This window comes from Rickettsia slovaca 13-B, assembly GCF_000237845.1.
Classification (GTDB): domain Bacteria; phylum Pseudomonadota; class Alphaproteobacteria; order Rickettsiales; family Rickettsiaceae; genus Rickettsia; species Rickettsia rickettsii.
On sequence record NC_016639.1, the window covers coordinates 346029 to 403699 of the forward strand.

Here is a 57671-nt window from a genome sequence, read left to right on the forward strand (position 1 = left end):
AGTGGACCCCGATTCCGTAACAACTAACCGGTTTTAATAATGTACTTTGCTGCATTTTAGGCATTGTAAAAATATATTTAAATATTAATATTTAATGCCAAATTATACAAGTTATATTATGTTACAGAATATTACACATATACTCGATGAACTTCAAAAATTGGCTGTGTCATCCTACAAGAGTTGCGATACTCACGTATTAAGTATACGCGCCGCTCCTCACCTTGTGGATTCCTTGCTCTTTTTGAAGTTGATCTTCGTCTATGTTAGTATAAGACTTCTTGCATAACTTGCTAATAAGGAGAAATTTGAAGGAGACACGGAACGCAGAACCGCAGCGTACACGCAAGTAACGTGAGGATTCGAGTACCGGATCGACGTACAAATTACCTTTATTAGCAAGTTATGCAAGAAGTCTTATTAAAATCTATATAATGTATACTTAATAAAATACCAAAAATGATAAGCTACAAAACTACCGACTACGGCAAAAACAGAAAATAAGAAATCACTGCCGTTAATAGTGCCGTAAGGTACATGAGATGATAAAGCTCCGGCATATGTACCGATGCTGCACATTGAAAAATACGAAAATAAAGCTGTTCTAAGTTCGTAATCCCTAAATTTATCAATTAGTATTAAAATATTGCAAATATAAATGGATCCTAAACAACTACCGATTAGTATTATATATAATATATTAAGGTTTTTATTAGTTCCATGAAGCGGTAGTAAAATAAAGCAGACGAGCAGAATTATAGTTAGTGATAAATTAGCCAAATATTTATTTACTTTGCTTAATATATAGCATATAGGAATTATAGAAAAACATATTGCTAGAAAAATATATTTTAGTATAAGTCTTAAATTAATTAATGCTAATTCTTGCTTTAATGCAAAAGCTTCATAATACCATAATATATCCAAGGTGACATAAGCAACTACGAAGCCTGTCAATAATTGTAATTCGACATTTTTTATTAAGGATGAAAATTTGGAATTTAAATTTAATTTATGAGATGTAGGATTATAATGCAGAAATTCGGTTAGTATATTGATACAATATAACAATGCACAAATTACTATAGTATTATTTGTCGGTGTTATAAATGGATTTAATAAATCTACCATTAAGTTTCCACCCGCCCATAACAACATTATACAAGCTAAAAAAAAATATTTCTTTTCTTTGCTACTCTCAATAATGTCTAATGTTATAGAAGTGAAATATGAAAATGTTCCAAAATTAATTACAATAAAATTAATTTTAATTAGAGTATAATTATTTAATAAAATTAGGTTTATTGTACAAATAATTAATAAAGATAAGCTAATTAAAATAATTTTTTGATTACTTAACTTATTAATTAACTGTGTTAAGGCAAAGCCTGCGATTATCGAACCTATAAATTTAGTTTGATTGATATGATTTATTTGTTCTCCGCCTAGATTTTTATTTAGCAGTAAAAAGATTTTAAAATTATAAAAATTTATAGCATTGATACAGGAAAAAATAAATATTCCCAAAAGTGAGAAAAAAATAGTTTTGTAATCGTTTTTTAAAGTCATAAATTAAGTGTTTGCTAAACATAAATACATGGTATATAACTCATAATTATAATGATTAAGATTATTATCTTAAAAATTAAAGAGATTCATAATTCCATTATTTAAGTATATATGGATAGTTATTAGATTATCAGCTTTTAATCAAGTATGGTAGTCTTATTTGTAATTTGTATATAATTATTGTTGAATTTTAAAAAAAATTAATGAATTAAATAATATGAAAATATTTTAATGTAAGAAAAATAATAATATATTTTTTAGTATTTTAAAGAGGTGTTATTTGAAGTTTATCTAGAATTTCATTTTTGCTCTTTACTCATAGATAAATTATCTATTTAAATAAATTAATACAAGATAAACAATGATTTTTCTTAAGATACAAGCATTATATTAATTATTTGTTCTTCAAGTTAGTGAGCAAGATAAATGAATAAAAAGATTATAATTGATGCTAATTTTCCAAGCGAAACAAGAGTAGTTTTATTAGGACAAAGCAACAATATAGAAGATATTGAATTTCAAACAACCGTAAGACAACAAAATAAAGGTAACATTTATTTAGCAAAAGTTACAAGAATAGAACCGTCGCTACAAGCTGTTTTTATAGAGTACGGAATGGATAAAAGCGGTTTTTTACCGTTTAGTGAAATCCATCCTAACTATTACAATTTGCCTACCTCGGAGAGAAATTTTCCGGTTAATGCTTTTCCTGAAATAGCTCTTTCAAATATTACGGTTGAGGATGATAAAGAGAAACCGGCTGCTATATATGATTCTTTGGTTGATAGTGAAGAAATTGACCTAAAAACCATAGAAGATTTAGTAGAGAGTAAATTCCAGTCAGAACTTAATTTAGAAGCGGCTGATGATATTGAAATGATTCAAAGCGGTACCCCTGAGTCAAATATTCCGCAATATAAACAATATAAAGTTCAAGAAGTAATAAGAAAAAACCAAATATTATTAGTGCAGGTTACTAAGGAAGAACGAGGAAATAAGTGCGCCGCTTTTACTACTTATATATCCTTGGCTGGTAAATATTGTGTTTTAATGCCTAATAAAGGTTCGCAAAACGGTATATCGCGTAAAATATCAAACGGGGAAGAAAGAAAAAGACTGAAAGATATTTTAAATAAAATAGTAAGCGGTGACAAAAATGCTTATAGCGTCATTGTTAGAACCGCAGGTAGAGGAAGTAGCACCTTAGATTTAAAGAAAGACTATAATTATTTAGCAAGGTTATGGAATAAAATTCGTAAAAGTACTATTAAATTTCCGGCTCCGTGTTTTATTCATGAGGAAGATAGTATAATACGTAAAACCATACGTGATATGTGCGATCACAATGTTAAAGAGGTGGTAATTCAAGGACAAGACGGTTATGAAGACGCTTCAAAATTTATGCAGGATTTATTACCTTCAGAGCTTGTAAAGCTGAAAGAGCATAAAAGTAAAACTCCTATATTTACTAAGTTTCAAGTAGAAGAGCAATTAGTTAAATTATATCAGCCTGTAGTGACGTTACCTTCAGGAGGATATATCGTTATTAATCCCACGGAAGCTCTTATTGCAATTGATGTAAATTCCGGTAAATCAACTTCTGAACAAAATATTGAAGAAACGGCACTGAAAACTAATTTAGAAGCAGCCAAAGAAGTAGCAAAGCAAGTAAAGCTTAGAGATCTATCAGGTTTGATAGTTGTTGATTTTATAGACATGAGCGAAGCTAAGAATCGTAAAATTATTGAACGATCCTTTAAAGAGTTTTTAAGTCGTGATCGTGCTCGTATACAAACCGGTAATATTAGTCAGTTTGGACTACTGGAATTCTCAAGGCAGAGATTACGTTCTTCTTTCTTAGAAACTAATTCGGCAATTTGTTCTCATTGTAACGGTAAAGGAGTCATTAGAGCAAGTGACGCTAATGCTATGTTAATTTTACGTACTATAGAGAATGAAATTTTTGAAGAAAGAATTGATGTAATAAATGTTTTTACCAATATTGTTTCAGTTCTTTATCTACTTAATAATAAACGTGCTGAGATAAAATTTATTGAAGAAAAATATAATATAAAGCTTAATTTTTATTCCGATCCTAATGCTACATCAGATAGTTATTCGATTGAAAAAGTGAAGCTGTTCAAGAAAAATAACAATAATTTTAATTCTGTTAAGCCGGTAATTCAGAATCATAATGCCGATTATACTGAAGAAGAGCTGAAAAAAGAACAGTTACGCAAAAATAAACATAAATGGAAAACAGCTAATAATAGTAATAATGTTGCTAATGAAGTAAAAGATAAGAGTTTAGAGGCAGAAGAATCGGTGGAGCAAACCGTAAGCGTTGTGGAAGAGGTGCAAGTTGTAGAAAGTAATGCCGGCTTAGAAGAAGCACAAGCTGCTCCAAAAAAGACAAAACGTAGATATCGTAATAAAACATCAAATAAGAAATGTCCTTCTAATACCGTCGAAGATACGGAAAAGAATGCAGAGTCTTGATTTGAGGGCTATAATATGTCATTCCTGCGAAAGCAGGAATCCAGTAATCCTTAATGTCACCCCGTGGGCTTGACCACGGGGTCCATAAAAATAATAAAAAATACTAATAATATTAGTATTTTTAGCTGGATCCCGCGATCAAGTCGCGGGGATGATAAATGATAAACCTATCCACGCCACAAGGCCTACGCGGGGATGACATAGCAATGCTGTAATGACGCGATAAAAAACATAAACTTAAAATAAAAGTGCAGAAAAGTTTAATTACAAAATGGTTGTGTATAAGTTGTATAATGGTCATAGCGACGATTGTTATAGGGGGGATAACAAGGCTTACCGGTTCTGGTTTATCTATAGTTGAGTGGCGTCCGGTAACCGGTATTTTGCCGCCTTTTAGTTTTGAAAGCTGGCAATCGGAATTTGCTAAATATAAAGCTTTTCCTGAATATAACTCCGTTAATTACGGAATTACTTTATCACAGTTTAAGTTTATTTATCTGTTAGAGTTTATACATCGATTACTCGGTAGAATTACAGCTTTAATATATATTGTACCTTTAATATATTTTTATTTTAAAGATGTTATAAAAAATCGTGACATGCTACCTTATATAATTGCTTTGTTGTTATTTTGCGTACAAGGCTTTATAGGGTGGTATATGGTTAAAAGCGGCTTGTTGAATAGCCCGTATGTTAGTCATTTTCGACTTGCTTTTCATTTAATTATCGCCGTAATTATTTATCACATACTTTTTTATCAACTAATAAAAAATCGTTGTGATATTTTGTTAATCCCGTCACAAACAGATTTTAAATTACCATTAATATTTTCCGGTATTGCTATTACTGTAGTATATGTGCAAATTTTTTTAGGTGCTTTAGTTGCAGGGCTTGATGCAGGGCTGATATATAATAGTTTTCCGCTAATGGATGATAGATTTATCCCGATGGAGATAAAAGATAATTTCTTTGATCTTAAAAATTGGTATGATCCGGTTTTTATACAATTCATACATCGTTTAGTCGGCTATAGCGTATTTTTGGTTGTTGTAGTTTTGATAATTTGCTTGTTAAAAATAGAGCGTCCGAAATTAAATAAGATAGCGTATTTTCTAATGATTGCATTATTTATGCAGGTATCTACCGGAATAATTACTCTTTTATACTCTGTACCTATAATAATTGCCTCTATACATCAGCTTTTTGCTATAATCCTTTTATCTATAATAATTTGGTGCTATTTTTTAATAAAAAGTTCCTAATTTATTAAAAATATGATCATCGATGTCAATACTCCTATTTCTTCTAGATTAGATAAATATTTAAAACGTCTATATCCCTTATTGACTCAAGGAGTAATAGAGAAAGCATTACGTCAAAAACAAATTACCGTTAATGCTCAGAAAGCAGAAGCGAGTTTAAGAGTAAAGGGCGGCGATAAAATTTTTATTAACGATAAGTTTAATTTACCTGTTAAGCAACCTGAAAAATTAGTTTTTACCGACGCTGAAATTAAGCTAGCGAAGAAAATTACTACCGATTATTTGATATATGCAGATGATAATTTAATAGCTATAAATAAACCTGCAGGTCTTGCTACTCAAGGCGGCACTAAAATAAATTTATCTATTGACTCTGCATTAAAATATTTGAATTATAAAGGTGCTGATTTTAAGCTAGTACATAGATTAGATAAAAAAACAAGTGGTTTGCTCTTAATAGCCAAAAATTATTTAAGTAGTGTAAAACTTCATGATGCTTTTAAAGAAAAATTGGTTGTAAAAACATATTTTGCCGTAACCTATGGGAAGCCAATTAAAAATGTAGGCGAAGTTAGAAGTAATATAGAAAAGAGTAAAGGAAGTACACCTAAAATTACTGATATTGATAGTGAAAATGGTAAACTTGCCATTACTTATTATAAAGTACTTAAATCACTTGATAATCACTTATTTTTAATTGAATTTACTCCGGTTACAGGTAGAATGCATCAATTAAGGTTGCATGCTAAATTATTAGGTTGTCCGATACTGGGAGATGATAAATATGGTAATAAAGAAATAATGCCGTATAGTAAATATATGTTCTTGCATGCTAATAATATATGTTTATCTGAAAAAATTTTTGGTCAAGAGATTAAGTTAGAAGCAAAATTACCGTTTTATTTTAATAGACGTCTTACATAACTTGCTTCTAAAGGTAATTTGTACGTCGATCCGGTACTCGAATCCTCATGTCAAGTGTACGCTGTGGTTCTGCGTTCCGTGTCTCCTTCAAATTTCTTTTTATTAGCTGCGTTATGTAAGACGTCTATTGATAAGTTTGTGGAGTGTTGCAGTTATGATGCGTAGATATTTTTTATTGTTGCTTTTTTTTATTACTAATTGTATTGATTGTTTTGCAGATATACAGCAAAGAATCAATGAAGCAGAAAAAGAATATATCAGTAATAGATTTTTAAATGCCGTTTTTATGTTTGCCGATGATTATAAACCTTTATTAACCGGTGCTAAAGGAATTTTTGCTTTAAATGGTGAGCAATTAAAAGCAAATGAAATGATGCCTATTGTTTCTGCTACAAAGCCTTTTACAGCAGCGGGAATCTTAAAATTACAAGAACAGGCATTATTAAATATTAACGATAAAATTTATAAATATCTTGATCCGGAAATGTGGGGTGGAAAAGTGCCGGATTGGGCATATAAAATATCTATCCATAATTTATTAACGCATAGTAGCGGTATTGCTGAATATTTTAGTTTTGTTAAACTTGATTTAAATATGCCTAAGAAAGAGATTCACAAGAAAATATTACAATTTGTTTCTTCTAAGCCTTTAGAAATATCTATAGGGAAAAAATTTAAATATAGTAATACTAATTTTGTTATACTCGGTATGATTATAGAAAAGGTGGCTAAAAAAGATTTAGCTAACTTTTTTTATGATGAATTTTTTAAACCGCTTAATATGAAATCTACTAGTTTTGCTTCATATAGTGAAGCCGCTAGAATCCAAAAAAACGTTATTAGTTCTAATTATCCGGTAAGATATTTTTTAACGCCTAATAATAGTAATAAACCTATATTTACTCCTGTAACTGCTGATTTTTTAGCAGTTCCTTGTGCTGACGGTGGTATAATATCAACACCGGTTGATCTTATTAGATGGTATAGGGCATTAAATGAGGAGAAAATTCTTTCTAAGAAGTCGTATAAACTTATGACTACTAAATATTTTTTAGCACAAGATATAGAAGGGCGTAAGTCTTATATGGGTTACGGTATTTTTCTTACTGATCTTGATTCTAAGCGTTTAATGATTCATTATACGGGAAAGGCCCTTGGAATACAAAGTGAAGCAGGATATGTTTTGCCTGATAATCTTTATTTTGCTATACTCAGTAATACTATGATAAAAATTCCTGAAGAAGAAAAAGATAAAATTGACATGAAAAATCCTTTAAATCAACTTGGAATAATTTATTTTAGAGATGCAATAATAGGGGCAGCTATAAAAAATTAAATAGACTTGTTGTATAACCTATCTTATAAAGAGGAATTTGAAAGAAACACGGAACGCAGCACCGCAGCGTACACTTAGTACGTGAGGATGCGAGTACCGGATTGACATACAAATTACCTTTAGAAGGAGGTTATACAACAAGTCTAATGAAGATAGTTACTTGGAATATTAATTCATTGCGTCTACGGATCGATTTATTAAGAAAATTAGCATATGAACATCAGCCGGATATTATTTTACTTCAAGAAACAAAGGTAGCTGACTCATTATTTCCTCTTGAAGTTATTAAAAATATAGGCTATGAACATGTAATATATTCAGGGCAGAAATCATATAACGGTGTTGCTATTATTTCAAAATTTCCTTTGAATAATGTTTTTTCATTGGAGTTATATAATAGTGATAAAAGGCATATAGCAGCTATAGTTAATGATATAGAAATACATAATTTTTATGTTCCTGCCGGCGGTGATATACCTGATATCGAGGTAAATACAAAATTTAAGCATAAGCTCGAATATGTAAGGTTAATGCAGGAATGGTTAACGACTAACCGTACTAAAAACGATAAAATGATTATTGTTGGGGACTTGAACATTGCTCCGCATGAACATGATGTATGGTCTAGTAAGCAGTTGCGAAATGTTATCAGCCATACCGATATTGAACGCTCGTTATTGGTAGAGCTACAAAATGCGTTAGGTTTTATTGATAGTAGCAGACATTTCGTATCGCTTGACGAAAAATTTTATACTTGGTGGAGTTATAGAAATATAGATTGGAAAAAATCTAACAGAGGTAGAAGACTTGATCATATTTGGGTTAGCGATAATTTAAAAGGTGCATTATTTTCTATGCATTTACTATCAGAAGCACGTGATTGGTCTTCACCTTCGGATCATGTACCATATTTTGTGACTTTTAATTTACAGATGTCATCCCGTGGTCAAGCCACGGGATGACAAAGGAGTAATTAGTGGATATTAAGTTAGGAAAATATAAGCCGACAAAGGAAGAATATATAAAAAGCTTTAAAGATATGCTCCTACTGCGTCGTTTTGAAGAAAAATGCGGTCAGTTATACGGAATGGGAGAAATCGGTGGTTTTTGTCATTTATATATAGGGCAAGAAGCAGTAATTTCTGCGGTAGATATGGTTAAACAAAAAGGTGATAGCACTATTACTAGCTATCGTGATCATGCTCATATTATTTTAGCAGGAACTGAGCCTAAGTATGTTCTTGCCGAGCTTATGGGGCGTGCTACAGGTTGCTCGAAAGGTAAGGGTGGCTCGATGCATTTATTTAATGTACCAAACAAATTTTACGGTGGACACGGTATAGTAGGGGCTCAAGTACCGATAGGCACAGGGCTTGCGTTTGCTGAAAAATATAACGATACGCATAATATCTGTTTTACTTTTTTAGGTGACGGTGCCGTTAATCAAGGTCAGGTATATGAAGCTTTTAATATGGCTGCTTTATGGGGTTTGCCGGTAGTTTATATTATTGAAAATAACGAATATTCGATGGGGACGTCTGTAGCACGTTCTACCTTTATGCGTGGTTTATATAAGAAAGGGGCATCGTTTGGGATTAAAGGATTTCAGCTAGACGGTATGGATTTTGAAGAAATGTATGACGGCTCTAAGCAAGCAGCCGAGTATGTTAGAGAAAATAGCTTTCCTCTGATATTAGAGGTAAAAACTTATCGTTATCGTGGGCATTCGATGTCCGACCCGGCAAAATATCGTAGTAAAGAAGAAGTTGAGCAATATAAAGAGCGTGATCCGTTGGTAATAATAAGAAAAACGATACTCGACAATAAATATGTAACCGAAGCGGATTTAAAAGCAATAGAACAGTCGGTAAAAGAAATTGTGAAAGAAGCAGTAGAATTCTCAGAAAATTCACCGCTACCTGATGAAGGGGAGTTGTATACACAGGTGTACTGTTAAGGCGTCATTGCGAGGAAAAACTGTAAGTTTTGACGAAGCAAATCTCAGGAATTTGTTATTATTTCATGAGATTGTCACGCAGCCTACGGCTGCTCGCAATGACGTTCACATAGGCAAGCCTCCTTGCAATAACGTTTAATTTAATCAAATAAAAAAGAAAAATGCAAATAACGGTACGTGAAGCATTGCGTGATGCCATGCAAGAAGAGATGATAAGAGACGACAAGGTTTTCGTCATAGGCGAGGAAGTTGCAGAATATCAAGGAGCTTACAAGGTAACTCAAGGATTACTAGAGCGATTTGGTCCTAAGAGGGTAATTGATACACCGATAACGGAATATGGTTTTGCAGGGCTTGCAGTCGGAGCAGCTTTTGCAGGACTTCGCCCGATCGTAGAGTTTATGACCTTTAACTTTGCTATGCAAGCATTCGATCACATAGTTAATTCAGCTGCAAAAACGCATTACATGTCAGGCGGGCAGGTCAAATGTCCGATAGTATTTAGAGGACCAAACGGAGCAGCAAGTAGAGTAGCTGCACAACATAGCCAAAATTATACAGCTTGCTATTCCCACATTCCGGGATTAAAAGTAGTAGCTCCTTATAGTGCAGAAGATCATAAAGGACTTATGCTTACAGCTATTAGGGACGATAATCCCGTTGTTTTTTTAGAAAATGAAATTTTATACGGTCATAGTTTTGACGTGCCGAAAACAATCGAGCCTATACCCTTTGGTCAGGCAAAAATTTTAAGAGAGGGTAGTAGTGTCACTATAGTAACTTTCTCGATTCAAGTAAAACTTGCCTTAGATGCTGTAAATGTTGTGCAGAATGATAATATTGATTGTGAGGTTATTGATCTTCGCACTATTAAACCGCTTGATACTGAGACAATAATAGAATCAGTGAAAAAAACTAATCGTTTAGTTGTAGTGGAAGAAGGGTGGTTTTTTGCAGGTGTTGGTGCAAGTATAGCTTCTATTGTTATGAAAGAAGCATTTGATTATTTAGATGCTCCGATAGAGATTGTAAGCGGCAAAGATCTTCCCCTTCCTTATGCTGTTAATTTAGAAACACTAGCTCTGCCGAGTGAGAGCGATGTAATAGAAGCCGTTAAAAAGGTTTGTTATTATAGTATTTAATGTATTAGCTGAGTTTTTTCGTCATTGCGAGCAACTGAAAGGAGCGTGGCAATCTCATAAAGCAAGATTCCAGAGATTGCTTTGTCAAAATTTTCAATTTTTCCTCGCAATGACGATGTCAACTTTTTTAGGCATATCTACTTTGCAGCTCTTTTACGGTCGTTAGGGTCAAGTAGAGCTTTACGTAAACGAATAGATTTCGGTGTGACTTCAACTCGCTCGTCATCTTGTATATAGCTGATTGCCTGCTCTAACGTTAAAAGCATTGGCGGAGTTAGCCTTATGGCTTCGTCTTTACCTGTTGCTCTAACGTTGCTCAGTTGTTTCGCTTTTAGTGGGTTTACCTCTAAATCATTATCACGATTATGTTCGCCGATAATCATGCCTCTATATACTTTGTCACTAGGGTTTATAAACATTTTTCCCCTTTCTTCTAGATTCCATAGAGCATATGCGACTGCTGCCCCGTCACCGTTAGAGATAAGCACACCGTTACGTCTTCCCTCGATATTTCCTTTATAATCAGCATATCCATGGAAAATACGATTCATAATCCCTGTGCCTCGTGTTTCGGTTAAAAACTGGCTGTGATAGCCGATTAACCCTCTAGACGGTCCGATAAACGTAACACGGCTTTTACCGCCGCCTGACGGCCTCATATCAGTCATTTCGGCTTTTCTCAGTGCTAAAGATTTTACGACTACTCCAACATAATCATCATCAACGTCAACTTGGATTTCTTCCATCGGTTCTTGCTTATTACCTTTCTCATCAGTTTGGAATAATACTTCGGGTCTGCTAATAGATAGCTCAAATCCTTCACGACGCATAGTTTCAATTAAGATACCAAGTTGTAACTCACCACGCCCTGCAACTTGGAAAGCATTTTTCTCGGCAGCTTCAGTAACTTTTAAGGCAACGTTACTTTCAAGCTCACGCATTAACCTAGCTCCAATTAAGCTCGACGTAACTTTTGTCCCTTCGCTTCCTGCAAGCGGTGAGTCATTAACGCTAAAAGTCATGGATAAAGTCGGCGGATCGATAGGTAGAGACGGTACGGCCTCGGTTACCTCAGGGGAGCAGATAGTATCGGCAACGTTGGCGTTTTCAACGCCTGCTACGGCAATAATATCGCCGGCTGTAGCATCATTTATAGCGATTCGCTCTAAGCCTCTAAAGGCTAATATTTTAGTGATACGTCCGGTTTCAAGTACTTTATTCTCACGATTTAATACTTTTACGTTTTGGTTGATTTTGACAGTGCCGCTTTGTACACGACCTGTTAAAACCCTACCGAAGAAAGAGTTATATTCTCTAGTAGTAACAAGCATAGAAAACGGTGCTTTGTCATCGGCTAAGGGTTTTGGTACATGCTGTACTATAAGGTCAAAAAGCGGTGCTAAATCATCTGCTAAATTGTCTAAAGGATTAATTTTATCATCAAAGGTTAAAGATGCTCTACCTGCTCTACCTGATGCATAAACTATAGGGAAGTCAAGCTGATCGTTGTTTGCTTCAAGTGCCACAAATAGCTCAAATACTTCATCGATAACTTCTTTAATTCTTTGGTCATCTCTATCGATTTTATTAATAACGACAATAGGTTTTAAGCCAAGATTTAACGCTTTAGAAAGCACGAATTTTGTTTGCGGCATTGGTCCTTCCGATGCATCGACAAGTAACACTACACCGTCAACCATGTTAAGGATGCGTTCTACTTCACCGCCAAAATCGGCGTGTCCTGGCGTATCAACTATATTGATACGGATATCGTTCCACATAAGAGCAGTGCATTTGGCAAGTATCGTGATTCCACGCTCACGCTCAAGATCGTTAGAGTCCATAGCACGCTCAGCAACTGCTTGGTTAGCTCTAAATGTTCCGCTTTGTTTAAGCATGTTATCAACAAGCGTAGTTTTTCCATGATCAACGTGGGCAATAATTGCTATATTACGAATAGATGTCATCTTTAAAAATTCTCACAAGTTTACAATAGTTTTTCGTATTATACACTAAAATACCAAAAATTGGAATATAAGTTCTTGAAAAAGAAATTGATTTAACTGTAGAATAAAAATTACTAAGAATTTTTAAACTTTAAAATAAGAGAAATTAATGAACGATAATACAGTTTTATTTATATTTGATTGTGACAATACTTTAGTTGGACATTCGCATAATTATATCGGAGAGAGGTTAGGAGGTTTAATAGCACGTAATATACAACATCGCTTTTTTAGCTCCTATGAAGAACGAGAGCAAGAAAAAGTTAGGCTTGAGCAAAAATTTTCTATAGAACTGATGGAGAAATTCCTAGATAATGAAAATTTAGGTTGGAAAATGAAGAGCAAATAGCACGCCTTTTTAAGAATATTATATTATCCGGTCATAAAATAGCTATAGCATCATTTAATGATTATCCTCATGCTGTAAAATATGCATTAGCAAGGTTACTAGGAAAGGAAGATGCAGCAAAAATTTATATAAAATCAGCTTTACCTTCTAATAATTTTGAAGAAATACAAAATTGTACTAAAAAAGAATATATAAGAGAAATAATTAATAATACCGAAATAACTGTCAATGCTGCAAAAGATTATGGTATTACAGTAGTTTTGGTTAAGAACAAAGGAACAGAGCATATTCATGAAGCTTTTTTTTATATGAATTTAATGAAATGAACAGCATGAAATTTATGTTGAGCTAGAAGAACCGGCTACTGAACCTTTGCTTAGTGATGGAGAGAGTACCTATTTAAGTCCTGAAGCAATAAAAGCTATTTCGTTTGAACCTATTTCTAGTGATTATTATTCGGATGGCGAATATATACCATGGGGAGGCGGGAATGTGCCAATGTTAGGTAAAGGTTAAGTTTTTAATTATAGACAAATTGCTTGATATTATTTATTCTTAGATTAATAAGGGTGTTGCTCCAGTGTCATTCCCACGTAGGCGGGAATCCAGTCATCTTGAATGTCATCCCGCGACTTGGTCGCGGAATCTCAGGATACTGCCTGTGATACAAGATCCCGTGGTCAAGCCACGGGATGACAATTCTAGCCGATACCGTTTAACCTAAAAGGATCAAAGGATGATATACCGAATATTATGTTTATGCATATTCATAATAAATTTCTCAACGATTACGGAGGCACAAAATGTGCCAATTAAAGAAGATAATTTTAAAGTTAGAGTAGCTGTTGCTGATGTACAATCTATATTGGAAGGTTCGATCGCTATAAAAGATTTGCGTAATAAAATCGAAAAGCTTAATCATAAAATTCAAGAGAATATTGCTGCAAAAGAAGCAGAATTTAAACCGCTGGAAGAGAAGCTGCTAAATGAGCGTTCTCATTTAAGTGAAACTGAATTTGAGCATAAAGTAAACGAATTTAATGCAAAAGTTAGCCACGTTAGAAAAGAAATTCAGATTAAGAAAACAAAGCTTGAACAAGCCCACGCTGAGGCTATGAGTAGAGTCCATGAAACAACTATTACAATAATTAGTGAACTTGCCGAGAAATATAACCTTAATTTGGTAATTCCAAGTGCTCAAGTCTTATATGCCAAAAATAATTTGAATATAACTTCCGAAGTGACTTTTATGTTGAATGAGAGATTAAAAGAAGTAACAATAAACTATTGATAGTGTTGTATGGATTTTTGTGTGTCATTCCCGCGTAGGTGGTAATCCAGAAAAATAACTTCAATATTGATACAGAAGTTACATATTTGATAAAATAAATCTATAAAAACTAGTTTTTATAGATTTTACTGGATTCCCGCCTACGCGGGAATGATATAAACAAGAGAGTATTTAATATGGCAGAATTTACACCGATTACAATTGCATACGGGGACGGTATAGGTCCTGAAATAATGGAGGCAGTGCTTTATATATTACGTAAAGCCGAGGCTCGTATTCGTTTAGAAACCATTGAAGTAGGTGAAAAGCTTTATAAGAAGCATTATACTTCAGGCATAAGCGAGGAAAGCTGGGAATCAATACAACGCACCGGTATTATACTTAAAGCCCCGATTACTACTCCGCAAGGTGGAGGATATAAAAGTTTAAATGTCACGATTCGTAAAACATTACAGCTTTTTGCTAATATTCGTCCTGCCGTTTCGTTTCATCCTTTTACTAGAACATTACATCCAAATTTGAACCTAACTATTATACGTGAGAATGAGGAAGATTTATACGCAGGTATAGAATACCGTCAAACGCATAATATGTATGAGTCAATGAAGTTGATAAGTCATACAGGATGTGAGAAGATTATTAGATATGCTTTTGAATATGCAGTAAAAAATAACCGTAAAAAAGTCATGTGTTTAAGCAAAGATAATATTATGAAATTTTCCGATGGGGTTTTGCATAAAGTATTTAATGAGATTGCAAAAGAATACCCGCAAATTAATAACGCGCATTATATTATCGATATCGGGACGGCAAGGCTTGCTACCAAACCGGAAATATTTGACGTTATCGTAACTTCTAATTTATACGGTGATATCATATCTGACGTAGCTGCTGAAATTTCAGGCTCGGTAGGTCTTGCAGGTTCTGCAAATATTGGGCAGCATTATGCGATGTTTGAAGCGGTACATGGAAGTGCTCCCGATATTGCCGGTAAAGATATCGCAAATCCGTCAGGGCTTTTAAATGCTGCAATAATGATGCTAGTACATATAGGGCAGGGTGATATCGCTACATTAATCGAAAATGCTTGGAAAAAAACTATAGAGGATGGCGTTCATACAGCCGATATATATAACGAGCAGAGTTCTAGTAAAAAAGTCGGTACAAAAGAATTTGCCGAAGAAGTAACGAAAAGATTAGGACAGTTACCGACAAAGCTACCTAAAGCAAATTATCCCTTAATTGCTGAGAAGCAAGAAAGCAATATAGATTATAAAATTGATACTAAAGAAGTTAAGAAATTGGTTGGTACGGATATATTTGTGAATATGAATGTATCTGCCGCTCATGATATAGCAGATAAAATTAATAAACTTGATCTTGGTAATTTTGAGTTAAAAACAATCTCGTCAAAAGGATTAAAGCTGTGGCCTCGTGATACAAGGTTTGAAATTGTTTCCGATCATTGGTGTTGTCGTTTTATGAATAAAGACGGCACAGAAATAAAGTATTTAGATATAACAAGATTGCTTGAAGCTTTAAGCACAGCAAATATCGATTTTATCAAAGTAGAGAATCTGTTTGAATTTGACGGGGTTGCAGGTTATAGCTTGGCTCAAGGTGAGTAAAAACGTCATTGCGAGTGAACTTTAGTTCGTGAGGCAATCTCAGGACTTGTGCATGAGATTGCTTCGTCAATTATTTCATAATTTCCTCGCAATGATGAAAAAAGGATAAACACAATGACACTATACTATATAGGAATTTTATTAGTAATTATTGGATTATTTGCTATATTTTCAGGAATAATCGGTTTTTTTAGATTTCCTGATTTTTATACTAAATTACATGCAGCAAGTGTTATTGAGAGTTTCGGCGTGCCTATTTGCTTAATAGGTTTTGCGTGCATTGAAGCAGATATTGTGAACTCTGTTAAATTAATTTTAGCGGCTTTATTGATTTTTATATTAAATCCGGTAGCAACTCATGCACTTGGTAAAGCATCTTTATTTATGAAAATTAGAGCTGATAGTACCGTCATTGCGAGGAAAATTACGAAGTAATTGACGAAGCAATCTCAGGATGCTTGATAAGATTGCCACGTCGAAATTACGTTTCTCCTCGCAATGACGTTAAATTTTAATAACCATATGACAGTAAAGACAGCTTTAAATTTTGATCTCGGCAATTACCTACTTAACTTAATTGCTTTTTTATTGATCTTAATCTCGATAAAAATAATTTTTGCTAAAGATTTACTAAATGCAGTGATTGCTGCTTCTGTATTTAGCTTATTAATTGGTGTATCCTATCTTATTATGGATGCTCCTGATGTCGCAATGACCGAGGCAGCACTTGGAGCTTGCTTATCAACATGCGTATATTTGAATTTGTTGCGTAAATTACCTTCGGATTTAAAGAATATTGAGAGAACTAATATTATTCCAGCAAGTTTAATATGTTTATTGTTTGTAGTAACTCTTGCTTATATGGGGCTAGAATTACCGAATTACGGTGATGATAATGCTCCTATTCATATGCATTCAAGTAAATATTATATCGAAAATACCTCTAGAGATATAGGTATACCTTCTTTTGTTGCGGCTATTCTTGCAAGTTATCGTGGATATGATACTTTAGGTGAAACTAGCGTAATTTTAATTGCAGGAATTGCCGTGCTGTTGATATTTTCAAGAAAGTCTGATGATGCCATACCGCGACTTGATCTCGGTATCTCAGGACACAGCAGGCGATACACGATCCCGTGGTCAAGCCACGGGATGACAAATCCAATAATAAAATATATTACTAGTTTTATAATACCTTATATAATTTTATATAGTATATATATTCAGCTTAACGGTGAGTCTTCGCCGGGTGGTGGGTTTCAAGCAGGTGTTATATTTGCATCTAGCCTTATTGCTTATGATTTAGTTTACGGTAATCGAAAATTAAGCCGATATTTTCCTCCTAACGTGCTAGTTTGTATTGCGGTTTTAGGTGTAGCAATATATGCAATTGTAGGAACAATATCACTCTTTTTTAACGATAATTATTTAAATTATTATTCACTAACAAATTTTATCAATGATAAGCTACTTGCTCAGCATATTGCGATAGTTATTGTTGAAATTGGTATAGGTTTAACTGTTGCAGCTATTATGTACTTAATTTACAACGTATTTAATAATTATGAATAGTCTATTTGTACTAATTAAGCGTGAATTGATAGTGCAGAATCGCATTAATAATATAATTAAATATCTAGTTATATTTTTTTTATTTTGCATAATTAGTACTGTTTTAATTAACAGTGAAAGGGATATTAACAAATTCGGTTTAATTTTTTCGGTCATTTGTTTATTAATTTCATTAATCGGTTTTTCTTCGGTTATATTTAAATCTGATTTGGAAGACGGAAGCTTAGAGTTATTATTATCAATTGTTAGTCATGAAAAAATTATATTGGCTAAATTTTTTGCTATATTTATCAGTAGTACGATAGGGCTGGTTTTTGTTTTACCCATTATTTATGTCTTGTTTGATAAAACTTTGCTTGAGATAATATTTTTCTTTATTAGTGTATGGATGATATTAGTGTTATCAAGTAGTTTAGTAGTGTTATCCGGTAGCGTGCAATGTTATTTTAAGAAGAATGCTAACTTTGTCGGTACGTTTATCATGCCGTTATTAATTCCGAATATTATAATGACAGGTTTAATATTACAAGATAATAACTTACAATTAATTTTTATTATGATAGGAATTAATTTAGTATTTTTACCCATTTCATTCTTCTTGAGTTCCTGTTTAATTAAAAATATTTATAATATTACGTGATTTTGCTTTATTTTTACTAATGTAGTGATATAAAATAAGATGAATATTATTAATAAATTTTTTGAGCAAAATACATGTGGCAGGTTTTACGAAGGTTAATGGCAGCAAATCCTATGGGATTTTTTCTGTGGTCTATTATCACTAAATGGTATTTAATTATAGCAGTTGCTTCCTTAATTACTTTATATTATACAGTATTGGGCTTAAAAAAAATTGGGTTTATAGATTATTTTACTGAAACTACAGTCGAGATATTAGATACAACTAAAGCAGTTGCTCAAAATTGTACTACAAAACTCGGTCCTAATTGGAATCGTTTAGTTAGTTTTTGGAATTGCTTAAGTGATCCTGGCGAATATAAGCATGAAGAAGGGACAGGAGCAAAAGTGTTAGAAGATGAAATCAATAAACTTACGCCAAAACAAGCAGATAGTGCTGCAGACGCTGAACGTCCTATAATAAATCCTTATGAAGTACTAGAAAATCCAAATAATCTTAATAATATCCCAAGCGGTAGTAATAATAATCGTTAATTTATGTCACTTTAATATTATATGTCGGATACTGAAGATAATAAAAACAAACAAACAACACGTCGTGATTTTATGGTTCTAACGGCTAGTAGTGTTGCAGCAATTGGGGCAGCATGTACTCTTTGGCCTCTCGTTGATTCTTTGAACCCTTCTGCGGACGTGCTAGCTTTATCATCAATTGAGGTTGATTTATCAAATATTGCGGTAGGTCAAACAGTTACGGTTAAATGGCAAGGTAAACCGGTTTTTATCACTAACCGTACGCCTGACAAAATAGCTGAAGCAAGAGCCGTTAAAATGTCAGAGCTGATTGATCCTGAAGCAGATGAAGCACGTGTGAAAGCAGGGCATGATAATTGGCTGGTGACGATCGGGATCTGCACGCATTTAGGTTGTGTACCGCTTGCTAATCAAGGTGAATATGATGGATGGTTCTGTCCGTGCCATGGTTCACAATATGATTCTTCAGGTAGAGTTAGAAGAGGTCCTGCTCCTTTAAATTTAGCTGTGCCGCCTTACACTTTTATTAGCGACAAAAAAATTAGAATCGGGTAATTATTTATGAATGAAGATATTACCCCTAAAAAGCCTAATGCTATTATAGAATGGATAGATTATCGTCTTCCTATTTTTGCGTTCCTAAAGCATTTTAGTCATTATCAAACTCCGAAAAATCTTAGCTATTTGTGGAATTTAGGCTCTATTGCCGGTATTGCGTTAGTGATTCAGATAATCACCGGCGTCATACTTGCTATGCACTATACTCCGCATGTTGATCATGCTTTCGATAGTGTTGAGCGAATCATGCGTAACGTGAATTACGGTTGGTTACTGCGTTATACTCATGCGGTAGGTGCATCGATGTTTTTTGCCGCCGTATACTTACACATAGCAAGAGGTTTGTATTACGGCTCTTATAAAGCACCTAGAGAACTGCTTTGGCATATCGGTATCATCATTTTTCTAACCATGATGGCTACTGCTTTCATGGGTTACGTGCTTCCTTGGGGGCAGATGAGCTACTGGGGAGCAACGGTTATTACTAATTTATTTTCCGCTATTCCGTTAATAGGGGAATTCATAGTTACGTGGTTATGGGGTGGTTTTTCTGTTGATAACCCGACATTAAATAGGTTCTTCTCACTGCATTATTTATTGCCGTTTATTATTGTTGCTTTAGTGATGCTGCATTTAGTGGCCTTGCATCAGCATGGTTCAAATAACCCAAAAGGTATAGATGTTAAAAGCCCTAAAGATACTATTCCGTTCCACCCTTATTATACCGTAAAGGATTTTGTTGGTTTCGGAGTTTATTTCATAATATTTGCCTATTTTATTTTTTACGAACCTAATTATTTAGGACATCCCGATAATTACATTCCAGCAAATCCGTTAGTTACGCCTGCCCACATTGTCCCTGAATGGTATTTTCTGCCGTTTTATGCAATACTTAGAGCCGTACCGTCTAAGTTCGGTGGGGTGCTATTAATGTTCGGAAGTATATTTGTGTTATTTTTACTACCTTGGCTTGATACTTCAAAAGTTAGAAGTAGCAATTATAGACCGATATACCGAATGGCTTTTTGGATATTTATGGCAGATTGTTTATTGCTTGGTTATTTAGGTGGGCAGCCGGCAGAAGAGCCGTATATTACCATTAGCCGTTTTGCTGCTTGTTATTACTTTTTTCATGTCTTAGTAGCTCTGCCGCTGATAGGTAAATATGAAAAACCGCTGCCATTGCCGGAGGAGTTGTAAGAGTTAAGTCATTGCGAAGAGATGTCATTGCGAGGAAATTGCATAGCAATTGACGAAGCAATCTCAGGAGTTTGTTATTATTTCATGAGGTTGCCGTGCAGCCTATGGCTGCTCGCAATGACGTTTTTTGTATTATACAAATTTATGAAGTAACCAATAGTATATTATAGTAACTAATAAGAAAAATGGTATACTCTATACTGGTGTTACTTTTAATTTAATAAAAAGAATATATCAACACAAAAATGATACAATTAAGGAGTTTAGTAAAAATTGCTATTTTATGAGATTCATCAACTATGAATTCAGCAATAAATAGAGAAAAACAAATTAAAGCCGGTTTAAGAAACAAAAAAATTAAATTAATAGAATAAATTGCAAGGAAAGACAAAATCTCAACACAACAATCTTATAAAATAATATATAAACTCCTGAGATTGCTTCGTCAACATTTTCAATTTTTCCTTGCAATGACGACTCAAAAAAATTTATGAAAACTAAACTACTTATCTCTATCATCATACTACTGACTTCGTGCTTAAGTTTAGCCAACGAAGAAGTATTACATCCAAAAAAGATGAAATGGTCGTTTGACGGCGTATTTGGTACAGTTAATCGTGAAGCAGCACAAAGAGGTTTTCAGGTCTATAAAGAAGTTTGTAGTGTCTGCCACGGTTTAAACAATTTATATTACCGTAATCTTAAAGATATCGGCTTTTCGGATGACGAGATAAAAGAGATTGCCAAAGGCTATACGATACAAGACGGACCTAATGATGATGGTGAGATGTTTGACCGCCCCGCTCTTCCCTCTGATCGTTTTGTACCTCCTTACCCTAATGAGCAAGCAGCAAGAGCAGCTAATAACGGTGCCCATCCTCCTGATTTATCGTTGATAATAAAAGCACGTCATGACGGAGCTAATTATATATATTCGCTACTTACCGGCTATACCGAACCGCCGGCAGATTTTAAGTTGATGCAGGGAACTCATTATAATCCCTATTTCCCTGGCGAGCAAATAGCAATGCCGCCGCCGCTTACAGACGGGCAGGTAACCTATATGGACGGTACTAACGCAAGTGTAGAGCAGATGTCGCAAGACATTGTGGTATTTCTACAATGGGCAGCTGAGCCGGAAATGGAACATCGTAAATCTATGGGTCTTAAAGTTATGATGTTTTTAACGGTATTTACTATCTTTTTCTATATTGCAAAAAACCGCATTTGGTCTAATTTAAAGTAATTGTTGAGAGGATCAGTTTTCCTATTATTGGCGTTGTTGCATAAATAATCAGTCCATGCTGCCCCTTTTTGCCTCTTTCTTAGTATAATGACTTATCTTTGCTATACTTATCCTAAAATTTATATAGATAGGTATTTATGATTACTTTACTTGTGGCGATAACAGGATTTATGAGTTCAATAATTCCTGAAATTTTGAAAATATATAAAGATATTAACGACAAAAAACACGAGATTTTTAGACCGTCAAATTGCTAATAACAAAAACTTAATCAGTCTAAAACTTTTACAGAGCTTACCATATCACAAGAAATGGCGGAGTAATATTCTCTTTACTCCACTTATAAATCAGGTGTTAGTTGGGTTGATGCTTTAAATGGCTCGGTAAGACCCGTGCTTGCCTATAGCTTTTTTGCAATGTATGGAGGAGTTAAATATGTTCAATATAAATCGTTAAAAAGTTCTGCTCTGCTAGTTGAATATCTAGATATATTATGGAGCATAGAAGATCAAACTATTTTTGCGGAGAGTATTAGTTTTTATTTTGGGCAGCGTACTTTCAGCAAATTATGGAAATATAAGACTTGAATTTTAAATAGATAATTTTATATATTTAAATATATAACTAACAAAATTCATGGTGGTTTTATGTTAAAGAGCGTAAGATTATATATTCCGTCTATAGCAGCTATGATTTTATCTAGTAATATTGCAATAGCTAATAAGAATTATGATTCCGGTAATGCAATGCCACTGCGTCAGGTAGCAGATTTAATAGATAATCAAATTACAAATATTGATAATTTATTTAAAAATAGATTGCCGCTTTATGAATCTAATAGCATAAAAAGCAATTTTATTACTAAAGATAAGCAGTATATTATTGTTATGGAAGTACCTGGCTTTGATAAAAGTCAAATTAAGGTTAAAGTAAACGGTAATAAATTATTTATTACAGGGAATATAGAAGAAAAAAATAAAGCTGATGATTCAGATAATTATATGAATAAAAATTTTAATTATGTAATATCATTATATGAAGATGTAGATCAGGCAAATATCTCTTCAAGCCTTAAGAATGGAATACTTACTATTATTCTACCTCGTATTGAGATTAAAGAACAAGAAGCAAGAGAGATAGTCATTGATTAATCAAGCATTGCTAATTTTTCTGAAACAAAACCTTTCTCTATATATAGATAATGAACTAAAGCATGAGCTAATAAAATTACCTTTATTAGCTCATGCTTTAGTTCATTATCTACTCCTATGGTTTCAAATTTTCGATCTACTAAGAAAATTATAGGTTTAGTGTTATGAATAAAGAAGAAGTCAAAATTCGGTTTGTTATCAAAATATCGATTAACACGAGGAAAATGATAAGCATGAGTAACAATAGCAATTTCGGCATTACTTAAGTCAATATTACCGTTTTCATGCTCTTTATATAGAGTGTTAAATTGTCCGCGCCGGTATTGGTTTGGTATTCCGGCAGCGTAAAAATATAAAAATTTTCTTTTGGATAATCGGTAATAATATTTTTATCAAGCGCTTCTTGTAGTAATTTATTATCATACGCTCCGCCGTTAAACAAAATCATCGGTCCGTATTTTTGCAATTCTTCATATGTTAGGCTAGATATTTGCTTATCAAGTTTTTTATTTGCTACTTCTCTTGCAATCTCTATCTATGCCAAGCCTCATCCTATTATATCCGTCCTCTTTATCTGCAGCCTCTATATTTTGAGTATCGGAATTGATAGGTATTTTGATATAAGAATGTCTTGCGGATTTTTTCATTAGCAGGATCAAACTCTAGATTATTTACGGTTATTACCTGCTCAAAATGTTTATCTTGAGTAAATTTTTGATAACTCTGAAATCCTAGAACCGAGGCTATAGCTATAATAAATATAGAAATAGCAGTAGTAAAGTTTTTCTAGTTTTTCATGTTGCGATAAAAATAATAAGGTTGAAATATGAAAAGGTCATACCAAAGCTTGACCATGGTATCAAGAAAAATAACTTTTAGTAATTTATTCGCTTTTTAGCTTTGCTAGATCTTGAGGGGTAGGCAGGAATTTTTCAAGCTTTTTAGGTAATGTTGCTGTAAGCTTAAATTGTAATACTCCTATTGGTTTTTGGATGCCTTCTATAGCGTATTCTACAGTAATACCTTGTTTTTCTTCGCACAAAATTAATCCAATTGTAGGATTGTCCGAATTATCTTTAATTGTGCGCTCCATTAAATTAAGATAAAAATTTAGTTTACCGGCATATTCCGGCTTAAACTTGCCGGTTTTTAATTCAATAACAATATACATAGCATTTGAGTTTTATGTGATAAAAAACTAAATCCAAATAATAATCTTCTCCCTCAAGTTCTATATGATACTGATTGCCAACAAATGCAAAACCTTGTCCTAACTCTAATAAAAAGTTTTTAATATTATCTATCAATTTATTTTCTAAATCTCGTTCTATTATTTTACCTTGAATATCTAAAAATTCTAAGTTATACGGTTCTTTTATAATCGACCTGGCTAAATCGGACTTTAGCTCAGGTAAAGTATTGGAAAAGTTATTTATACCTTTCGCTGACCTTTCATGTAAATTACTTTTAATTTGCAAAGATAATACATTTCTTGACCAACCATTTTCGATGGTTTGTTGTGCATACCAAATTCTTTGATTTATATTTTTTAGTTTTGAAAAAATAATAATATTATGACTCCATGGGATTTCTCCAACCGCCTGTTGGAGAATTTGGTCATTATTATATTCTGCAAAAAACTGACGCATATAAGAAAGGTTTTGATATGATAATCCTTGCATTTTAGGAAATTCTTTACGCAAATCATCAGAAATATTTTGAATCACTTTTGATCCCCATTTTTCTTTATTCTGACGTTCTAAAATTAATTTTCCTATATGCCAATAAAGGAACTATCAATTCTTTATTTGCTGCTAAATGGGCTCTAATACGAGCTTTGCTAATTTCTTGTTTTAAATTTTTAATTAAATTAGTATATGATTCATTACTTAAAGTATTGCTCATTGATTTTCACTACTTCTTACCACCCGCATTCATAGCAAGGTTTGCGGAAACAAATTCTTCAAGGTCACCGTCAAGCACTCCTTTAGTATCGGAAGTTTCATAATCGGTACGTAAATCTTTTACCATTTGATAAGGTTGCAAAACATATGATCTAATTTGATGTCCCCAGCTATTATCGGTTTTAGCGGCATTCTGCTCGTTAACGCTATCGGTACGTTTTTGCATTTCAAGCTCATAGAGTTTGGCTTGAAGCATTTTCATAGCTTGAGCTTTATTTTTATGCTGCGATCTATCGCTTTGGCATTGTGTTACCGTACCGGTCGGTATATGAGTGATACGTACAGCTGAATCGGTAGTATTAACGTGCTGCCCGCCGGCTCCCGATGCTCTAAAAGTATCGATTCTTAAATCTTTATCCTCAACAGTAATTGCTATATTATCATCAATTTCGGGATATACCCAGCTACTTGCAAAGCTAGTCATTCTTTTACCGGCTGCATTAAACGGAGAAATACGTACTAATCTGTGAACGCCAGTTTCGGTCTTAAACCAGCCGTAAGCACGCTTTCCTATTATCCTAATCGTGCATGATTTAATGCCTGCCTCTTCGCCGTTAATCATATTGATTATTTCGGTTTTAAAGCCGAGTCTTTCGGCAAAACGCAAATACATACGCATCATAATAGACGCCCAGTCATGGCTTTCAGTTCCCCCGGCTCCAGCATTAATCTCTAAAAAGCAATTATTACCGTCTGCTTCACCTGAAAACAAACATTCCGTTTCAAATTTGGCAGCAATGATGCTTAAATTTTTTAAGTCCTGTTCAATTTGTGAAAGTGTTTCTAAATCGTTTTCGGCTTCAGCCATTTCTTCAAGTTCTAAAGCATCTTTTAAATTGGATTTGAGTTTATTAAAAGCGTTTAGTTTTTCTTCTAGATTACTTTTTTCTCGCAGTAATTTTTGAGCATTAGCCTGATCATTCCATAAACTAGGATCGGCTGTTAACTCTTCTAACGCGTTCAGTCTTTCAGTTGATGCTTCAACGTCAAAGTGACCTCCAAAGTAGTTCTAAAGACTGCTCAATTTTTTTTACATAATTTTCTATTTCAGCTCGCATTATTTTTTCCTGTTATAAATTTCGATTTTGTTATATATTATCGTGGTTTAGTGTCATTCTGCGACTTGATCGCGGGATAACAGACAATAAACAAATGCAAATTATATCACAATAATTATGAATCATCAAAAATATATAAGGAACTTCTCAATAATCGCCCATATTGATCACGGTAAATCTACGTTAGCCGATAGGTTAATTGAACATTGCGGCGGCTTGCAGGCTAGGGAAATGAGCCAGCAAGTGCTAGATTCGATGGATATTGAAAAAGAGAGAGGTATAACTATTAAGGCACAAACCGTGCGGCTTGTATATAAAGCTAAAGACGGTAACACCTACTATTTGAATCTAATGGACACTCCCGGGCATGTCGATTTTGCTTATGAAGTTAGTAGGTCACTTGCTGCTTGTGAAGGCTCGTTATTGGTAGTTGATAGTACGCAAGGAGTAGAAGCACAAACGCTTGCCAATGTTTACCAAGCAATCGAGAATGATCATGAGATTGTACTGGTGCTTAACAAGCTTGACCTACCGGCGTCAGAACCTGAACAGGTTAAGCAGCAAATAGAGGATATAATCGGAATCGATACAAGTGAGGCTGTGCTAATCTCTGCTAAAAGCGGTATAGGGATTGATTTAGTTTTAGAGGCTATAGTAAATAAATTACCTCCGCCAAAAGAAAGTAGTTCTGATATTTTGAAAGCTTTGCTTGTTGATAGTTGGTATGACCCATATCTTGGCGTGGTTATTTTAGTACGTGTTATTGATGGCTACTTACGTAAGAATATGCGTATTAAAATGATGGCTACTAACTCAGTTTATACCGTTGAGAATGTTGGCTATTTTACTCCGAAAAAACATATTTCGGATGTTCTGCATGCAGGCGAAATCGGCTTCTTTACTGCGGCTATAAAGCAAGTAGCGGATTGTAAAGTTGGGGATACTATCACTGATGAAAAAAAGCCTTGTGAGCAAGCTCTACCGGGTTTTAAACCAAACTTACCCGTAGTGTTTTGTGGTCTTTATCCAACGGATAGCTCGGAATTTGAGCATCTAAAGGATTCACTGGCTAAATTACGCCTTAATGATGCTAGTTTTGAGTATGAAATGGAAAGCTCTTCGGCACTCGGAGTAGGTTTTAGATGCGGCTTTTTAGGGCTGTTACATTTAGAGATAATCCAAGAACGTTTAAGTAGGGAATTCGATTTAGATTTAATCACTACCGCTCCAAGCGTGGTGTATAAAATTCATATGCGGGACGGTGAGAACTTAGAGATACATAACCCAGCAGATTTGCCTGATTTACAAAAAATCGAATCAATGGAAGAGCCTTGGATTAAGGCAACTATAATGGTACCTGATGAGTTTTTAGGTGCGGTACTATCGCTTTGTACGGAAAAGAGAGGGATGCAGCTTGATCATAGCTATATAGCAAATAGGGCTAAAATAATTTATAAATTACCGCTAAATGAGATAGTTTACGATTTCTACGATCGTTTAAAAAGCTGTTCTAAAGGTTATGCAAGTTTTGAATGGCAAATGGATGTTTATGAACCTTCCGAACTTGTTAAGCTTGGGATTTTGGTTAACGCAGAGGTGGTTGATGCACTATCCACAATCGTACACCGCTCACGTGCCGAGCAAAGGGGGAGGGCATTATGCGTAAGGTTAAAGGATTTAATACCGAGACAGCAGATTGATATAGCAATTCAAGCAAGTATAGGTAGTCGTATTATCGCTCGTGAGACTATTAAAGCCCTACGTAAAGATGTTTTATCTAAATGTTACGGCGGTGATATAAGTCGTAAACGTAAATTACTTGAGAAACAAAAAGCAGGTAAAAAGAGAATGAGACAGTACGGTAATATCGAAATTCCGCAATCTGCGTTTATTGCAGCTTTAAAAATAGGTGATGAATAAAACTTTTTTATTTTATATAAAGAAAACGCTAGACGTTATAATAAAGATTTGTTATAAGGAAGTATCTGAATCTTCCAGATGCTTCTAATGTTCCTCGGTAGCTTAGTGGTAGAGCAAACGGCTGTTAACCGTTCGGTCGCTGGTTCGAGTCCGGCCCGGGGAGCCATTCCTCAATTTTTGACAACTTTACGAATGAATCAAACGGCGAATGCAGCATAAAGTCAAGCTTTTTGCCTGTTAATTTAATTGAAAACACAGTTTTTATTAGGCGTCTTTTTCCCTCAGCATTCGACAAAACAAAATATTGATGTGCATTGGCAACTAAATTTAGTACATCTATCATTTTGTCCGTAAAACAATCATCACCTTTATTATGCTCTGCTATCTCTAACATTACTTTATCACGACGTGTTGTTAATTTATATTTATCTTCTTCGTATTCTTCATTTGTAAATATACCTTCTAAAAGTTTACTTCTAAGCTTATCAAGGCTATTTTTTACACTGATAAGCTCTTTATTTCATTCTGTTATTCTTGTGTTATAATAATCTTTTTCATATTTTGCCGATTCTTTAACACTTTTAATTATTTTGCTCAATAAATCAGGCTCAATATACATTAGATGCAAAAACTTTTTCTATTTGTTCTATAATTCTTTAGTAACAATAGGCTTGTAAATATGAGGGTAGTATTTGTTGCCTTTGTTATAATGTATTACTCCGTGATAAAAAGTATTATTTAATATTTTATGTCGGGCAATGGGGAGTATTAGATGTGTTAGTTAACCCTTATGCACTTGGTACAAGCGACAGTATAAGAATAAGATTTATGCAGGATATCGATATTGCCATAAGACATCCTGAATCTTTTGCCGTTGCTAGGAAATGATCAACTAGCTTTTCTTGCTGCTTCCATGCAACGCCAAGTAAGAAATCATCGCCTATTCAACTATCAAAACCGACAGTACTGCTGGTTGAGTTAGATTTATAACCGCTTAGATTATTTTGTGCCTTTTGAGGACTATTGCCGACAAAAGGACTAGCCCATGTACCGAAATCTACTTCTGTCTCATCACCGGCAGAAATAGAGAATATTTTTAAAGCCATAGATACGGAAGAAAAGATAAGGGAGTTGTTTGATAAAAATTATCAAGTTCAAGAAGAAAAAATTGATAATATAGTTAAGTCACTAAATGAAGAAAATAAGTTTGCGATACTTCGCAGAAATCTAACTAATAAAAGTACCTCAGAAATAAAAAATATAGTTGAGAAAATAAACAGAATGCAAGTTGATATATGTAAAGTATTGTTACTCGGTAGTGCAGGAATAGGTAAAACCACGTTAATGCATTATCTATCTTATAAATGGGGAAAAGAAAAACTATGGAACAACAAATTTGATTATGTATTTAGAATCAGGTTAAAGGAATTGTTAAGCTGGGCAGTACGTTATGGTACTAATATAGATGACGATATACTAAGTTGTTTTGTCCATTATTGTTTAGATTCTAACGATATAAAACTTGAAGATATAAAAAGCATACAAGATAAAGATAGGATATTATTACTACTGGATGGTTATGATGAGGTAGCGTTTTTATCACAGAGTAATCGTGATTACCGAGATATTATGGATTCGGTATTTCAGTATAAAAATATCGTAATGAGTTCTAGGCCTAATGCGGTTATAGAAGAAATGAGCAACAGATTTGAGCAGAAAGTAGACAATACAGGTTGGGATAGTGAGGGAATAGAGCAATATGTACATAAAAATTTTGAGTATGATAAAGAGCTTGGAACACCATTAAAAATCTTTTTGGATACTCATGGCCAAATAAAAGAAATATGTGCAGTTCCTATCAATACTGCATTAATATGTTTGGTTTGGAGCGATCAAGCAATAAGGGATAAATTTCAAAAAAAACAAATTATTATTTCACTATATAAACGACTTAAATATAAAAATAAAACTGAAGCTAATAATCACTTAAAAAACAAAATGAGTTTTTTAGAGCAAATAGCTTATGAGTCGTTTGTTGCAACAGGGAAGTGAGTAGAGAACAAAGTAGTAGAAAGCAAGAAAGATATATTAGATATAGACGAAGTTATAGAACAAGGGATATTAAGAATAGAAGGGCAAAATTTTCAATTTATTCATTTAACATTTCAAGAATATCTAGCTGCATGTTATTTAAAAAATCAGTTAGCAGATAACAACACAAAATATAAAGCAGCAAATTTTATAGGTGCGCATCGAAACGATCCGAAATATCTAATGACTCTGAAGTTTCTAGCAGGGATGGTAAGTAATGAAAATAATCAAGAGTTAATAGAAATATTTTGGAAAGCTGTAACATGTAATGTGGATAGGATATTAGAGTTAGGGATTGAAAGAAAGATTATACTCTTAATGCATTTATTAGCTCAAAGCAACATTAACGGGAAATTTGATAGTAGAATACCGAATTTAAAACAAATACAAAATTTAATAGATGAAGTTGTGCTAAAAGATATTACAGGTTGGGAACAACATATAATAGACAGTGGTTATTTATCGGAAGCGATTGTTAAAACAGTAAATGAAAAATTACAAAATAAAAAAACTGACCCTCAAGAATTTAAAAAAGTTATAGGAATCATCACAGGATTAGCAAATAAGAAATGAATGGGGCAGTAAAACAAAAATTTATCAGAAGTTAACAAACCTATTAGAAATTAAAGATGAATAATTACAAAAATTAGCCCAAATATTAGATGAGACGATAGATAAGACAGTATTACAGGAAAGTTAAAAAAAAAATAATACCGTTATTAAATAAAAAGGTATTAAATGAATATGTAAATATAATATTGATTGAAATAATTAATATTATGCCTAATTTAGATATAAAAATATTAAATCAGGTAAAAAAAATTATACAACAAATACTTAGTTACTAAAAGCTTAGTTAAGATAGTAAATACAACACCTAATATAGCACCCAAGGCATTTGCACTGCAAGAATTATTTAATGATCCTATAGAAAATTTCAAGTTCGAGGCAGTTTCAGTTTTAGTTGAAATAGTAAAGGCAAAGCCTAGTTTAGTAAAAGAAGCATTGAACATATTGAAAACACTAATCTGTAATGCCTAATTATGTCAAATTTGATACTGTGCAATGTTTAAAATCAGAATAACTATTTGGTAACCCTAATAATGAAATGTTATATCAAGCTACTCGAGAAGCTTAACTGAAATGCTAAGTGTAATGTATGAACAATAAGCTTTAAATACACTGCAAGATCTTAAATGATTCTAATATTTATATTAAGGCTACGGCTGTTGTAAGCTTATAGTTAATATATATTGTACCAAGTTTAACATTAGCAATATTTAGTATATTGAAAGAAGTATTAAACGATTCCGGCAACGAAGTCAAAATTGTAGTTATTTGGAGCTTAACTGAAACAGTACGTATAAATTCTAGTTTAGCCCAAGAGACATTAAAAATATTGAATACACTACTTAATAACCCTAGTAATTATATTGAATTCACAATCGCCAAAATCCTAGGTTGGATAATACAAATAAACCCCAATATATCACATGACGCATCTAAAATACTGAAAAATTTATTTAGTAATTCTGACAAATCCGAGTCTGCTTTAAGTTTAGTTGAATTAGGAAAGGTAAAACCGGTAGAAGAAGCATTTAAAGTGTTCAAAGATATACTCAGTGACCCTTATGTTGACAGATATGTTAAGTATGCAGTTGCTGTAAGTTTAATTAATATAATAAATGTAAGATCATTTGATAAAGCTAGTTATAAACAAGTTAATAGGTTAATAAAAATAATTGATCTACATAGAACTCAAAATTTTGATAAGGATTTATATTTAGAAATAGACGCCAAAACCACTCTACACACAATAACCGATTACATCACTCAAGAATATGAAAAAAGTAAAAATCCTGAAGTAATAGAATGGTTTATTGCGAGTTTTAACGAATTACCGAATATAAGCGAAACGCAAATCTTTTTAAAAGAAATATGTAAAAGCATATTAAAAAGCGGTGTGATAAATGAGTTGAGCGTAAGTTTATTTTAAATGGTATAAAGAAATATAATTTTACTTTTACGGTATCGGTTAGTAAAGCACCAGGAATAGAAGGCAAGATAATATTTGAAGATAGAAACTATGAAATATTTACAACCGATAATTCAGCAAGCAAAATAGTAAGTTTAGAGGAGTTTATAACTAAATTACTTGCAGAAACAGACGAGAACAATATAAAATAAACCTCTATTCTAGCTCTTAAAATAGCAGCAAGTGATATTAATTACGTAAGTAGTATTACAACTGAAAAATATATTTTATCTTATGCAGGTGATAATAAAGATAAGTGAAGTATTTTCAGTGATCATCTAATATATAAATTTGGTGAGGATAATTTAAAGAAAATAGCCACTATTTATCCAGCAGAAATTAACACAGAACTAAGAGGGCAACTATTTAACGAATTAGCAGCCCAAGAACAATTTGATTGCTTTATTAAGAATGAAAAGCTTAAGTCTGAAGAAGAAAAACAGATATTTAAACATAGTAGTAAGATGAAGTTTGCAAGTGAAATAATTCAAGATGCAAAAATAAGGTTGAAAACCAGTAATTTTAAATTACTAGATGCCGGGGCAAATAAAAGATTAGATGCCTATGAAATTAAGATAGATAGCCACAATAAAACACTATAGTGGAACAATACAAAAAGCAGAAATCTTTAGAGAAATTGAAAGTTTAGTACAAGAAAGCCCATTATTATACGATTACTGTAATGCATTTTATTGGAATATAAAAATATCATAAATGCTTGCTGTATTGCTGAAACTAAAATAAGCAAGAGGGTATAATAAAAATATTAGTAAAAGGTATAGATTTAATAACGCAAAGTTTCTTAATAGATATATTAACAGATTTGGCTTGCAGTATAGTAGCAGCAAGGCATGAGAGAAAGCATGGAAATAAAGTAATGAGTATAAACGATATTATTCGCAATAAAATTGGAATGGAAGATTTAGACGATAACTTAAAGAAAATAGTTATTATTAAAACACAAGAACGTAGAAACGAAATAATAAATCTCTCAAAAACACCTATATCAAATTCTGATTCTACTAGAGCTAATATAAAAGAATTAGGTAATGTAGTTAAAGAATTTGGGCTTTCTAAAGCTATAGAAAGACATGATCAGGATAATATAGCTGTGCAACTAGCTTTAAAGGACTCTATTTTATTTATTGAATCTTTATATACAAACCGTGATGATATATTGAATGAAAAAAGTGATATATTTTTTAGAAGAAGATAATATAAAGAAGAAAGTTTTTGGCAGATAAGCTTTATACGGGATAAGCAATAACAGCACTAATAAAACATAATGAAGTTACTGAAATACCAAAAGGTTAAAATTACTATGCTTCTTTAGGATTAAAAAGCCATTTATTATTACAATTTTTAATTTTTGTTTTAATTGTAATCAACTATTATTAATAAAAATAAGAAATGACTTTTATGGAAGATTTAAGCTCTTGGAAAGAAAAGTTTGAAACTTGCGTTTACGCTAAAAAACTATTAGACAACATCGAATATTTAAATGCTAAAGTAAAAAATCCTGTTGATATAGAAGAAGTTAAAAAAGGTATCTACTACGCTCGCAAGTATCACGACTTACAAATACGTCAATTAGACGATCCTTATTATTCTCACCCGATTGAAGTAGCGATTATGCTCGCAGAGTTTGTAGCCGAAGAAGCTTCTAAGCTTTATAATGCTATTATGCTGCAAGCTGCTTTACTGCATGATACTATTGAAGATATAGCACTGACTGAAGAAGTAATAACTATTGGACCGGAAGTAGCAAAGCACGTAGAGGGTTTAACTAGAATAAAACCTTACGGAAAAATAAGTAGTGAGAAAGGTCTGAATTTGCTAGTTAGACAAAAAAGATATGATACAGTATTAATAAAGTTCTTTGACAGAATGTGTAATTTACAAACTTTAGGTGCTAAATCACCTGAAAAAATGAGGAAAGTTTAATTAGTGTTGTAAAAATTGCTGTGTATATAGAGGCACATGAAATAAAACAACAATTAATTAAACTGTGCTACAAATAAATTTTGATGAATAATTTCTGCAGGGCTATAATTCACAGTATTTTTAATATATTAGCACAATAAATATATGATACATAAAATGCTACAGGACCTGTACAATCTAATAAAAAAAACGCTATAATAGTTTTAATATTACTTATCTTCTTAGGATCAATATTAGCTTGTTCTAAAGTTTTTCTTAAATATCGTTTAGCATCCACAAACTCCAGTGTCTCTCTAAGCGAAGTTCTCCCGATGACTCCTACTATAGTGATTCCAGCACCGATTAAAAAAGCTATACGCCAACTAAAACCAAATGAAGTAACTAAAGAAGCTAAGCATAATGCTCCAAAACCACCTAATATACAAAAACTATCTAAAGTTGCTACAGTTGGATATTGTACAGGTGGTTTAATAAATTCAGTTAAATATACATCTGCTCCTATTACTTTCCCCATTGAGGACATGCCTTGTGCCATACGGCATGCTATCATAACCCATGTAGCTTACAATTCCTATTTCATCATAAGCTGAAGATTTGCCATAATAAAACAAGCTATAGTCATAAGCAAAGTAGTTATTATTATAGTTGATTTTCTTCCTATATTATCACCAAGCCAACCAAAGATTAATGCTCCTATCGGTCTAAATACATATGTTGAACATAATGCAGCTGCTTCATAGATTAGAGCAGTCTGAGGATCAGCTTGAGGAAAAGCTCGTTGAGAAGCACTGCTGCCATATGTACATATAAATATAAATCAAAATATTCAAGAAAAGTGTCAATAGACAAAATACCTCATGCTTGTTTTGGTTCTCTATTTAAACTTGTTTGTGCTTTCTCATAGCCGAGCATAAATTCTTTATAAAAAATTAAATTGTAAAGAAATCTATACTGTTTTATATAAAAGTCAATAGGAAATTTCGCTTTATACGAAAATCAGAAAGTGAAGTGCAACTTATTATTAATTTATGTTATCCATTTTGTCAATATAATTGCACTAGTTTAAAGCGGTATGTCTGTGTACCTGAGCATTCATCACAAGCCCAAAGCCGATTAGCATGGATGCGATCATTGTTCCGCCGTAAGAAATAAACGGTAGCGGTACGCCTACTACGGGAAGCAAGCCCATAACCATAGCTATATTAATAAATACGTGAATAAATAAGATTGAAGTAATACCTATTACCATTAATTTACTAAAAATCTCTCGGCAATTTGCGGCAATTAATAAAGAAATAGTTATAAGTGCAAAATATAATATTAGTAAAAACATTCCTCCTATAAAGCCGAACTCTTCAGCGAAGGTAGCAAAGATAAAGTCAGTTTGATGTTCGGGAAGAAAATCCAAATGGCTTTGGCTACCTTGATTTAAACCGCGTCCAAATAGGCTACCTGAACCTATAGCGATTTTAGACTGAATAATATTATAACTAGCACCGAGCGGATCATGTTCGGGATCTAAAAAAACCATTACCCGTTTTTTTTGATAATCATACATCATATTCCAAGCAATAGGTAGGCTAATAAGAGCAGCAAGACCTAGTATTATAAAATATTTTATTCTAAGACCTGCCGCAAAAAATATAATTGCCGAAACAATTAAAACAATCATTCCCGTACCTAAATCTGGTTCTCTAATTATTAGAAAAGCCGGTATTAAAACTCCTATAATCGGTATAATAACTTTATGAAATTTTGTAAGATCATCAATTGTTAGTGAATGGAAATATCTAGCAAGCATTAGTACAACGGCGATTTTTATCGGTTCGGAAGGTTGAAGCTTAACTATACCGATATCAATCCATCTTTTACCGCCCATGGCAGTTGAGCCGAAAAGCTCCACGGCTACTAGTAAAGCGAGTACGCACAAATAAAAGATATACGATAACCTAAATATTATGCGTAAATCAATTAATGCAATAATAATAGCTAAAGGCAAGAATATACAAAAATTTATAATTTGTTTGTAAGCCCAGGGCTGCAAATTACTATTTGCTGCAGAATAAAGCACAATGAAACCAATACAGCAAATTAAGCTAATTAGTAAAATTAAAGTAATCGGTAATTTTTGTAATTGTTCTAGATAATTTTTATGCATTGTTTTTGTATTCAGTAGAGGTGTTGTATGTCATTCCTGCAAAAGTAGGAATCCAGTACTTTAAAGCTTTTTAAAAGCTCAATTTATTGCGCTTGTTCCTGGCTTCCTGCTTGCGCAGGAATGACATAACAGGATTCCAGCCACAAATCTGCTAACTAAACCTCAACATCAAACACCTTAAAAATAAATACTAATTCGTCAGCTATCTCTTTCAGATAATCAAAACGACCGGCAGAACCTTTATGTCCCGTATCCATATTTGTTTTTAATAATAAGGGATTATTGTCCATTTTTAGTGCTCGTAATTTTGCTACCCATTTAGCAGGTTCCCAGTAACCTACACGTGGGTCGGATATACCGCAAGTAACGAATAGAGCAGGGTAGTTTTGTGCTTTTACGTTATCATAAGGGGAATATGATTTAATATATTCAAAATATTCTTTCTCTTTCGGATTACCCCACTCATTATATTCCAAGAGAGTTAACGGTAAGCTTTCGTCAAGCATGGTACTCAAAACATCAACAAACGGTACATGCGCGATTGCTGCTCTATAGATTTCCGGTTTTTCGTTGAGTATGTAACCGATTAACATACCGCCGGCACTACCGCCCATTATTACTATATTGTTGTTACTTGTATATTGCTCGTTAATTAAAGCTCTACTACAGGCTATGAAGTCTTCAAATGTTCTTTTTTTGGTTAAAAACTTAGCAGCTTCATACCAATCATGACCTAGATCATCGCCACCTCTAATATGAGCAACTGCGTAAATAAAACCGCGATCGGCAAGTGTCACTGCTGTATTTCTAAAATTGACGGGCATAGCGATGCCATAAGCACCGTAACCCATTAGATATAAAGGATTTGAACCGTCTTTTTTAAATAAAGATTTTTTATAAAACAAGGTTATAGGTACTTTTACATCTTCATTATCTGCAAATATTCTCTCTACTTTATACTCCTCCGGGTTAAAGCCTGAAGGTATTTCGTGGCTCTTTAATATCGTTAATTTATCGCTATTAAAATCGTAACTATAAGTGGTATTGGGTCTTGCTAGAGAAGAGTAATCTATTCTGATATCGTCTTCCTCAAAGTTTGTAGAAAAACTACTTGCTTGGAAACTTTCGTCGGGAAAATAAATTGTATTTTCTTGTAAATCTTTAAATCGCTTTATTTTAATTAGCGGTAAACCTTGGTCACGATAGTTTAAGATTAAATAATTATTTGTAACATTAAAGCTTTTTAAATATTTGTCTTGTTCTTCCTTAATATAAATATCATCCCAATCATCCCAGCTAGTATTTTCAAAATTATTTACCGGCAGTTTTATAACATGGAAATTTTTAGCTTTATAATTAGTTTTAATATAAAAATAATCGCCATTATATTCTATTTCATAGAATATTTTGTTTTCTGCAGCTCGTACTAATTTAGGCGTAAAACTATCATCCTGCATAGAAATTACGTAAATTTCATTTTCATTATGATCGCCTGAATTTATAAAAATATATTCATGACTTGCTGATTTCTTGCAGCTGATAAAATGAAGAGGGTTTTTTACCTCGAATATTAATTTATCCTGAGTGACCTCTTCACCTAGACGGTGAAACATTACCTTATCCCAGCGTTGATTCTCATTAATAGTAATATAGAAAAAGCCGTTTAAGTGTTCATGCCAAATTATAGTAGGAGCTACAGCTAAATCTCGATCGCTTGATACAAGCGAATTTTGCGGCATTCGCCTATGCTCACGTACATTTGTACGTTCCGCAGGCTTGTCCTGAAATTCATCTTGTCTGAAGCGATCGAGATTTAGCTGTACATTGCCTAATTCATCAGGTAAGTATTTTTGTTCTTTAAGGTTATATATTTTGATATTGTATTGTTCATTACCTGTAAAATTAACACTATAAGCCATTAAATTGTGATCAGGTGACATTGCAACTGTAGCAACATCAGTAAAACTGCTATTTGGAGCAAGAAGGTTGACATCTAATATTACTTCTTCTGCTGAATCCATATTATTATGCTTTCTGCAATATATCGGATAATTTTTATTCTCCTCTACTCTATGGTAATAGTAATAATCTTTGTTCTTAACATAAACCGATTCATCGTCTAATTTAACCCGTCCTTTTAATTCTTCAAAAATCTTTTCCTTATCATTTTGCAGATCGGCAAAGAAATTTTCGGTATATTGATTCTCAGCTTTTAAATAATCTAAAATTTTAGAGTCTTCTACATTTGGCCACTTAGGATCACGCAGCCAGTGATAATCATCGTTTATTGTTGCTTCGTGAACTTCAAAGTTGTAATTTTGTTTGTCTGTTATTGGTGGTTTCATGTTTTTTATTTTTTTGTGTTGTTATGCCTAAAGTCGTCATTGCGAGGAGCCGTAGGCGACGCGGCAATCTAGTAAAATAATAAAAAAATTCTGTAATCAGAATTGTTTACTAGATTGCTTCGTTGAAACTTACAGTTTCTTCTCGCAATGACGATTTTGGTATCTATACAACAATGACATCGAATTATTGTAGTGTTAAAATCAAACTAATTAATAGGAATAATACAATCAATATAGCAGTTTGCTGATTATGCCAAGCAGATATTTTACTTAAAATATTATCCCAAATAACCTTAAAATTAAGATATTCTGCCGCATCTTCGTTATTGTCTGCCGTTTCTTTATATTTATCGATACTGAAATATATAAATTTTTCAATATATTGGTATAGGTCAAGGTTTATGTTTTCTGTCGAAATGCGTGGTATTTTTCTAAATATTAAAGCCAATAACAGTGAGATTGCAAGGATCACTAGCTTAAAGTTAGCAGTATGTGATATTTGAATAGGGTAGAATAAACATATGCATAAAGTTATGATGCAGAAAGAGAGGTAGGTTATAGTTCTTATGTCATTCCTGCGAAAGCGGGAATCCAGAAATATTATAAAGCTTTTATTTTTAAGGTTTTTACTGGATTCCTGCTTTCGCAGGAATGACATAAAGAGAGACGGGAATGACGTAGAACTCTCCATCAACAACCCAAATAATACGGTACAAGTCGCTATCTTGGAAAATAGCATTACACTATTCTCGTTTAAAATATTAGCTATTTCATCTTTAATATAAGAAGAACGAATAGGCAGTATAGATGTATAGATCAATATACTAATAACAAATCCGCTTAATAAAATAAAATTAATTTGAGTATTCTGAAGATCTTGGTAATTTTTAATATCATACTCATCTTCTATATAAGCGAAATATAAAGCAAATAATCCGTTATATAATATATGTATGAATATAAAGCTTGTAATAAGATAAGCTATATTTGGAGAGTTTATGCTAATAGCCGTTAATATAAAACCAAGCTGTGATACGGTAAGATAACATATTAATCGTTTAAGTTTTTTTTCAATTAGAGACAATACTAATCCGTAAATGATCATTGATATCCCAAAAAACTTTAATATCTCAAGACCGCTAAATAATTTTAAAATGATAATTAAAATAACTTTAGTAGTAAAACTAATTAAATATACAATACCGCTACTTGAAGCTATAGGATAGCAATGAACCACCCAGCCGTTTACAAAAATAGCCGAGGCATTAATTAAACAACCTGCAAGTATGAATATTGCTGGTAACTCAAAATTATTTACTGATTCTGTTAAAGAAGTAAAAGTCGTATTACTTGTTGTTTGGATTAGAAGAGTCATACCGATTAAGATTAGCCCGCTGCTGAATAAATGAGTGAGGAAATATTGACGTGCCGGTTTTATCTTTAATTGGTTACAAAAAATAATTATGCAGGCAAAAATCGTCATGAATTCAAGCGAGATTATCATGGAAATAAAATCAGCTGCAAATACGCATATAATAGAGGCTAAACAGTATAAACTACCGATTAAGCATTCTAATTTTCTATTTTGGGAAATTGTATAAAGATTTAAGATAGCAGTAACAATTAGAAATGCTAGAGCTATTAGCTGATTTTGTGGGTGAAAATCAAACATAAGCTCAAAATTAGTAAGCGGAAATGTACACTTGGTATTTTGAATAAACATTTTAATCCTTAGAAGAAACTGTTAAAACCTCTAGTCCCTGGATTCTTTTAAAGTCTTTTACATTTAGAGTTAATATCAGAAAACCTTTTGTAATAGCCGTTGCTGCAATAAGCATATCATGAGTTCCTATAGTTATACGTTGTGTGTATAAATCATGAGTAATACGTGCATATGTATATACTTCTTCAATACCGAAAGGTAATATAGTAAACAGACTTTTTACGTATTCTATAAAAGCTAAACATTTTATACGTTTATTCTCATTCTTGACTCTATCTACTCCTATTAATAGTTCAGTTAACACAATAGGGCTAATATAAGTCTGACCGTAATGTGACCATTGCTTAGTACTGACCTTTTCTCTTTCTAAAGCTATGATTATAGCAGTATCAATAATTAATCCCATCTTTCAACCAATTTTTTAATATCTTGTTTAGTATTGTGTCTTATTTCTTCGCGATTTTTCATGAATTGATCAGCATCTTCAGGATCAAGATGTGGACCATTTTTAAAAGCTTCCTCTAAGTCTCTTACTGCTACAGAAGGCTTGATTTCTGCAGGCGTAATCCTTGCTACGATATGATTACCTTTTTGAACGTCAAAGCTTTCGCCTTTATAGTAAACTCTATTCATAATATCTGAAAAAGATCGTACAAATTCTGTTGCTCTAATAATTTGTGCCATATTTATCCTCAAAAATAATTACCATATTTATACCTTTGATACTTCAAGATTTGGTACGTCCAATTTCGGGATTCGCCTGTGCTCACTATTGTACGCTGTGTAGGTGCACTGCTTATTTGACTTCCAACTTTTGAAGTATCTACGGTATACATATTATATGATTATGTGTAGATTATGTAAATATGTTTATGTAATATAAGCTAAAAATTCTCTGATTAAGATTTGAATAAAATAGAAAAGAGTTACGGTACAGCAGCACATTATTATACTAATTTGCATAGAGTAGGGGAGTGGTTTTGTTACGCTAGATTCTACTAAAGAAGGTTTATAAATAGAGCTTAATATTTTGAGCAGGTAAAGGCTTGAGAATATACTACTAGCTATTACGACAATCATAACAATGATTTGATTCTGTTCGCTTGCGGCAAGTAATATTGAGAATTTGCTAATAAATCCGCTAAAGATAGGTATACCGATTAATGATAATGAAGAGATAGATATAATAAAAGAAATTAAAGGAAATTCTTTGGATGTACCATGTAAATTCTGTACTTGATCGGCTTTCTTTAAACTGTAAATACTTCCCATACTATAAAATAAGCAGATTTTTGTAAAAGAATGTGAAACTAAATGGAGTATTGCGGCTCCAAGTGCCTTAGGTGTTAACATGAAAGCACTAAGCAATGCAAGGCTTAATTGGTTCATAGTGGAGTAGGCGAGTATTTTTTTGATATTATCCGTGTCTAGGGCTTTGATTGAGCTATAAAATATGCTTACTATCGGTATAAAAATTAACCAGTTAAACTCGGCAAATATCATTTGTAAATACGATAAACCGAATATATATAATAGGATTTTGTAAATACAAAATAATCCGGTTTTAACCACTATTACGGCATGCAGCAAACTACTAATGGGGTAATGTGCAACCATTGCAGCAGGAAGCCATGAATGCACCGGAAAAATTGCAGTTTTAGCAATACCGCAAATAAACATTAACAATAAAATAATTGACTGGTTTTTGGAAAAATAATTTTCTACTAAACTTCCACTTGCAAAATCTCCGTTACCGGTTTTAGTATAAATAATTATCACTGCCGGTAAAAATAATATTGTGGCAGAAATCATCAGAATTTTTAGATATTTATATAACCCGCTAAGTACTATATTATTTTTGGTATGTCCTATTAAAAAAGCTGTAGAAATAGTTAAAAGCTCATAGCAAATAAACATCGTGAATAAGTTGCTAGATAAAGCAATTAAAACACCGATTAGAATAGTGAAGTTAAAGAAAAATAAGAATCTAGAAGAATAGTCTATATTATTAATAGCAAGATATTTAGGAGTGTAAAGTAAAGCACAAATCCATAAAAAGCCTATTAAACTTAAGAAAATAAGCCCTAAAGGTTCAAGATGGAATCCTATAGAGTAATTACCGAATATATTAAATTCAAATCCTGCTCTAATACCTTTTAAAAACAACCAGTCTATAATTAAAATATTACCGAAGAAAAAAATAGCAATAGTAATAAGTAAAAAATTACGTATAAAGCTATCTTTTTGAGTGGCATACGGGCTAGTTAAGTTTAATGCACCAACTAGCAAAGTTGATAGAATCAAAAGACTCGGAGTAGTAAATTGTGTAATCATAATAAGCTGTTATACTTTTTTTGATAGTATGGTTAGAGCATTACCTGTATGGCTTTCTATGTCATGCCTAGCTAAAAGTGGGGGAATCCAGAAAAAGCGAGATAAATCGTGCTTTTAGTTTTAAAAACTTACTGTGTTTATATTTTTTAATTACTGGATTCCCGCGAAAGCGGGAATGACAATAGTACCATTTTATAATGGTAAAATAACGATCCTACGGAGCTAAGTAAAATTATAATAAAATCTAATAGTAGATTTTGTGTTAATAATAATTCAAGAATATTTACTTTGATAAAAAATAATGGACTGATAGGTAAGCCACAGCTGCACATAATAGCAATTATTATTAAAACTTTGTTAGGCTCTCTTTTATAGCTTCCATTATAAGCATCTATCAAGAAAAGAGCTATTTTATTTATACTATCCGCAAGTAATAAACTTGGTAAAACTATTATACCGTTTTCGGTTACGTATAATAAAAATACGTAACCTATTTGAGTACAACATGAATAAATTATAATATTCTTGAAATCTTTTGTTTGGTAAGCAAAATATGGGGCTATAATAAGAGTAGCTAAAGCGATAGGTTTTATAAAATTTGTAATAGCCGTTTTAATTGTCTCATAGCCTATAATAATATAAGTAAATTTATATATTATATATATTCCTATTATAGTAGAAATCCCTGCTAAATATACTAAAATAACTGAAGCCGTGTTATTATAAGCTCTCATCATCCAAAAATGCATAGGGAAAAAAGCTGTTTTTAAAATAGCACCTATTAAGAAAAAACCGATAGCTATAGTGATTATACGGGAATTAGTATGTTCTTGTAAATACGCTGCAATTTCTGCCATATTCAAACTACCCGTAATGCTTAGCAGAAATCCTATAGATATAAGAATAAGAGTTGCACCGATACTACCTATTATCAAATAATCAAAAGCTCCGATTAAAGATTTTGGATTATTACCTGAGGCTATCAGGACATAGCTACTAAGTGCCGAAATCTCTATAAATATATATAGATTAAAAAAATCGTGAGTAGCCATCATCCCTAAATAGCCCGTATGAGCGAATAATAATATACCGTAAAATAAAGATTTTCTATTATTGTTTATATATTTTAAGATAGTTTGATTAGTAATCTTATGACAAAAAACTAAAAAGAATAATAAAACCAAGTTAAGATAAATAATAATAGCTTGGTTTAGTGCATTTAGCCGATATTCTATTCCTATTTTTGAAGTCCATCCTCCCATGGTGTAAGATAGCTCCGTATTTTGTATAATGCTATATCCATAAACACTGACCAAAAGGCTAGATAAAATACAAATCGTAGTAATTATTCGTGCAAAGGTAATAAAGCGAAAAGATATTATTGAGAGTAAAGCCCCAAATAAAGGGAATAATATTTGTATGATAGGGACATGGTTAGCTAGAATCATTTATCAAAATTAATTTCATTTTCTGATATTGTACCAAAATGTTTATAAATTTGATATATTAAACTTAAAGCTACGCTAAGAGTAGCAAACCCAACTACTATAGCAGTTAGCATTAATACATGAGGCAAAGGGCTAGTGTAAGTAGTGATGCCCTCTTGGAAAATAGGTACACCGCCTGTTTTAATTTTTCCGATACTTAAATAAAATACTAACACCGAACTTTGAAAGATTCCAAGCCCGATAATTTTATGAATATAATTACGACTTGTAAGCATTATAAATAAGCCGCTAGTTAGTAAGATCAAGGCAAAGAAATATATTAAATTATGCATAATTATATTGTTATTGTAAGAAAAGTATTGTGACGTGAATCAGTTTCATCGTCATTGCCGCAATGACGTTGGTAGACATTAATACGCTTTGAAAGACTGATTAAATACGCATGTGACTTTTTTGCCCTTACGTATAGCGAGCTTAGGAAAAACCTGTTCAAGGATCACCATATTAGGATTATCTTGAGCAAGGCGATAATTTACTAAAGATTCTCGAAGTGAATCATCTACAGCAAAAATACCGGAAATTTCAGCGTTTTTGTCTCTAAATTGCAGATAAGTAAACTCGCCGTCATCAAAAATTTTAATAGGAGCTATTTCTTCGCTGCCGCTAATATAGTAATTAAAGTTATATTTTTCAGGATGAGTCAGGTCGGGACTTGCTAGGGCAGCAGAAAAAGTTTGCATATGACCGCTCATATTGTCATTTTCGTCATCCGGATAAAGAAACTTTACGTTAAAGACCATTTCAGGATCACGCATATCAAGAGTTTCGGCGGCATATAGTTCAAAGAAGTACGTCCGTTTATTAGTAATTAAAGTCATATTAGTAGTAGCATCCGGTTCCATCGGTTTAATAAAAATCCTATGACCGGCAGGTACTATTTGCCATGAAGTAGTATCTCCCATAGAAATACTTACTATTTCCTCGTCTCTTGCTAGTTCTATACTTGCTTGATAGCCGTAATATCCTGTGAATTTGAAAACATCGTCAGGGTTATAAGTCATAACTCTTAGACGTGGGTCTCGACCTAGAGGTCGTGATATAGTAAGAGCAAATACATCTAATGTAAGTATTATAAAAGTACAAAATATTATTAGTTGCTTCATATTATTTCTGATTTTTATTCCTTAATAACTTTAGCTTGTAACTAGTAACGGTAAAATTGAACGGCATATCAGGTGATGTATTTGTACTGATAGAATCCATTATAAATCCGATTCTTGCTTCCCATACCATATTTTCTAAAATTGCATCCGTACTATTTTTTGCCAATGATTCAAAAGTAACAACTGCCTCGTTATCGTTTATATTGTTAATTGATAATATATTAATTGAGCGTCTATATAGTTTTTGATATCTTATGACCGGTGATAATGGGTTATCAATATTCATAAAATTAGCAAATTGCATATAAACAATACTCGTAGAAGCATTTTTGATAAAGGTAAATTGTTCTTTTAATATATCGTAATTGTATTCTTCTCGTTGGTTTACATAATTCTGAAGCATAATATTTGCAATAGAGATATAAGGCTTTACTAATGTTGAATGTTTAGTATTAGTAACGGCAGCTTGTTTTTCGGCATCATCTTTTATTAAATAATTTACTTTTTTGTTTATAGGTAGCAATATGTTGATATTTATACAAATTAAGGTTAATAATAAGGTAAAAATCGTGCATATTAAAAGCAGAAGACTTCTATGACTTAACGGTAAGATATACTTAAAATTATACCATTTTCTTGCATCAATAAAATATTCGCCGGATTTTATATATTCTTGTATTGCGTTGGTTAATGGGTCCATAATTACTAGATTAATATCTAATTTTATTCTGTTTTAACACTCTATCATAATTATTATAATATGATTATGATTTAATTTAATGTTATTTTAAGCTATAAAATAAGTTTATATTGTTGCTACAATACCAAATATTGTTTAACTTTAAAATTAAAATAAATAAATTATAAATTAAAATTATACAATAACAATTATTGATGGTAGTTATTATGTTATACTCATCCCACTTGAAAAATTGGCGACAATGTCTTTATAAGTCCGCAGGTAGCCACGTATTAAGTATACGCTCTTCTCCTAAGCTGAACTTCGTATAACTACTCTTTATTTACTTCAGAGTATAATAGTTTACAATCTTTTTAATATTTTTTTATATTTATAAATAGATTTTTTTAAAAAATGCTTGTGAACTGTTGTATAGTAAGGTAATTTTAAAATAGTAACAAGATAATTTAATAATGTATAATTAGAATGTTAAAATCATTAAAGCTTCTATTAGTATTAATTATGCTTGCTCAATTGTTGTCATGTACCCCTTCAGCTCCTTATGAAATTAAAAGCCCGTGCGTTTCTGCTGATATAGATGATGGTTCGAGTGTAAGCGTAAATCCTTGTATAAGAAGACCTGTTAATTCAGTAAATATAGTATAAAAGTAATAGTTTTACACAATAACAATGTAATAATAAAAATACCTTTGATATGAATAATATATTTGGCTTCTTTAAATCAAGTAATAACTCGCAAAGCGGTGCAGGAGATACACAAACGCAAGAAAGTATTAAATCGGCTAATCCTTTAAAAATTACTCAGAATTGGTATGAAGAGCGATCTGATAAGTTATTTGTTCAACGTAACTTACTTATCATATTAATAATACTACTAACCATTTTTATGGTTATAGCAACTTTAGTAATAGCCTTTGTAGTGAAATCTAAACAGTTTGAGCCTTTTGTTATTCAGCTTAATAGTAATACCGGACGTGCCTCAGTGGTAGAACCTATTTCATCACCAGTGTTAACGGCGGATGAGTCTCTTACAAGGTATTTTATAAAGAAATACATAACGGCACGGGAAACATATAATCCGGTTGATTTTGCGACGATAGCTCGTACGACAATAAGATTATTTTCAACAAGCAGTGTTTATTACAATTATCTTGGCTATATAAGAAATAAAGATTTTGATCCTACTTTAAAATATAAAGAAGAGAATACTACATTTTTAGTAATAAAATCATGGTCAAAAATCGCAGCAGATAAATATATAGTTAGATTTTCCGTAAATGAAACATCAGGAAACCAATTAGTTTATAATAAAATAGCGGTAGTAAGTTATGCTTATGTGCCTATGCAATTAACAGATTCAGAACTTGATGTAAATCCGGTAGGGTTTCAAGTGAACGGATATAGGGTAGACGATGACAATAGTTAGATTTTATTTTTTAGTTTTTATATTATTAAGCGGTTTTACAGTACAACGAGAATGTCCACTTGTAGATGATCCATGTAATAGTAGTAATAATTATGTAGATGATTTATCTATAACTAAAGATAATAGGATAAAAACTTATATATATAATCCAAATGAAGTTTATTTATTAGTTTTGCATTTTGGCTTTCAATCGCATATAGAATTTGCTAAAAACGAAGAAGTCCAAAATATAATTCTTGGGGATGCTTATGCTTGGAAAATAACTCCTTTGGCCAATAGATTATTTATTAAGCCTCTTGAAAAAGATATTCGTACAAATATGACTATTATAACTAATAAAAGAATATATGAATTTGATATCGCTTCTACGGAACTTATGATGGGTAACGAAAGGGATTTAGTATATGTAATTAAATTTTACTACCCTAAGAAAAATAGTAATTACATGGCAAGATTTTAATCGATGTCATTTCTGCGTAGATATGTCATTGCGAGCAGCCGTAGGCTGCGTGGCAATCTTATGAAATAATACAAACTCCTGAGATTGCGGACGTACAATTGCTCTGAGGTTTCCTCGCAATGACGGAAAAATCGATCCACGTAACAATGACAATCAAAACACTTTAACTAATATAATTTAGATATGGCTGAAGAGCAAAATAACAATCATAATACCGGTTCTTTATCAGGAGCAGATTCTCCTGAAGTACAAAGAGAATTATCAAAAGTTTCGGTTAGCTTTAATAAGAGTATTGCGATAGTAGTCGTAATTTGTGGTATTTTTATATATATTTTTTATACTCTTTTTTTCGGTACTGAAAAAGAAGAAATACCGGAGACTCAGATACCGAGTAATATTGTAAAACCTGTTACGGAGGTTGATGATAATATTCCGGAGATTCCAAAGTTACCTGATCCGCCTAAGCTTGAGACGCCCACCGCTCCTCCACCGCCTCCCCCTCCGGTAGTAAAAGTTCCACCGGTCTTACCTCCTACTACTCCTGTAGAAGAGAATAAAGACAAAACGCTTCCATTGCCGCCGGTTTCGTTGCCTTCGACTTCAGGAACGTTAGTTGAGAGCGATGCAGAGAAGCAACGTCGTGAAGCAAAAAGAAAATCAGCTATAGTGTTAATTGGTGGTGTAGAGCCTAAAAAAACACCGGAACAGATTACGGCAGAAACGACCTTTAAAGATCGTGGTGATATGTCTTTGGTTCTCGGACGCGGTAAATTAATTGATGCAGTCCTTGAGACGGCAATAAATAGTGATCTCGGCGGTGAAATAAGAGCCATTATTAGTAGAGACGTATTTTCTGAGAAAGATAAAGTGATATTGATACCGAAAGGGTCAAAAATATTCGGTAAATATGCAACCTCAACTTCGTCCGATAGTTATGGTAGAGTTTCTATAATATGGGATAGAATCGATTTAACGAGCGGTTATACTATAGAATTCGACTCACCTGCAGTTGATAATTTAGGTAGACCGGGATTACAAGGAAGAGTTGATAATAAATATAAAGAACAATTTGCAAATGCCGTATTACAATCCGGCTTTAATATAGGGCTTGCTAAAGTCCTTGATAAGTTAGTGCCGCCTCCTATAGCTTCTCAGGCAGCGGCTACCAATAGTGCTACGGCAAAACAATTGTTAAATACTGCTCAAACTATTGCGTCTAATACCGCTATGGATGCAAATACTAGGATAGTTACAATTTGTACTAATATACTTGCGGCTATTACCGATAAAACTTCGACTGCTTATACTACTATGACTCAAGCATGTACAACCGCACAAACTGCTTCTTCAGCGAATACTGATGAGCAGAGACTTCAAACCTTAGTACAGGCAGTTAATACGGCAGCTTCAAGTTTGCTTACTACTACCTCTATAGCATCAACTCCGACTCAAGCACAACAAGCTTCTACTCAAGCTTTTACGGATGTAACGAATGTTGTAAAAAATATGATAACTCAGCAGCAGTTTAAGCCGACGACAACGGTTAATCAAGGTACGCCGGTTAGAATATACGTTAATAAGGATTATAAATTCCCAAAAGCCGTTTTATTAAAATCGAAGGTAATGAAATGAATGAAGAATTTGCAGCCTTAGAGACGTTTTTACTTCCTTTTAAAAATTTATTTGCTGAAGACGGTATTAACGAAATTATGGTTAATAAGCCCGGAGAAGTATGGGTTGAAAAAAAAGGCGATATATATTCTAAGCAAATACCGGAACTGGATAGCGAACATCTACTTGCATTAGGGAGTTTAGTCGCTCAATCTACCGAACAGATGATTTCAGAAGAAAAACCGCTTCTTTCGGCAACTTTGCCGAATGGCTACCGTATTCAAATAGTATTTCCTCCTGCTTGTGAGATAGGACAAATCATTTATGCTATAAGAAAGCCTAGCGGTATGAATCTAACTTTAGATGAATATGCTAAAATGGGGGCATTTGATGATACTGCAACAGAGAGTTTAGTAGATGAAGATGCAGTAATTTTAAATAATTTCTTAGCTGAAAAAAAGATTAAAGAATTTATTAGACATGCAGTTGTTTCAAAGAAAAATATCATAATTAGCGGCGGTACTTCAACCGGTAAAACTACTTTTACTAATGCGGCACTCACTGAAATACCTGCAATAGAAAGATTAATTACTGTAGAAGATGCTCGTGAGGTTGTGCTATCACGCCATCCTAACAGAGTGCATTTACTGGCTTCCAAAGGAGGACAGGGGCGTGCAAATGTTACTACTCAAGATTTAATAGAGGCCTGTTTGCGTTTAAGACCAGATAGGATTATAGTAGGTGAACTTCGAGGTAAGGAAGCTTTTAGTTTTTTGCGTGCTATTAATACAGGTCATCCCGGTTCAATATCAACACTGCATGCTGATAGTCCCGCTATGGCTATTGAGCAGTTAAAGCTTATGGTTATGCAAGCAGATCTTGGTATGCCGCCTGAAGAAGTAAAGAAGTATATTTTAACCGTTGTAGATATCGTTGTGCAGTTAAAACGCGGTAGCGGCGGGAAAAGATATGTTTCGGAAGTATATTATAAGAAGAACAAGAACGCTGAGGGGATGGTTTAAAAACGTCATTGCGAGGAAATTACGAAGTAATTGACTAAGCACAATCTCAGGCCACAATCCTGAGATTGCCACGCTCCTTTTAGTTGCGCGCAATGACGTAAAAATTACTCCACGCAAAAACTAATATATATATAAGCATAAACTAGGAATATCAATTCATGGAATGGCATAAGATACTTAAAGTTACTAGAAATATATTCGGTCATGCTATAATTCATCCGGTTGTTATTTTTTGTACCATTTGGATAAGCGGTGCATTTGTTGCAATTTTTACTAATGAGGTTGGAGCTTTAGGTGTAAATATAAATGCTATAAATATTGCTTATAAGTGGGCTTATTGGCTTATTAACGTTTGGGGGCAGTTAAAAATTGCCGACTATAATTATTTAAAATTGAAGCTACTTGCCTCTCTTCTCAGTCCGGCTATTATTGTTATAATATTTTACATTAAAAATTTTGAAAGAATAAAATCATTACAATTTTTCAAACAAGATGAAAAAGTATATGGAGATGCAAGCTGGGCTAATCCGTCAGATATAGAGGCTGCAGGTCTTAGATCTAAGAAAGGTATGCTGATCGGTGTTGATGCCGGTGGATATTTTGTTGCAGACGGATTCCAGCATGCTTTATTATTTGCTCCTACCGGTTCAGGTAAAGGTGTAGGGTTTGTGATACCTAATTTGTTATTTTGGAGTGATTCGGTAGTAGTGCATGACATAAAGCTTGAAAATCACGGGTTGACAAGTGGTTGGCGTGAGAAGCAAGGGCAGAAAGTTTTTGTATGGGAGCCTTCTAATCCTGATGGTGTTACTCATTGTTATAATCCGATTGATTGGGTTAGTACTAAGCCTGGGCAAATGGTTGATGACGTTCAAAAAATTTCAAATCTTATAATGCCGGAAAAGGATTTTTGGAATAATGAGGCACGAAGCTTATTTTTAGGCGTAACTCTATATTTAATAGCCGATCCTACTAAAACTAAATCTTTCGGTGAAGTAGTGCGTACTATGAGGAGTGACGACGTAGTTTATAATCTAGCGGTCGTACTCGATACGCTTGGTGGTGTAATACATCCTGTTGCATATATGAATATTGCTGCATTTTTGCAAAAAGCCGATAAAGAGCGTTCCGGCGTAATATCTACAATGAACTCATCGCTTGAATTATGGGCAAATCCACTTATTGATTCAGCTACAGCATCTTCTGATTTCAATATACAAGAATTTAAAAAAGTCAAAACAACCGTATATGTAGGGTTAACACCCGATAATATACAGCGTTTACAAAAATTAATGCAGGTGTTTTATCAGCAGGCGACAGAATTTTTAAGCCGCAAAATGCCGGATTTAAAGGAAGAGCCGTATGGAGTAATGTTCTTACTTGACGAGTTCCCGACGCTCGGGAAGATGGATACTTTTAAAGCCGGTATAGCTTATTTTAGAGGTTATAGAGTTCGTTTATTTTTAATTATCCAAGATACACAGCAGTTAAAAGGAACATATGAAGATGCAGGGATGAATTCTTTCTTATCTAATGCAACATATCGTATTACTTTTGCCGCTAATAACTATGAAACGGCAAATTTAATATCGCAGCTTGTCGGTAATAAGACGGTAGAACAAAGATCATTTAGTAAACCTTTATTTTTTGATCTTAATATTGCTACTAGAACCCAAAACGTTTCTCAGGTTCAAAGAGCTTTACTTTTACCTCAAGAAGTAATACAGTTACCGAGAGATGAGCAAATTGTTTTAATAGAATCCTTTCCGCCTATAAAATCGCGTAAAATTAAGTATTATGAAGATAAGTTTTTTACTAGTAGATTATTACCGCCGACTTTTGTACCTACTCAAGTACCTTTTGACCCTAGGGCAAATAATAATGGGGCTTCGGAAGAGACCGAAACAATAACTGTTCCGGAAAATAATGAGTAAAATGCGTTCAGCTATTATTGATATCGGTTCAAATGCTTTAAGAGCTGTAGTTTATGAAAGTGATGAGTTTGGAGCGCCGGAAATTTTTAATTATAAATTTAGAAATTATCTTACAAATTTACTTAATTTAGATAATTTAGACGTAAAACATCAAACATATTTATCTCTACAATATCTTATTCATATTTTTACCAAACTGTCTGTTACTAATATTAGATGTGTTGCAACAGCTATACTTAGGGGGCATCCTAAAGCAGATGAATTCAAAGCTATAATTAAAAAGAGATTCAATATTGATATTGAAATTATCTCAGGTGAACGTGAAGCTTATTTAACTGCTGCCGGATTAATTTCCGGTATTAGTGATGCTTTCGGTATTGTAGCTGATCTTGGAGGTGGAAGTCTTGAGCTTGCACAGATTGGAAATAAAAAAGTCGGTAAATTAAAATCATTGCCGCTTGGTACAAAAATTATTGTTAGTAGCAATTTTGGTGATGTCGGGCTGATTACTAAAATGCTAGAGGAAGAATTTGGAGCTGCACATTATCCTAATTTATATTTAATTGGCGGTGCATTACGTCTAATGAGCCGTATATACATGGAGTCTATAAATTATCCCCTTAAAAATTTACATAATTTTGAAATAAATCGTGTAGAGTTTGAGTTATATTTAGAGAAATTATCGCAAATCGATAAATTAAAGCTGAGTTATTACGAGCAGAAAGTCATAAATTATAATGCAGTTTTAGTAATAAAAGCAATGATTAAGGTATTTTCACCGGAAAAAATTATTATCTCAAATTACGGTTTAAAAGAAGGAGTAAGATTTGACTCGTTGCCGTCTCATGAAACAGAAAAAGATATTATTTATGAGAGGGTGAAGAGATTAGTAAAATTTGATAGAAATATATGTAAAATTGAAAAATATATTGAAGCAGTACAATATCTTTTAATTAATGCCGATGCCACGACTCGTATTGTTATTGAACTCGCTATAATGCTAGCACAATATAATAAAAATATTGATAAAACGCTTAGAGCAAATTTTGTTTCGGAATTTATATTATCTTCAGACATTCCTTTTAGTCATAGACAGCGTCTTATGCTAGGTATTGCCCTTACGGTTACTTATACTGCTAAAACTGACATGCAGATTAATAAAATAGCTAAGAAAATGATTAGTAAAAGTGATTATTATAACAGTCATATAATCGGTTATTATATAAAAATTGCTAGAGAAATTGATGGGCCAGAATTTCAAGAGCCTTCTTTTTCGATTAAATTAAAAGACGATAAATTTTTACAAATTAATGCTTCAAATATCTTGCCTAAACAAGTCTTTGAAAAGGTTTGTGAACGTTTAAAAGATATAAGTTCTGCTAGAAAAAATATTAGGTATAATTTTAGTGATTAGGGTTTTTTTGTTATAGTGCCGGATAGTTTTCGAAAAGCCAGTGATGTCATACCTGCGAAAGCAGGGATACAGGCTAAAAAAATCTTGATTGCAAAGATTTTTTTATTATATTGTTTCACTTTTAAAGTAAAATCTTTAAAAAGCTTTAAAGTACTGGATTCCTGCTTGCGTAGGTATGACATAAAAAGCGCCACACAACAATAGCTAAATTAATTACGCTCCATCAAATGTGTCACAATTATATTCCTTTGTACATCCTATAATAGTAGATTCCATTTTAGGAACTATGTGTTCCTCCCAAAAATCTGCCAGCGGCTGCATTGCATTAATAATAAGTGAATCTTCGATGGGATGCAATAAATTATCTATACTAATTTCTAGATACCTAACTATGAACTCTGCAGCGCTATCATCTGATTCTCTGTGTATAAGATTTCCAATTCTTTCTAAGTAGTAAACTTGCTCGCTAGTAAGATCTTTATCTTTTATTATTTGCGGTAGAATCTTGGTTAATATACATTGCAATTGAACTTTGTGATCAGTTGCAAATAATTCATAATAATCCTGTTCTTTTACACAAGGTAATTTTAGTAAATTAATAATTAAATTGGTCACATAATATGGGCATGAGAATTAGTTTTTATAACTTCCTCTAATTCTCTTGTATCTGTTCCGGTCTATAATTATTAAAGTAAAATATAGGTAATATAGTCTCGTTTTTTAAATATTTAATCAATTCTTTACTATCGTTATATTTACTACTAATTTCATTTTTTTCCTCTGGTGTTAATATTAAATTTGCCGTTAAATCAAGTATTGGTTTTGCCGCTCTACTATATTCATATGAACTATTAATTAAGCGCTTTAAGCTTTCAAAATTTTTAGGCAAAAATATTTTATCATCATTTTGATATGGTACATTTTTTACGAAATCTGTTTTCAAAATTTGAAAACTATTATTTAGTGGGATACTTGCATTGTATAAAATTTTCTCTATTGCATAATGTCCAAATTCATGTGCTATTATTGATTCTAAATTTAATTTTTCTGCGCCTATACATATTAGGTTATTGTCTCAATCGTAATGAGAAAATGATTTATTATCAAATATTATTTTTAGGCTATCTTGCACTTTAATATTAACCGCTGCTATATATAGGCTAATAACTTATTTGTAGGCCCCTATTGCAAAAGCTTTGTATAGTTATGAAGAATTATATTGTCATTTAAATCGCTTACATTGTAAGTCCTTGTCATTAAAATAGTAATATCAGAGTTTTCGCTATATGCAATCGGTGATAATTTTTCTATTTTAAATTTTGCAATATTAAGTTCTTCAATATTTATCTCAATTTTATTATCTTCAATAAAGCTTTTAAACTCTTGAAAACTTAAATAACTAGCTAATTTTTTAATTCAAATCCTTCTATTTTAAATTCACTAATTGCATTGTTATTGTGCTCCTCAATCGTTCTCTTCTTAAACTTAATCAACTCTTGCAACATGCTGCTTTTTGTATCTCCATATTGTATAGTATCAAAATTTATAAATGCTGCTACATCAAGCATAGATGTATCATCGATGTTATGTATATATCTATCGTATTCAGCAGAAGTAAAGTGGCTAGGGTTAGCATAAGAAATAATAAGTGTATATGCTTCTAGATCAAATGACGTAATGGCATGATGTAACCCTAACAAATTATAGCTGTTCTTAGATGCTAAAATTGATTTTATTTCGTCATATTTTTTAGTTTTTATAAAATTTTTTATTAGCTTATTCAAAGCTGTTGTGGGTCATTGTGAATAATATTCAGATGGTAAAGACATGTTTTATATCCTATCAAGTTGCTATATTTCATGGTAATATGTTTTATAATAAATAGTATATCTTTCTATTTGTAAAGAAATAATTTTAATTACATTAACGAACATTAACATCTTATTAAGCTCTCTTAGTCTACCTCCCAAATCATTATATAATCCTGAAAACAATAAATATATTAGGATATATGATAAAAAATTATTGGAAAAAGTTTTGGAAGAATAGTACTACCAAATCACAAAATTTTATTGGACTAAACGACATTGCATATGGTAATTTAATCAGAGTCGACATAGAAGCTTATCGAGAAAATGTTATAGTATATAGATGTATTAATTTAATTGCACAATCGGCGGGACATGTTCCGTGGAAAGTGCTTAAAAGTAAAACCGGAGAAGTAATATTTAGACTATCCGGTGCATTATTTACTAAAAAAACCGAATCCCAAAAAAGCTGGAGCGGATTTTGTTAGTGAGCTAATTGCAAGCAAATTATTATTCGGTAATAGTTATATTTTATCAGCTCTAGACTCGTACCCTAAAGAGATTTACTTACTACCGGCTCTTGTTACGGAACTGGTTATAGAACATAACAATTTAGTTGCTTATTTTGATTTGAAATTATTTGTCCGTTAACTCTTGCAGTACCAAAAATTAGCGGTATAGGTTCGCCGTAATTAGCTGTTACATATTTAAAACTTTCTTTGAAATTTTTAATATTGTCATATTCTATCGGTTCGTGATTTAGTTGATCTAAATACTCACCAAGCATTTTACCGACAAATCTTCCCACGCTTGAAAATATGCCGCCGCCAAATGCATTTCCAACAGTACAGCCAAGCGAACTAAAAAAACTTCATATTTACCATATTATAATGGATTGATATTAGCAGTATGATGTGATAACACTAATATATGTCATTCCTGCGAAAGCGGGAATCTAGGAAAACATATAAAAAAACAAGCTTTTATATGTTTATTTTGTCAAACATGTACCAATTATTAAGGTTATTTTTTCTGGATTCCCGCTTTCGTAGGAATGACATAGAAAATCACAGGGTGATATGCTGCCTTTAAAAAAATGGAAATCATAAATGTTTAAAAAATATATATTTATTCTAATATTATTTATTGCTTCTATAGCTCGTGCAGAAATTATAGAAGTGGATAGTTTAAATAAAATAAAACAAGATTTTAAAGAAAATTATAATAAAAATTATGTACCTCAGGATTTATTAGTAGTAACGGTTCTAGATGAATTTTTGTTTAAGTCTTTAGTGCCTATCGTTGCACAGCTTGATAAAGACATTTATCTTACTACACTAACTCCTCTTTTACGTAATATTAATAAAAATTCAAAAACTATTTATATAAAGCAATTGATTTTAACTAATGATAGTTATAAGAAAGAATTACAAGAATCTGATTTTCCAAATTTTGTAAATGAAATGAGTAATAGTAAAATCCCCATAATAGCAGTAAATGATGGGTTTACCGGTAATTTTAATAATATTCCTAAATTTGAGATATGGTTTGCCGATTATTTAAAGAAAAATTTCGATATTGATTTTTCAAATAGTTTTCCAAACAATAATTATATTATTTTTAATAATTTAGACAGTTTTGCTAATACTTATCCGGTATTTTATAAGGGTATATTGACGAGTAATAATATATCGGAAGCGGAAATGATGCTCAATTTCCTTATTCAAATGAATTTTATACCGAAATGCTTTATAATGATTAGTAGTAGCATAGAATTGCTAAGCTCAATGGAATTGCAACTTAGTAGTTATAGTTCTAATATATTATTTATTGGTTATCATTATAATAATAAAAATACTCCGAAAAATAAAGATGTTGCATATTATACTAAACTGATTAATGATTTAATATCTCAAATAAATAAGCTAAAAAGAAATAATCCACCTTTAAAGAATAATAATGCAAAAGGTAAAAATCCTTATGACACGAATAAATAAAGTTTTATTGAGTTTACTTTGCTTAGTTATTTCGTATGCGGGCTACGGTCAAATTATTCCTACTTACTCCGTAGATTCAGTAACAATGAAAAACTTATTACCGAAGATAGATGCAGATACGCTGGTACTTATAAATATAGATAATACTATCATAACACCGAAATCCAAATTCTTTCGATATCAGGATAATTCTTATATAAATTTTACTAAATATTTATATAGTCTTGCAGCGGATAACGCATCAGTTAATAAA

General features: G+C 32.5%; 65 protein-coding genes, 1 tRNA gene and 4 pseudogenes (2 of these 70 cut by a window edge). 41 read left to right on the forward strand and 29 right to left on the reverse strand.

What is annotated here, in order from left to right:
• Nucleotides 1-55: the start of a UDP-3-O-acyl-N-acetylglucosamine deacetylase gene (lpxC, locus tag RSL_RS01780; protein WP_014419744.1), read on the reverse strand. It extends 812 nt beyond the left edge of the window; only the first 55 of its 867 coding nucleotides appear in the window; it begins with the start codon at nt 53-55; its stop codon lies off the left edge, out of view.
• 226 nt (nt 56-281) lie between these two features.
• Between lpxC and RSL_RS08550 the strand changes: the two are divergent.
• Nucleotides 282-431 (forward strand): annotated as a pseudogene (locus RSL_RS08550) (palindromic element RPE1 domain-containing protein); the annotation flags it as partial.
• On the opposite strand, the gene RSL_RS01785 reads toward RSL_RS08550, so the two are convergent.
• The gene (locus RSL_RS01785; protein WP_014273300.1) at nt 421-1569 is read right to left on the reverse strand and encodes an MFS transporter; all 1149 of its coding nucleotides are present in this window, start codon (nt 1567-1569) and stop codon (nt 421-423) included. The pseudogene RSL_RS08550 and the gene RSL_RS01785 overlap by 11 nt on opposite strands.
• A gap of 426 nt (nt 1570-1995) precedes the next feature.
• Here RSL_RS01785 and RSL_RS01790 point away from each other — a divergent pair, with 426 nt between their 5' ends.
• From RSL_RS01790 to RSL_RS01800, 3 genes are all read left to right on the forward strand, one after another.
• Complete coding sequence (locus RSL_RS01790) at nt 1996-4068, forward strand: Rne/Rng family ribonuclease (RefSeq protein WP_014273301.1); 2073 nt, start codon at nt 1996-1998, stop codon at nt 4066-4068.
• 248 nt (nt 4069-4316) lie between these two features.
• The gene (locus tag RSL_RS01795; RefSeq protein WP_014419745.1) at nt 4317-5330 is read left to right on the forward strand and encodes a COX15/CtaA family protein; all 1014 of its coding nucleotides are present in this window, start codon (nt 4317-4319) and stop codon (nt 5328-5330) included.
• Between the two features lie 12 nt (nt 5331-5342).
• Nucleotides 5343-6254, forward strand: a complete 912-nt coding sequence (locus RSL_RS01800) for an RluA family pseudouridine synthase (RefSeq protein WP_014273303.1) — start codon at nt 5343-5345, stop codon at nt 6252-6254.
• Here the strand turns inward: RSL_RS01800 and RSL_RS07445 are convergent.
• Nucleotides 6236-6364 (reverse strand): annotated as a pseudogene (locus RSL_RS07445) (palindromic element RPE1 domain-containing protein); the annotation flags it as partial. The gene RSL_RS01800 and the pseudogene RSL_RS07445 sit on opposite strands and share 19 nt — an antisense overlap.
• A 44-nt stretch (nt 6365-6408) precedes the next feature.
• On the opposite strand from RSL_RS07445, the gene RSL_RS01805 reads away from it, so the two are divergent.
• The 5 genes and pseudogenes from RSL_RS01805 (at nt 6409) to RSL_RS01820 (ending at nt 10689) form a co-directional block, all read left to right on the forward strand.
• The gene (locus RSL_RS01805; protein WP_014273304.1) at nt 6409-7590 is read left to right on the forward strand and encodes a serine hydrolase domain-containing protein; all 1182 of its coding nucleotides are present in this window, start codon (nt 6409-6411) and stop codon (nt 7588-7590) included.
• A pseudogene (locus tag RSL_RS10610) lies at nt 7591-7724 on the forward strand (palindromic element RPE1 domain-containing protein); the annotation flags it as partial.
• 12 nt (nt 7725-7736) lie between these two features.
• Nucleotides 7737-8552 carry an exodeoxyribonuclease III gene (xth, locus tag RSL_RS01810; protein ID WP_014273305.1) on the forward strand — a complete coding sequence of 272 codons (816 nt, stop codon included), beginning with the start codon at nt 7737-7739 and terminating at the stop codon, nt 8550-8552.
• A gap of 14 nt (nt 8553-8566) precedes the next feature.
• On the forward strand, nt 8567-9547 hold the full coding sequence (gene pdhA, locus RSL_RS01815; protein WP_014273306.1) for a pyruvate dehydrogenase (acetyl-transferring) E1 component subunit alpha: 981 nt from the start codon (nt 8567-8569) through the stop codon (nt 9545-9547).
• A gap of 161 nt (nt 9548-9708) precedes the next feature.
• The gene (locus RSL_RS01820) at nt 9709-10689 is read left to right on the forward strand and encodes a pyruvate dehydrogenase complex E1 component subunit beta (protein ID WP_014273308.1); all 981 of its coding nucleotides are present in this window, start codon (nt 9709-9711) and stop codon (nt 10687-10689) included.
• Between the two features lie 137 nt (nt 10690-10826).
• Here RSL_RS01820 and typA read toward each other — a convergent pair whose 3' ends face one another.
• Entirely contained in the window at nt 10827-12656 is a 1830-nt protein-coding gene (typA, locus tag RSL_RS01825; protein WP_014273309.1) for a translational GTPase TypA, read from the reverse strand.
• Between the two features lie 148 nt (nt 12657-12804).
• Between typA and RSL_RS01830 the strand changes: the two genes are divergently transcribed.
• The 15 genes from RSL_RS01830 (at nt 12805) to RSL_RS01885 (ending at nt 22863) form a co-directional block, all read left to right on the forward strand.
• Complete coding sequence (locus RSL_RS01830; RefSeq protein ID WP_012150563.1) at nt 12805-13044, forward strand: hypothetical protein; 240 nt, start codon at nt 12805-12807, stop codon at nt 13042-13044.
• Complete coding sequence (locus RSL_RS01835; protein WP_014419746.1) at nt 13023-13370, forward strand: hypothetical protein; 348 nt, start codon at nt 13023-13025, stop codon at nt 13368-13370. The genes RSL_RS01830 and RSL_RS01835 overlap by 22 nt, the downstream gene beginning before the upstream one ends.
• A 46-nt stretch (nt 13371-13416) precedes the next feature.
• The gene (locus tag RSL_RS09250; RefSeq protein WP_014410497.1) at nt 13417-13560 is read left to right on the forward strand and encodes a hypothetical protein; all 144 of its coding nucleotides are present in this window, start codon (nt 13417-13419) and stop codon (nt 13558-13560) included.
• 220 nt (nt 13561-13780) lie between these two features.
• Nucleotides 13781-14335: an OmpH family outer membrane protein gene (locus RSL_RS01840; protein WP_010977007.1), complete on the forward strand. Its 555-nt coding sequence runs from the start codon at nt 13781-13783 to the stop codon at nt 14333-14335.
• 176 nt (nt 14336-14511) lie between these two features.
• Nucleotides 14512-15963 (forward strand): NADP-dependent isocitrate dehydrogenase, encoded by a 1452-nt coding sequence (locus RSL_RS01845; RefSeq protein WP_014273310.1) that lies wholly within the window; start codon nt 14512-14514, stop codon nt 15961-15963.
• Between the two features lie 114 nt (nt 15964-16077).
• Nucleotides 16078-16398, forward strand: coding sequence for a Na+/H+ antiporter subunit G (locus RSL_RS01850; RefSeq protein WP_004996272.1), 321 nt, complete (start codon nt 16078-16080; stop codon nt 16396-16398).
• A 63-nt stretch (nt 16399-16461) separates the two neighbouring features.
• A complete protein-coding gene (locus tag RSL_RS01855; protein WP_014273311.1) occupies nt 16462-17535 on the forward strand; it encodes a DUF4040 domain-containing protein in 1074 nt (357 codons plus the stop codon).
• Entirely contained in the window at nt 17528-18175 is a 648-nt protein-coding gene (locus tag RSL_RS01860) for a heme exporter protein CcmB (protein ID WP_012150568.1), read from the forward strand. The genes RSL_RS01855 and RSL_RS01860 overlap by 8 nt, the downstream gene beginning before the upstream one ends.
• A 74-nt stretch (nt 18176-18249) precedes the next feature.
• Nucleotides 18250-18708, forward strand: coding sequence for a DUF2670 domain-containing protein (locus RSL_RS01865; RefSeq protein ID WP_014273313.1), 459 nt, complete (start codon nt 18250-18252; stop codon nt 18706-18708).
• Between the two features lie 21 nt (nt 18709-18729).
• Nucleotides 18730-19263 carry a ubiquinol-cytochrome c reductase iron-sulfur subunit gene (petA, locus tag RSL_RS01870; RefSeq protein ID WP_004996261.1) on the forward strand — a complete coding sequence of 178 codons (534 nt, stop codon included), beginning with the start codon at nt 18730-18732 and terminating at the stop codon, nt 19261-19263.
• A gap of 6 nt (nt 19264-19269) precedes the next feature.
• Entirely contained in the window at nt 19270-20466 is a 1197-nt protein-coding gene (locus tag RSL_RS01875) for a cytochrome b (protein ID WP_014273314.1), read from the forward strand.
• Between the two features lie 220 nt (nt 20467-20686).
• Entirely contained in the window at nt 20687-20785 is a 99-nt protein-coding gene (locus tag RSL_RS09795; protein ID WP_231287771.1) for a hypothetical protein, read from the forward strand.
• Nucleotides 20786-20956: 171 nt separating this feature from the next.
• The gene (locus RSL_RS01880; RefSeq protein ID WP_014273315.1) at nt 20957-21712 is read left to right on the forward strand and encodes a cytochrome c1; all 756 of its coding nucleotides are present in this window, start codon (nt 20957-20959) and stop codon (nt 21710-21712) included.
• A 416-nt stretch (nt 21713-22128) separates the two neighbouring features.
• The gene (locus tag RSL_RS09255) at nt 22129-22299 is read left to right on the forward strand and encodes a hypothetical protein (RefSeq protein ID WP_014419747.1); all 171 of its coding nucleotides are present in this window, start codon (nt 22129-22131) and stop codon (nt 22297-22299) included.
• A 60-nt stretch (nt 22300-22359) separates the two neighbouring features.
• Nucleotides 22360-22863 (forward strand): Hsp20/alpha crystallin family protein, encoded by a 504-nt coding sequence (locus tag RSL_RS01885; protein ID WP_014273316.1) that lies wholly within the window; start codon nt 22360-22362, stop codon nt 22861-22863.
• 262 nt (nt 22864-23125) lie between these two features.
• Here RSL_RS01885 and RSL_RS01890 read toward each other — a convergent pair whose 3' ends face one another.
• From RSL_RS01890 to prfB, 6 genes are all read right to left on the reverse strand, one after another.
• On the reverse strand, nt 23126-23311 hold the full coding sequence (locus RSL_RS01890) for a hypothetical protein (RefSeq protein ID WP_012150576.1): 186 nt from the start codon (nt 23309-23311) through the stop codon (nt 23126-23128).
• 58 nt (nt 23312-23369) lie between these two features.
• Nucleotides 23370-23510 carry a hypothetical protein gene (locus tag RSL_RS09260; protein WP_014410506.1) on the reverse strand — a complete coding sequence of 47 codons (141 nt, stop codon included), beginning with the start codon at nt 23508-23510 and terminating at the stop codon, nt 23370-23372.
• Between the two features lie 236 nt (nt 23511-23746).
• Nucleotides 23747-24034 carry a PDDEXK nuclease domain-containing protein gene (locus RSL_RS01895; RefSeq protein ID WP_014419748.1) on the reverse strand — a complete coding sequence of 96 codons (288 nt, stop codon included), beginning with the start codon at nt 24032-24034 and terminating at the stop codon, nt 23747-23749.
• Nucleotides 24018-24641 carry a PDDEXK nuclease domain-containing protein gene (locus tag RSL_RS09800; RefSeq protein WP_324602879.1) on the reverse strand — a complete coding sequence of 208 codons (624 nt, stop codon included), beginning with the start codon at nt 24639-24641 and terminating at the stop codon, nt 24018-24020. Before RSL_RS09800 ends, RSL_RS01895 begins: the two co-directional genes overlap by 17 nt.
• Complete coding sequence (locus RSL_RS09805; protein WP_014419750.1) at nt 24610-24768, reverse strand: YhcG family protein; 159 nt, start codon at nt 24766-24768, stop codon at nt 24610-24612. The genes RSL_RS09800 and RSL_RS09805 overlap by 32 nt, the downstream gene beginning before the upstream one ends.
• Nucleotides 24769-24777: 9 nt before the next feature.
• Nucleotides 24778-25885 (reverse strand): peptide chain release factor 2 gene (gene prfB, locus RSL_RS01910; protein ID WP_148258520.1). Its coding sequence is split into 2 segments (ribosomal slippage): nt 24778-25815 and nt 25817-25885, totalling 1107 coding nucleotides; the frame shifts between segments, so codons are not numbered across the junction.
• Between the two features lie 117 nt (nt 25886-26002).
• Between prfB and lepA the strand changes: the two genes are divergently transcribed.
• Both lepA and RSL_RS01920 read left to right on the forward strand, forming a co-directional pair.
• Nucleotides 26003-27805, forward strand: a complete 1803-nt coding sequence (gene lepA, locus RSL_RS01915) for a translation elongation factor 4 (protein ID WP_014273318.1) — start codon at nt 26003-26005, stop codon at nt 27803-27805.
• A gap of 91 nt (nt 27806-27896) precedes the next feature.
• A tRNA-Asn gene (locus RSL_RS01920) sits at nt 27897-27971 on the forward strand.
• Between the two features lie 778 nt (nt 27972-28749).
• Here the strand turns inward: RSL_RS01920 and RSL_RS10615 are convergent.
• Nucleotides 28750-28899: an autotransporter outer membrane beta-barrel domain-containing protein gene (locus tag RSL_RS10615; RefSeq protein WP_317133660.1), complete on the reverse strand. Its 150-nt coding sequence runs from the start codon at nt 28897-28899 to the stop codon at nt 28750-28752.
• Here RSL_RS10615 and RSL_RS09810 point away from each other — a divergent pair.
• The 5 genes from RSL_RS09810 (at nt 28829) to RSL_RS01955 (ending at nt 33875) form a co-directional block, all read left to right on the forward strand.
• Nucleotides 28829-29857: an NACHT domain-containing protein gene (locus tag RSL_RS09810; RefSeq protein ID WP_231287736.1), complete on the forward strand. Its 1029-nt coding sequence runs from the start codon at nt 28829-28831 to the stop codon at nt 29855-29857. The genes RSL_RS10615 and RSL_RS09810 overlap by 71 nt on opposite strands.
• Before the next feature lie 222 nt (nt 29858-30079).
• Nucleotides 30080-30469: a hypothetical protein gene (locus RSL_RS09270; RefSeq protein WP_004996233.1), complete on the forward strand. Its 390-nt coding sequence runs from the start codon at nt 30080-30082 to the stop codon at nt 30467-30469.
• Between the two features lie 715 nt (nt 30470-31184).
• Nucleotides 31185-31892 carry a hypothetical protein gene (locus RSL_RS01945; RefSeq protein WP_014273320.1) on the forward strand — a complete coding sequence of 236 codons (708 nt, stop codon included), beginning with the start codon at nt 31185-31187 and terminating at the stop codon, nt 31890-31892.
• 862 nt (nt 31893-32754) lie between these two features.
• Nucleotides 32755-33147 carry a hypothetical protein gene (locus RSL_RS01950; RefSeq protein WP_014419754.1) on the forward strand — a complete coding sequence of 131 codons (393 nt, stop codon included), beginning with the start codon at nt 32755-32757 and terminating at the stop codon, nt 33145-33147.
• A gap of 203 nt (nt 33148-33350) precedes the next feature.
• The gene (locus RSL_RS01955; RefSeq protein WP_014273321.1) at nt 33351-33875 is read left to right on the forward strand and encodes an HD domain-containing protein; all 525 of its coding nucleotides are present in this window, start codon (nt 33351-33353) and stop codon (nt 33873-33875) included.
• Nucleotides 33876-33984: 109 nt separating this feature from the next.
• Here the strand turns inward: RSL_RS01955 and RSL_RS07090 are convergent, their stop codons facing one another.
• From RSL_RS07090 to RSL_RS02010, 13 genes and pseudogenes are all read right to left on the reverse strand, one after another.
• Entirely contained in the window at nt 33985-34425 is a 441-nt protein-coding gene (locus RSL_RS07090) for an MFS transporter (RefSeq protein WP_014273322.1), read from the reverse strand.
• Between the two features lie 21 nt (nt 34426-34446).
• Nucleotides 34447-34689 (reverse strand): MFS transporter, encoded by a 243-nt coding sequence (locus RSL_RS10620; protein ID WP_324602880.1) that lies wholly within the window; start codon nt 34687-34689, stop codon nt 34447-34449.
• A gap of 243 nt (nt 34690-34932) precedes the next feature.
• Entirely contained in the window at nt 34933-36033 is a 1101-nt protein-coding gene (gene rodA / locus RSL_RS01965) for a rod shape-determining protein RodA (RefSeq protein ID WP_014273323.1), read from the reverse strand.
• 155 nt (nt 36034-36188) lie between these two features.
• Nucleotides 36189-38378 (reverse strand): prolyl oligopeptidase family serine peptidase, encoded by a 2190-nt coding sequence (locus RSL_RS01970; protein WP_014273324.1) that lies wholly within the window; start codon nt 38376-38378, stop codon nt 36189-36191.
• A gap of 184 nt (nt 38379-38562) precedes the next feature.
• Nucleotides 38563-40101: a proton-conducting transporter transmembrane domain-containing protein gene (locus RSL_RS01975; protein WP_014419755.1), complete on the reverse strand. Its 1539-nt coding sequence runs from the start codon at nt 40099-40101 to the stop codon at nt 38563-38565.
• 1 nt (nt 40102) lies between these two features.
• Nucleotides 40103-40507: a ribonuclease VapC gene (vapC, locus tag RSL_RS01980; RefSeq protein WP_012736758.1), complete on the reverse strand. Its 405-nt coding sequence runs from the start codon at nt 40505-40507 to the stop codon at nt 40103-40105.
• Nucleotides 40498-40785: a type II toxin-antitoxin system antitoxin VapB gene (gene vapB / locus RSL_RS01985; protein ID WP_012150592.1), complete on the reverse strand. Its 288-nt coding sequence runs from the start codon at nt 40783-40785 to the stop codon at nt 40498-40500. The genes vapC and vapB overlap by 10 nt, the downstream gene beginning before the upstream one ends.
• A gap of 30 nt (nt 40786-40815) precedes the next feature.
• Nucleotides 40816-40940: pseudogene (locus RSL_RS08560) on the reverse strand (palindromic element RPE5 domain-containing protein); the annotation flags it as partial.
• 31 nt (nt 40941-40971) lie between these two features.
• Nucleotides 40972-42435 (reverse strand): proton-conducting transporter transmembrane domain-containing protein, encoded by a 1464-nt coding sequence (locus RSL_RS01990; RefSeq protein WP_014273326.1) that lies wholly within the window; start codon nt 42433-42435, stop codon nt 40972-40974.
• 146 nt (nt 42436-42581) lie between these two features.
• Entirely contained in the window at nt 42582-43883 is a 1302-nt protein-coding gene (locus tag RSL_RS01995; RefSeq protein ID WP_014419756.1) for a proton-conducting transporter transmembrane domain-containing protein, read from the reverse strand.
• Nucleotides 43880-44215 carry a Na+/H+ antiporter subunit C gene (locus tag RSL_RS02000; RefSeq protein WP_010977038.1) on the reverse strand — a complete coding sequence of 112 codons (336 nt, stop codon included), beginning with the start codon at nt 44213-44215 and terminating at the stop codon, nt 43880-43882. The genes RSL_RS01995 and RSL_RS02000 overlap by 4 nt, the downstream gene beginning before the upstream one ends.
• Before the next feature lie 78 nt (nt 44216-44293).
• Nucleotides 44294-45046, reverse strand: coding sequence for a P-type conjugative transfer protein VirB9 (virB9, locus tag RSL_RS02005; RefSeq protein WP_010977039.1), 753 nt, complete (start codon nt 45044-45046; stop codon nt 44294-44296).
• A 1-nt stretch (nt 45047) separates the two neighbouring features.
• Nucleotides 45048-45746: a VirB8 family type IV secretion system protein gene (locus tag RSL_RS02010; RefSeq protein ID WP_014273328.1), complete on the reverse strand. Its 699-nt coding sequence runs from the start codon at nt 45744-45746 to the stop codon at nt 45048-45050.
• A gap of 465 nt (nt 45747-46211) precedes the next feature.
• Here RSL_RS02010 and RSL_RS02015 point away from each other — a divergent pair, with 465 nt between their 5' ends.
• From RSL_RS02015 to RSL_RS02045, 7 genes are all read left to right on the forward strand, one after another.
• Nucleotides 46212-46391 carry a DUF2706 domain-containing protein gene (locus RSL_RS02015; RefSeq protein WP_010977041.1) on the forward strand — a complete coding sequence of 60 codons (180 nt, stop codon included), beginning with the start codon at nt 46212-46214 and terminating at the stop codon, nt 46389-46391.
• A gap of 49 nt (nt 46392-46440) precedes the next feature.
• Entirely contained in the window at nt 46441-47172 is a 732-nt protein-coding gene (locus RSL_RS02020; protein ID WP_014273330.1) for a VirB8 family type IV secretion system protein, read from the forward strand.
• On the forward strand, nt 47159-47632 hold the full coding sequence (locus tag RSL_RS02025; protein WP_004996190.1) for a TrbG/VirB9 family P-type conjugative transfer protein: 474 nt from the start codon (nt 47159-47161) through the stop codon (nt 47630-47632). Before RSL_RS02020 ends, RSL_RS02025 begins: the two co-directional genes overlap by 14 nt.
• A 183-nt stretch (nt 47633-47815) precedes the next feature.
• Nucleotides 47816-49264 (forward strand): TraB/TrbI/VirB10 family type IV secretion system protein, encoded by a 1449-nt coding sequence (locus tag RSL_RS02030; RefSeq protein ID WP_014273331.1) that lies wholly within the window; start codon nt 47816-47818, stop codon nt 49262-49264.
• Nucleotides 49261-50265: a P-type DNA transfer ATPase VirB11 gene (gene virB11, locus RSL_RS02035; RefSeq protein ID WP_014273332.1), complete on the forward strand. Its 1005-nt coding sequence runs from the start codon at nt 49261-49263 to the stop codon at nt 50263-50265. The genes RSL_RS02030 and virB11 overlap by 4 nt, the downstream gene beginning before the upstream one ends.
• A gap of 158 nt (nt 50266-50423) precedes the next feature.
• Entirely contained in the window at nt 50424-52199 is a 1776-nt protein-coding gene (locus RSL_RS02040; protein ID WP_010977045.1) for a type IV secretory system conjugative DNA transfer family protein, read from the forward strand.
• 1 nt (nt 52200) lies between these two features.
• Nucleotides 52201-53613, forward strand: coding sequence for a Ppx/GppA phosphatase family protein (locus RSL_RS02045; RefSeq protein WP_014273333.1), 1413 nt, complete (start codon nt 52201-52203; stop codon nt 53611-53613).
• Here RSL_RS02045 and RSL_RS10625 read toward each other — a convergent pair.
• The 4 genes from RSL_RS10625 to RSL_RS02065 all read right to left on the reverse strand — a co-directional run bounded on the left by RSL_RS10625 (nt 53610) and on the right by RSL_RS02065 (nt 55397).
• Entirely contained in the window at nt 53610-53795 is a 186-nt protein-coding gene (locus RSL_RS10625; RefSeq protein ID WP_041472075.1) for a hypothetical protein, read from the reverse strand. The two genes, RSL_RS02045 and RSL_RS10625, sit on opposite strands and share 4 nt — an antisense overlap.
• Nucleotides 53796-53826: 31 nt before the next feature.
• Nucleotides 53827-54228, reverse strand: a complete 402-nt coding sequence (locus tag RSL_RS02055; RefSeq protein WP_014273335.1) for a hypothetical protein — start codon at nt 54226-54228, stop codon at nt 53827-53829.
• 37 nt (nt 54229-54265) lie between these two features.
• Nucleotides 54266-54556 (reverse strand): hypothetical protein, encoded by a 291-nt coding sequence (locus tag RSL_RS02060; protein WP_014273336.1) that lies wholly within the window; start codon nt 54554-54556, stop codon nt 54266-54268.
• A gap of 460 nt (nt 54557-55016) precedes the next feature.
• On the reverse strand, nt 55017-55397 hold the full coding sequence (locus tag RSL_RS02065) for a hypothetical protein (protein ID WP_014273337.1): 381 nt from the start codon (nt 55395-55397) through the stop codon (nt 55017-55019).
• 227 nt (nt 55398-55624) lie between these two features.
• Here RSL_RS02065 and RSL_RS02070 point away from each other — a divergent pair, with 227 nt between their 5' ends.
• Nucleotides 55625-55909 (forward strand): hypothetical protein, encoded by a 285-nt coding sequence (locus RSL_RS02070; protein WP_014273338.1) that lies wholly within the window; start codon nt 55625-55627, stop codon nt 55907-55909.
• Between the two features lie 107 nt (nt 55910-56016).
• On the opposite strand, the gene RSL_RS02075 is transcribed toward RSL_RS02070, so the two are convergent.
• Nucleotides 56017-56241 (reverse strand): hypothetical protein, encoded by a 225-nt coding sequence (locus tag RSL_RS02075; RefSeq protein ID WP_049779715.1) that lies wholly within the window; start codon nt 56239-56241, stop codon nt 56017-56019.
• Nucleotides 56242-56530: 289 nt separating this feature from the next.
• On the opposite strand from RSL_RS02075, the gene RSL_RS02080 reads away from it, so the two are divergent.
• Both RSL_RS02080 and RSL_RS02085 read left to right on the forward strand, forming a co-directional pair.
• Nucleotides 56531-57418: a DUF2608 domain-containing protein gene (locus RSL_RS02080; RefSeq protein ID WP_014273340.1), complete on the forward strand. Its 888-nt coding sequence runs from the start codon at nt 56531-56533 to the stop codon at nt 57416-57418.
• Nucleotides 57381-57671, forward strand: partial view of a DUF2608 domain-containing protein gene (locus RSL_RS02085; RefSeq protein WP_014419757.1) — the beginning only. Its footprint extends 555 nt past the window's final position; 291 of the gene's 846 nt are visible here — the first part of the coding sequence; the start codon lies at nt 57381-57383; its stop codon lies off the right edge, out of view. Before RSL_RS02080 ends, RSL_RS02085 begins: the two co-directional genes overlap by 38 nt.

Bases quoted from the DNA above. Each gene is read 5' to 3' on its own strand.
- RSL_RS01875 (WP_014273314.1), top strand. From the start codon at position 19,270: ATGAATGAAGATATTACCCCTAAAAAGCCTAATGCTATTATAGAATGG.
- RSL_RS01885 (WP_014273316.1), top strand. From the start codon at position 22,360: ATGTTAAAGAGCGTAAGATTATATATTCCGTCTATAGCAGCTATGATT.
- RSL_RS01785 (WP_014273300.1), bottom strand. From the start codon at position 1,569: ATGACTTTAAAAAACGATTACAAAACTATTTTTTTCTCACTTTTGGGA.
- RSL_RS09255 (WP_014419747.1), top strand. From the start codon at position 22,129: ATGTATGGAGGAGTTAAATATGTTCAATATAAATCGTTAAAAAGTTCT.
- RSL_RS01805 (WP_014273304.1), top strand. From the start codon at position 6,409: ATGATGCGTAGATATTTTTTATTGTTGCTTTTTTTTATTACTAATTGT.
- RSL_RS01860 (WP_012150568.1), top strand. From the start codon at position 17,528: ATGAATAGTCTATTTGTACTAATTAAGCGTGAATTGATAGTGCAGAAT.
- RSL_RS02030 (WP_014273331.1), top strand. From the start codon at position 47,816: ATGGCTGAAGAGCAAAATAACAATCATAATACCGGTTCTTTATCAGGA.
- xth (WP_014273305.1), top strand. From the start codon at position 7,737: ATGAAGATAGTTACTTGGAATATTAATTCATTGCGTCTACGGATCGAT.
- RSL_RS01990 (WP_014273326.1), bottom strand. From the start codon at position 42,435: ATGATTACACAATTTACTACTCCGAGTCTTTTGATTCTATCAACTTTG.
- RSL_RS07090 (WP_014273322.1), bottom strand. From the start codon at position 34,425: ATGATAGCATGCCGTATGGCACAAGGCATGTCCTCAATGGGGAAAGTA.
- RSL_RS01820 (WP_014273308.1), top strand. From the start codon at position 9,709: ATGCAAATAACGGTACGTGAAGCATTGCGTGATGCCATGCAAGAAGAG.
- RSL_RS09260 (WP_014410506.1), bottom strand. From the start codon at position 23,510: ATGAAAAAATCCGCAAGACATTCTTATATCAAAATACCTATCAATTCC.
- virB11 (WP_014273332.1), top strand. From the start codon at position 49,261: ATGAATGAAGAATTTGCAGCCTTAGAGACGTTTTTACTTCCTTTTAAA.
- RSL_RS01865 (WP_014273313.1), top strand. From the start codon at position 18,250: ATGTGGCAGGTTTTACGAAGGTTAATGGCAGCAAATCCTATGGGATTT.
- vapB (WP_012150592.1), bottom strand. From the start codon at position 40,785: ATGGCACAAATTATTAGAGCAACAGAATTTGTACGATCTTTTTCAGAT.
- RSL_RS01790 (WP_014273301.1), top strand. From the start codon at position 1,996: ATGAATAAAAAGATTATAATTGATGCTAATTTTCCAAGCGAAACAAGA.
- RSL_RS02020 (WP_014273330.1), top strand. From the start codon at position 46,441: ATGAATAATATATTTGGCTTCTTTAAATCAAGTAATAACTCGCAAAGC.
- RSL_RS09270 (WP_004996233.1), top strand. From the start codon at position 30,080: ATGACTCTGAAGTTTCTAGCAGGGATGGTAAGTAATGAAAATAATCAA.
- RSL_RS02025 (WP_004996190.1), top strand. From the start codon at position 47,159: ATGACAATAGTTAGATTTTATTTTTTAGTTTTTATATTATTAAGCGGT.
- RSL_RS02045 (WP_014273333.1), top strand. From the start codon at position 52,201: ATGCGTTCAGCTATTATTGATATCGGTTCAAATGCTTTAAGAGCTGTA.
- RSL_RS02070 (WP_014273338.1), top strand. From the start codon at position 55,625: ATGATAAAAAATTATTGGAAAAAGTTTTGGAAGAATAGTACTACCAAA.
- RSL_RS01840 (WP_010977007.1), top strand. From the start codon at position 13,781: ATGATATACCGAATATTATGTTTATGCATATTCATAATAAATTTCTCA.
- vapC (WP_012736758.1), bottom strand. From the start codon at position 40,507: ATGGGATTAATTATTGATACTGCTATAATCATAGCTTTAGAAAGAGAA.
- RSL_RS01880 (WP_014273315.1), top strand. From the start codon at position 20,957: ATGAAAACTAAACTACTTATCTCTATCATCATACTACTGACTTCGTGC.
- rodA (WP_014273323.1), bottom strand. From the start codon at position 36,033: ATGCATAAAAATTATCTAGAACAATTACAAAAATTACCGATTACTTTA.
- RSL_RS02010 (WP_014273328.1), bottom strand. From the start codon at position 45,746: ATGGACCCATTAACCAACGCAATACAAGAATATATAAAATCCGGCGAA.
- lepA (WP_014273318.1), top strand. From the start codon at position 26,003: ATGAATCATCAAAAATATATAAGGAACTTCTCAATAATCGCCCATATT.
- RSL_RS02040 (WP_010977045.1), top strand. From the start codon at position 50,424: ATGGAATGGCATAAGATACTTAAAGTTACTAGAAATATATTCGGTCAT.
- RSL_RS01855 (WP_014273311.1), top strand. From the start codon at position 16,462: ATGACGTTAAATTTTAATAACCATATGACAGTAAAGACAGCTTTAAAT.
- RSL_RS02015 (WP_010977041.1), top strand. From the start codon at position 46,212: ATGTTAAAATCATTAAAGCTTCTATTAGTATTAATTATGCTTGCTCAA.
- RSL_RS01955 (WP_014273321.1), top strand. From the start codon at position 33,351: ATGGAAGATTTAAGCTCTTGGAAAGAAAAGTTTGAAACTTGCGTTTAC.
- petA (WP_004996261.1), top strand. From the start codon at position 18,730: ATGTCGGATACTGAAGATAATAAAAACAAACAAACAACACGTCGTGAT.
- RSL_RS01800 (WP_014273303.1), top strand. From the start codon at position 5,343: ATGATCATCGATGTCAATACTCCTATTTCTTCTAGATTAGATAAATAT.
- RSL_RS10625 (WP_041472075.1), bottom strand. From the start codon at position 53,795: ATGTCATACCTACGCAAGCAGGAATCCAGTACTTTAAAGCTTTTTAAA.
- RSL_RS01850 (WP_004996272.1), top strand. From the start codon at position 16,078: ATGACACTATACTATATAGGAATTTTATTAGTAATTATTGGATTATTT.
- RSL_RS01830 (WP_012150563.1), top strand. From the start codon at position 12,805: ATGAACGATAATACAGTTTTATTTATATTTGATTGTGACAATACTTTA.
- RSL_RS09805 (WP_014419750.1), bottom strand. From the start codon at position 24,768: ATGAGCAATACTTTAAGTAATGAATCATATACTAATTTAATTAAAAAT.
- RSL_RS01895 (WP_014419748.1), bottom strand. From the start codon at position 24,034: ATGTATATTGTTATTGAATTAAAAACCGGCAAGTTTAAGCCGGAATAT.
- RSL_RS01995 (WP_014419756.1), bottom strand. From the start codon at position 43,883: ATGATTCTAGCTAACCATGTCCCTATCATACAAATATTATTCCCTTTA.
- RSL_RS01890 (WP_012150576.1), bottom strand. From the start codon at position 23,311: ATGATTTTGTTTAACGGCGGAGCGTATGATAATAAATTACTACAAGAA.
- RSL_RS01970 (WP_014273324.1), bottom strand. From the start codon at position 38,378: ATGAAACCACCAATAACAGACAAACAAAATTACAACTTTGAAGTTCAC.
- virB9 (WP_010977039.1), bottom strand. From the start codon at position 45,046: ATGAAGCAACTAATAATATTTTGTACTTTTATAATACTTACATTAGAT.
- RSL_RS02000 (WP_010977038.1), bottom strand. From the start codon at position 44,215: ATGCATAATTTAATATATTTCTTTGCCTTGATCTTACTAACTAGCGGC.
- RSL_RS01845 (WP_014273310.1), top strand. From the start codon at position 14,512: ATGGCAGAATTTACACCGATTACAATTGCATACGGGGACGGTATAGGT.
- RSL_RS01975 (WP_014419755.1), bottom strand. From the start codon at position 40,101: ATGTTTATTCAAAATACCAAGTGTACATTTCCGCTTACTAATTTTGAG.
- RSL_RS02080 (WP_014273340.1), top strand. From the start codon at position 56,531: ATGTTTAAAAAATATATATTTATTCTAATATTATTTATTGCTTCTATA.
- typA (WP_014273309.1), bottom strand. From the start codon at position 12,656: ATGACATCTATTCGTAATATAGCAATTATTGCCCACGTTGATCATGGA.